The following is a 57,671-nucleotide window of genomic DNA, read 5'->3' as shown; positions in this document are numbered from 1 at the left end:
CTTTCCGGCGGCATGAAACAGAAACTTGGTCTCTGCTGCGCGCTGATCCACGATCCCGACCTGCTCATTCTCGATGAGCCGACCACCGGCGTCGACCCGCTGTCGCGCCGGCAGTTCTGGGAGTTGATCGATACGATCCGTGCCGGACGTCCGGGCATGAGTGTGATTGTTGCGACGGCCTATATGGAAGAGGCCGCCGGTTTCGACTGGCTGGTCGCCATGGATGGCGGCAAGATCCTTGCCACCGGCTCCCCCGACGAACTTCTCGAACGCACCTCGACCGCCAATCTCGATGCCGCGTTTATTGCGCTTCTTCCGGAAGAAAAGCGCAAGGACTACCACGAGGTGCATATCGCGCCACGCAAGGTGACGGATGATGGTGACTATGCCATCGAGGCGTCGCATCTCAGCATGCGCTTCGGTGATTTTACCGCCGTCGACAATGTCAGCTTTAAAATTCCGCGTGGCGAGATTTTCGGTTTTCTCGGCTCGAATGGCTGCGGAAAATCCACCACCATGAAGATGCTGACCGGGCTTCTGGCCGCTAGCGAAGGCGAAGCGAAGCTGTTCGGGCACAAGGTGGATGCCAGCGACATGGCGATCCGCCACCGCGTCGGTTACATGAGCCAGGCCTTCTCGCTCTATTCCGAACTGACGGTACGACAGAACCTTGATCTGCACGCGCGATTGTTCAAGCTGTCGGAAGAAACCATTCAGCCGCGCATCGCCGAGATGGCCGAGCGTTTCGATCTGGGTGCGGTCATGGAAACCATGCCTGACGACCTGCCGCTTGGCATCCGCCAAAGGCTGTCGCTGGCCGTGGCGATGATCCATTCACCTGACATTCTCATCCTCGATGAGCCGACCTCGGGTGTTGACCCGGTGGCGCGGGACGGCTTCTGGCAAATCCTCGCGGATCTGTCGCGTAACGACAATGTCACCATCTTCATCTCCACGCATTTCATGAATGAGGCGGAGCGCTGCGACCGGATTTCGCTGATGCATGCCGGCAAGGTGCTGATCAGCGATACGCCTGACGCGATCACCAAAAGCCGCAATGCTGCAACGCTGGAAGAGGCTTTTGTCGCCTATCTCGAGGATGCCTCGGGTGTCAAAAAGGCGGAACCGGCAGTTGCGCTCGCTCCGGCAACGGAGGTGGTCCCGACGCAGCATGTTGCACCGGCCCGCAAACGGTTCTTCGATGTCAGGCGCATGTTCAGCTATACCCGCCGTGAGGCGCTGGAACTGCAGCGCGATCCCATTCGTGGCACGCTGGCGGTGCTTGGCAGCGTCATCCTGATGTTCGTGATCGGATACGGCATCAATCTCGATGTTGAGGACCTGACCTTCGCGGTATTGGACCGCGACGATTCCACCATCAGCCGCGATTATGTGCTCGACATAGCCGGCTCGCGCTATTTCATCGAGAAGGAACCGATCCGCGACTATGCCGATATGGATAGGCGCATGCGTGACGGGGAACTCAGCCTTGCCATTGAAATCCCACCCGGTTTCGGCCGCGATGTGCTGCGCGGCAAGACGGTGGAGGTCGGCGCCTGGATCGATGGCGCCATGCCGCAGCGGGCAGAAACGGTGCGCGGTTACGTGCAGGGCATGCACCAGACATGGCTGGCGCGCAAGGCGAGCGAAATTTACGGCAATGCAGCGACGCAAAGCAGTTTCAGTATCGAAACGCGCTATCGTTACAATCCCGATGTCAAGAGCCTCGTGGCCATGGTCCCGGCGGTCATTCCGCTGTTACTGATGCTCATACCGGCCATGCTGGCGGCACTCAGCGTCGTCCGCGAAAAGGAGCTAGGCTCGATCGTCAATCTTTACGTGACGCCGACCACGCGACTGGAATTCCTGATCGGCAAGCAGCTTCCTTATGTGGCGCTCGGCATGCTCAATTTCCTGCTTTTGACTGCATTTGCGATCTTCATCTTCCGGGTGCCGTTTACCGGCAGTTATCTTGCTTACGCGACGGGCGCTTTGCTCTTCGTCATCATCGCCACATCCATCGGTCTCGTCATGTCGTCCTTCATGAAGAGCCAGATCGCGGCGATCTTTGGCACGGCCTTGCTGACGCTCATTCCGGCGACACAATATTCGGGCATGATCGATCCCGTTTCGTCGCTACAGGGGGCGGGGGCGTTTATCGGTAACATCTATCCCGCCACCTATTTCATGACCATTTCGCGCGGCACCTTCTCCAAGGGGCTGGATTTCGCCGGGCTTTCCGGCTCGTTCCTGCCGCTCATCATCGCCATTCCGCTGCTGCTCATCGCCGGTGCCGCGCTTTTGAGAAAACAGGCGCCATGAGGTTGTTTTCGTCCAACATCTTCCAGCTCGGCATCAAGGAACTGCGCGGACTTGTGCGTGATGGCATGTTGTTGCTGCTGATCGTTTACGCCTTCACGCTGCAAATCTACACCGGCTCCAGCGCGCTGCCGGAAACCCTGAACAATGCCGCCATCGCAATCGTGGACGAGGATCAGTCGCCGCTTTCCGGCCGCATCAGCACAGCGTTTTATCCGCCCTATTTCGCGCCGCCAAAGCAGATTTCCATTGCGGAAATGGACAAGCGCATGGATGCGGGGCTCGATACTTTCGCGCTTAATATCCCACCGGATTTCCAGCGTCGGCTAATGGCTGGGCAGCAGCCCGCCATTCAGCTCAATATCGACGCCACCCGCATGAGCCAGGCCTTCAGCGGCGGCGGTTATGTGCAGAACATCGTAACCAGCGAAGTTCAGGAATATGTCAACCGCTATCGCGGCGCGACGACGGTGCCGGTCGATCTGACGTTGCGTTCCCGCTTCAACCCGGAACTGGACAAATCCTGGTTCGGCTCGATCAACAACATCATCACCGCCATTACCATGCTGTCGATCGTGCTGACGGGGGCGGCGCTCATTCGTGAGCGTGAACATGGCACGGTCGAGCATCTGCTGGTCATGCCGGTCACGCCGCTGGAAATCATGCTCAGCAAGGTTTGGTCCATGGGCCTTGTGGTGCTGGTGGCCTCGGCGTTTTCCCTCTTCGTTGTCGTCAGGGGGCTGCTCGCCATTCCCATCGAAGGCTCGCTCTCCCTTTTCCTGCTCGGAACGGCACTACAGCTCTTTGCCATGACATCAATGGGGATTTTCCTGGCGACGGTTGCCGGTTCCATGCCGCAATTTGGCATGTTGCTGATCCTGTTCCTCTTGCCTTTGCAGGTTCTCTCCGGCGCCATGACACCGCGCGAAAGCATGCCTGATATCATCCAGTACATCATGCTGCTCGCACCCAACACGCATTTCGTCATTCTGGCGCAATCGGTGCTTTTCAGAGGGGCAGGGCTGGATGTGGTCTGGCCGCAATTGCTGGCGCTGCTCGCAATAGGCTCTGCGCTCTTCATTTTCGCGCTTCGCCGCTTCCGGCGGTTCCTGCGATGAACGGCGAAAAAGTCCGCTTTCCGTCATTTCCTGACGAGTTGAATTAATTGTGTTCGGTAACGGTATGTTCGCCTTCGGGGAATATGCCTATGAGACGGCTGGGTAAAAGAGGGCTTTGTTCAGGAGTAGCAAATGAATATCGCAGCACGTCTGTCGCTGGCGGCCATGATAACACTGGCCGCGACACCATCTTTCGCATCGGAGGATATGGCTTCGGAGACAAGCGAGGCGATATTCGGTTTCGGTGGTGTGCTGACGAAAGAAGACATGCTGAAAAGCGCTGCCCTTGTTCCCGTGGAATACGAAGAGAATGCCATTCTGGGCGGCGGTTACCAGTTTTATCCCTATCGTCTCGGCAATGTGAAACTGGGTGGAGAAATCGGCATTGCCGCAAGGTTCGGCAAAGGCTTCACCGGTGAGGTGTGGGCCGGCCCGGTCGCGCGTTATGAACAGATCAGGCTCGGCGAGCGACTGTTCATCACGCCGAGCTTCACCGCCGGCCTCAGCCTCGTCACGGACGCGCAGCGGGGCCGTGAGCGCGAGCAGGAAATCAAGGATGATGGCAATGCCAACGTCCTGTTTTATCTCGGGCCGGAAATCAACGTCTCCTTCAGCGAGGATTCCTCGACGGAATTCTTCTGGCGCCTTCACCACCGCTCCGGCGGTGGCAAGACATTGGGCAATATGAAGGGTGCGACCAACGCCAACGTTTTCGGCGTGCGCTACAAATTTTAAGGCGCGAGGCGTTTAGACACGCCCTCCATGTGGCTGAATTTTCAGCCACCCGTCATTCTTCGGGAAGAGGTAAATTGGAACCCTTGCGTGTAGCGCATGGGTGGATTGCCTTATTCTGCCTGTTCATTGGGCATGAGAAAGCGCATATAGAGGGCATCAAAGGACGCCGGAACGAAACGTTACTGACGTCACCTAAACCTCAGAAAGGGTCATGTCATGAACGTCGCACGCAGCTTCAACAATTGGCGCAAATATCGTCAGACCATCAACGAACTGGGCCGCATGAGCACCCGTGAACTGCACGATCTCGGTATTGATCGCAGCCAGATCACCAGCGTTGCCCGCGCCGCTGTTGGCAAGTAATACAGGCGATATCGTCACTTATGAATGCTTCAACGCCCGCTTCGCGGGCGTTTTTGTTTTTGGGCCCTTCGTTCCGGGGTTCTCCAGCGTGGCGATGCCGTTGATCGTGCGCGGAGTTTTGTTCCGCCGCAGATAAAAGCGTTAACGCCTCCCGCCGCCTGGATAATGCAGTCTCTCGTGACTATTCGACCGGATTTTCAATCGGAAAAATTGCCATGCGTAGAGCGCATATCTGTGCTGCAACCTTGTGCCTGTGAAACGCGCAGAAAAATGCTATCTTCAAATCACCGAAACGGATGTACCTCCTCCCACATCCTTTTGGTAGTGCGGGCGATCCTACTCCTCCTCCCAAAGGATTGCCCCGGGGACAGCGGTTTTCCTCCTCCCATATCGCTGTTCATCTTTTCAGAAAGCCTGCCGCACCTCCTCCCGCGGCAGGCTTTTTTGTTTTCAGGTGTTTTCTTTCGTTTTCGGGAGGTTTTTCAGTCGAAAGCCATCATGCCGATGGGCGTTACGGCATGGGTGCCGGCGCGTTTGGCAAGCGCATAGGAAAGGCATTGTTCGACGGCGTCCTGCGGCACGGGCTTGGCGATCACGCCGGCGCCGATGCCCAGATTGATGACGACTTCCGGGTTCGCCGTCATGAAGATCACCACGACGCCATGATCTTCCGAAAGCCGCCTTCCGATCTCCGGGCCGGTCTGTCCATCGGCAAGATTGACGTCGACGAAGGCGATATCGGCACGGCTGCCGAGCGCCACGGCCTCATCCAGCCGGTTGGCGATGCCGATGACATTGGCCTCTTCTTCCGCCTGCAAAATCGAATCCTCGATATCCATGGCGATGAGAAATTCGTCTTCCACGATCAGCACGCGCGGTTGTTCCGTGCGGAAACCCGGTTCGTTTTGCAAGACGTCTGCCAGCATATGCCTGCCTCCATTCCGTGCGCCTCAGCGCGGTCGGCAAGCAAACACTTCTCGGCGCAACTCGTTCCAAAGTGAGATAAACATAGTGAATGGAGTGTAAACAGCGTGCCTTTTCGGCTATCACCACTCTATAGCGAAGCAGTTGATTCGGTTCGGTTTTCATCCGGGTAAGGGGTCGGAGAACGTCACCGTGGAGCATCTTTCGTCCCTGGAACGCCAGTCCTTCGCCATTTTGGCGCAATAGGCTGGCATGAAAATTCAAAGCGTTACGGCCTTCTTCTCCTGTCGGGGCAGAGGCGCCGGGACCTTGCCGATCATTCGCGTGCCGCGGTCAAAACGGCGCCGGACCCTATGAGTTTAGAAAGAGAATAAGACGATGACCCAGTCTCCGCGCGCCACCATTGCCCGCAACACGCCCAATATCGCCGTCGTCGGCGTCGGTGGCGGTGGCGGCAATGCGATCAACAATATGATTGCCGAGGGCATTAGCGGGGTGGATTTCATTGCCGCCAACACGGATGCGCAGGCGCTGAAGAAAACCAATGCGCCGCGGCTCGTGCAATTGAGCTCCGAACTGACCGGCGGTCTCGGCGCAGGCGCTGATCCCGAGGTTGGTCGTCAGGCCGCGATCGATTCCCTCGATGAGATCATGGATCACTTAAGCGGTTACGACATGTGCTTTATCACCGCTGGCATGGGCGGCGGCACCGGCACGGGTGCGGCTCCCGTCATTGCCGAGGCCTGCCGCGCGAAGAACATCCTCACCGTCGGTGTCGTCACGCTTCCGTTCAGCTTCGAGGGTGCACGGCGCATGCGGGCGGCCGAATATGGCTTTGCCAACCTGCTCAACACCGCCGATACCGTCATCGTCATTCCCAACCAGAACCTGCTGCGTATCGCCGATGCCGGCACCACCTTCGAAAATGCGCTGAAGACGGCCGACAAGGTTCTGTCGCTTGGCGTGCGCTGCATCACCGATCTCATCCTGCGCGAAGGTCTCGTCAATCTTGATTTTGCCGATGTGCGTTATGTCATGAAGAATGGCGGACGCGCGCTGATGGGCACGGCGCAGGCCAAGGGTCCGAAACGCGCCTCGGAAGCGGCTGCTGCAGCCATCGCCAATCCGCTGCTCGGCGAACCCTCGCTGAAGGAGGCGCGTGGTGCGCTGGTGGCCATCTCGGGGGGCAACGATCTGACGCTTTATGAAATCGACGAGGCGATGACGCTGGTGCGCGAAGCGGTGAGTGAAGAGACCGACGTGGTGATGGGCGCTTCCTTCGACCCCACACTCGACGGTGCTTTCAAGATTTCCGTCGTGGCCACCGGCCTGCGCAACTGACGCGCAGCTACAGCGACAGGGAATTGTGGGGGAGTACGACGGTGCGGCTCGTTTCTTCTCCCCGCCGGGGAGAAGGTGGCCCGAAGGGTCGGATGAGGGGGTAACCTCTCGGTAAATCTCTACCCTTGCCCCCTCATCCCGCTGCCGCGACCTTCTCCCCGGACGGGGAGAAGAAACAGGCGGCGTGCTCCCCGTTCCCCGATAAACTAAGCGGCGACATTTTATAAAAAGCGCCCACGCCACAAACCGAACGATTAAAAGCCGCCGCGGGTAATTTCCGCGACGGCTTTTGGTTGTTTTTGAACAATTATTCCGCCATTCGAGGAGGCGGAGCAACCGGGCGGCGTTGATAACGAAAAAATATAATAGTACTCTTTATGTCGACAAGAGGGATTTGGTGATGACGGATATAATTGCTTCTGCCGAGCGCAAGCGCGGCTCCGGCGTGAAGATGGTCTATGATCTGCTGCGCGACGAGATTCTCGATCTGGTGCTGCCGCCGGGTAGCCCGATCGATGAGGTGCAGCTTGCCGAACGGTTCAAGATGTCGCGCACGCCGATCCGCGAGGCGCTGGTGCGGCTTTCGGGCGAGGGGCTGATCGATACGCTGCCGAACCGCTCGACCATGGTGTCGAATATCGATTTCCTCAACATGCACACCTATTTCGATGCGCTGGTGCTGATGTATCGTGTCACCACCCAGTTGGCCGCGCAATATCATCGTCCGGAAGATCTGGCCGGCATCCGCGCGCATAATGCGGAATTTGCCGTTGCGGTAGAAGAGCAGAATGCGCTGGCGATGATCTCCACCAATGCCGCCCTTCATCTTGCCATCGCCGAGGCCGGCCGCAACCCCTATTTCACCAGCCTGTTCAAGCGCCTGCTGGATGAGGGACGCCGCATTCTGCGGCTTTATTACCAGTCTTACGAGGACCGCCTGCCCAAGCGTTTTGTCGATGACCACGAGGAAATGATCGCTGCGATTGCCGCCCGCGATATCGCTCTTTCTGAAAAACTGGCGCGCGAACATGCCGAACAGATCGTGCGGCAGGTGCAGAAATTGCTGGTGCGAAACGAGCGTCTGGAAATAAGTCTGTAGCTTGTCGATTTCTTGTCGACAAATAAAATACAAGATAGTAATGTCCTTGTCGAAAGGGTGGCGCGGAGCTGCGTCCATTCCTGAGAACCATGTGCCTTAGGAGCAAATAATGACGGCCAGCATTTTTTCCGGCGTGATCCCCGCCTTGATGACCCCGTGCAAGCAGGACCGCACCCCTGATTTCGATGCGCTTGTCCGCAAGGGCAAGGAGCTGATTGCCGACGGCATGTCCGCTGTCGTTTATTGCGGCTCGATGGGCGACTGGCCGCTGCTCACCGACGAACAGCGCATGGAAGGCGTGGAACGCCTGGTGAAGGCCGGCATCCCTGTTATCGTCGGCACCGGCGCGGTCAACACGGCATCTGCCGTGGCGCACGCTGCCCATGCCCAGAAGGTTGGCGCCAAGGGCCTGATGGTCATTCCGCGCGTTCTGTCGCGCGGCTCGGTCATCTCCGCCCAGAAGGCGCACTTCAAGGCCATTCTTGCGGCTGCGCCGGAAATTCCGGCCGTTATCTACAACAGCCCCTATTACGGTTTCGCGACCCGCGCCGATCTCTTCTTCGCGCTGCGCGCCGAGCACAAGAACCTCGTCGGCTTCAAGGAATTCGGCGGTCCGGCTGATATGCGTTATGCCGCTGAAAACATCACTAGCCGCGATGATGAAGTGACCCTGATGATCGGCGTCGATACCGCCGTCGTTCACGGTTTCGTCAATTGCGGCGCGACCGGCGCCATCACCGGCATCGGCAATGTCCTGCCGAAGGAAGTCATTCATCTCTGCAAGCTGTCGCAGGCTGCCGCCAAGGGTGATGCGGATGCCCGCGCCCGCGCGCTGGAGCTGGAGCAGGCGCTTGCCGTGCTCTCCTCCTTCGATGAAGGCCCGGATCTGGTTCTCTATTTCAAGCACATGATGGTGCTGAAGGGCGACAAGGAATACACGCTGCATTTTAACGAAACCGATGCCCTGACGGACAGCCAGCGCGGTTATGTCGAGGCGCAGTTCAAGCTGTTCAACAGCTGGTATGCCGACTGGAGCAAGCTTCCGGGTGCGGTTCAGGCCTGCAAAGCTGCCTGAGTCATCACAGTGATAAAATAAAAGGCCCGCATTTGCGGGCCTTTTTCATTTCCGATCCTCAACGCGGTCAGGAGACCGCGTCCAGTCCCTTCTCCAGCAACCGATCGAGCCCGGCCATTTCAGCGGCCGTGAGAGTAATGCCTTCGCTCTCGGATTTTGCCCGTGCGGCAAAGCGACGGCCGGAGGGCAGGCGGGCGCCCTGACCGATAATGGCATCGAACAGCACTTCGGCGCGCTGGAAGGGATCACCCGGACGCCCCTTGGCGAAAGCTTCCGGGGAGAATGCAACGATCAATTCGCCATGGAAAGGCGCAAGCGTCGTGGTGCCGAGATAATCAAGCACTTCGGGGCTGGTGAGATCGCCGATCATGATACCGGCGAGAAGCTCGATCATGGTGCCGATGGCCGAACCTTTATGGCCGCCGAAGGGAAGCATGGCCCCGGCAAGGGCTGCCTCGGGGTCGGTGGTCGGGTTGCCTTCGGAATCCACCGCCCAGCCTTCCGGCAGAGATTTTCCCGCGCGTCGATGCAGTTCTATCTCACCGCGGGCGGCAACGGATGTCGCGAAATCAAAGACATAGGGCGACGTGTCCTTGCGTGGCCAGCCGAAGGCAAAGGGATTGGTGCCCAGCAGCGGCTTGGTTCCACCTGTCGGTGCGACGGTGGAATAGCTTGGGCACATCACCAGCCCGGCCAGTCCGTTCGAGGTCAAACCTTCTACCTCGGGCCAAAGCGCGGAAAAATGCGTGCAGTCATTGATGACGAGTGCCGCGACGCCCAGGCGTTTCGCGCGCTCGGCGAGAACCGGCAGGCCAAGCTCGAAGGCGGGGTTGGCGAAACCGCCCATGGCATTCACCTTCACAATGGCCGTGCCGTCGTCTTCCGCCACGTCCGGTATCGCATCGGGCTTCACCTTGCCGGCCTTGACGGTGCGAAGTGCGCCTTCGATACGGTAAATGCCATGCGATTTGCAGGCGTCCCGCTCGCCGGCGGTGATGACGCGCGCCAGCGCTCCCGACTGCACGGCATTCAGCCCCGCCCTCAGAAAAATCGACTCGACCCGCTGGAAAAGTGCCTCAACGGTCAAGGTGGTCGTGTCGCCCATTATAGTCCTCCAATACTGGCTCGCACATTTTGAATACATAAAGTATACAAAGGTGAGGGTAATGCAATCTGTCTTTTCACGTCGTGGCGCCGGCAGGTGCAAATCGGCGTCAAGCCGGAAAGGGTGGATGTATCTATAGGCCCCGCGACACTGTTCTTACGCAGTTTTTTCCATTCAGGCCGCTCAACCGACCTCACTCGTTCGCACACGCAAAAAATTCTTTTTGTATACTCGTTGTATTTTTATATTGATTTATCGCTGCCATGGGGAAATAGTGGCTTCGCCTTCAAGGGCAGACCAATTCTGGGAGCAAATAAAGAATGAAAAAATCGGTCATTTTCGCCGGCCTCTTGGCCGCTACTTCCGCTATCACCCCGGCCAAGGCCGACAAGCTTGACGACATTATTTCGTCCGGCACCCTGCGTTGCGCCGTCGTGCTCGACTTCCCGCCGATGGGTGCGCGTGATGACGCGAACAATCCGATCGGATTCGACGTCGATTATTGCAACGACCTCGCCAAGGCGCTGGGCGTCACGGCTGAAATCGTTGAGACGCCGTTCCCCGAGCGTATTCCGGCACTGATGTCGGGCCGCGTTGATGTCGGCGTTGCCTCGACCTCCGATACGCTGGAGCGCGCCAAGACCGTCGGCATGACCGTGCCTTATTTCGCCTTCGAAATGGCTGTTACCGCCAACGACAAGTCGGGCATCAAGTCCTTCGAAGACATGAAGGGCAAGACGGTCGGCGCAACCGCCGGCACGTTCGAAGCCATCGCGCTTGAAAAGTCGGTCAAGGAATGGGGCGGCGGCGAATTCCGTCCGTACCAGACGCAGGCCGACGTGTTCCTCGCGCTCAGCCAGGGCCAGATCGACGCCACGGTTTCCACCTCGACGGTTGCACAGTCCAACGTCAAGGGCGGTAAGTTCAAAGGCATTTCGGTCGTCGGCAAGGCTCCTTATGACATCGATTACGTCGCGCTCTTCACCAACCGCGATGAATATGGTCTCATCAACTACCTGAACCTCTTCATCAACCAGCAGGTTCGCACCGGCCGTTACGCCGAACTCTATGAAAAATGGGTCGGCGGCGAAGTCCCTTCGCTCACCGTCAACGGCGTTTATCGCTGATCAGGAATTTTCGTAAACGGCGCGGTCAAAATGATCGCGCCGTTGACCATTTCTGAAAAGGCGGGACGCTTCATGTTCAACTATACATTCCAATGGAATCAGGCGCTGAAGGCTTTGCCGCAGCTTCTGGACGGCGCGGTGGTGACGCTGCAGATCGCCCTTCTGTCGATGGTGATCGGCCTTGCCTTCGCCATTCTGCTGACGCTGTTCCGGCTCTCCGGCAATCGAATTCTCAGCGCCATCGCCTCCGTCTGGGTGGAAATCGCCCGCAACACGCCGGCGCTGTTCCAGATTTACATGGCCCATTTCGGCCTCGGCAATTTCGGCATTCATCTCAGCCCCTTCACAGCACTTCTTGCCGGCATAGCCTTCAATAACGCCGGTTATCTGGCGGAAAATTTCCGCGGTGCGCTGAAGGCCATTCCCGATACGCAAACGCGCTCCGGCCGTTCGCTCGGCATGACCTCGATGCAGACCTTCCGTCTGATCATCATGCCGCAGATGCTGCGCGTCGCCTTTCTGCCGGCCACCAACCAGATGGTCTGGGCAATCCTCATGACCTCGCTTGGTGTTACGGTCGGCATGAATACGGACCTCGCCGGTGTCACGCAGGCATTGAACGCCCGCTCGTTCCGCACCTTCGAATTCTTCGCGCTCGCTGCGGTCATCTATTATGTGATCGCCAAGATCGTCACGCTCGCCGCCAGAATGCTGGCCTGGCGTCTGTTCCGCTACTGAGAGAGGTGAGCCATGTTTGAAACCGCTCTCACCTGGAGTGATCTCGCCTTCCTGGCCAAGGGTGCCGGCATGACGCTTGCCGTCACCGCCGTCGCCGTCACGGCAGGCACCATCATGGGGATCATCTTCGGTGTCATCCGCTTCCAGTTCGGCCCGTATTGGTCGCTGCCGCTGACCTTCGTGCTGGATATTTTCCGTTCCGTTCCGTTGCTCATCCAGCTGGTTCTCGGCAACGCTTTCCAGTCGATCGCCAAGCTCGGCTGGCCGCCATTCACCACCTCCTGCGTGGTGCTGTCGCTTTATACGGCAGCCTATTGCACCGAGATCGTGCGCGGCGGCATCGATGCCGTGCCGTCGAACACCCGCCGCGCCTGCCGATCGCTCGGCATGACGTGGTCGCAGGACATGCGCTACATCGTGCTGCCGCTTGCCACCCGCGTGTCGCTGCCGTCATGGATCGGACTGACGCTCGGCGTCATGAAGGATTCGGCGCTGGTGCTGTGGCTCGGCCTCATCGAGCTTCTGCGCGCCTCGCAGATCCTCGTCACCCGCCTGCAGGAACCGCTGACCATCCTGATGATCTGCGGCGCCATCTACTTCCTTATCAGCTTCCCCATCGCCCGTTTCGGCGGGTATCTCGAAAGACGGTGGTCCCCCAATGATTGAGATCGAAAACGTCCGCAAATCCTTCGGCCCGCTGGAGGTTCTGAAAGGGATCAACCTCACCGTCAACAAGGGCGAGGTCGTCACCATCATCGGCGGTTCCGGCTCCGGAAAATCGACGTTGCTGACCTGTATCAATGGTCTGGAGCCGATCGACAGCGGCAAGATCGTCATTGACGGCACGGAAGTGCACGCCAAATCGACCGACCTCAACAAGCTGCGCCGCAAGGTCGGCATCGTCTTCCAGCAATGGAACGCCTTCCCGCATCTGACGGTGCTGGAAAACGTCATGCTGGCGCCGCGCAAGGTGCTTGGCATTTCCAAGGCGCAGGCCGAGGAAATTGCGGTCAAGCAATTGACCCATGTGGGCCTGGCCGAAAAGCTGAAGGTCTATCCGAACCGCATGTCGGGCGGCCAGCAGCAGCGTATGGCGATTGCCCGCGCGCTTGCCATGTCGCCAGAATATATGCTGTTCGATGAAGTGACCTCAGCGCTCGACCCTATGCTGGTGGGTGAAGTGCTCGATACGCTGAAGATGCTGGCCGATGAGGGCATGACGATGATCTGCGTCACCCACGAAATGGCCTTCGCGCGCGATGTCTCGAACCGCGTCGCCTTCTTCCATCAGGGCGTGATGGCGGAAATCGGCACGCCGGACCAGCTCTTTGGCGCGCCGCAGCACGCCGAAACCCAGAAGTTCCTGGCGAGCGTGCGGTAATGCCTGCGAATGATGTCATTGTCATAGGGGCCGGCGTTGTCGGCCTCTCGGCGGCAATTGCCGCGCAGGGCCGTGGCCTCTCGGTCACGGTCATCGACCGCGAGGGACCGGCGGCGGGCGCTTCGGCCGGCAATGCCGGCGCTTTCGCCTTCACCGATATATTGCCGCTGGCATCGCCGGGCATTCTCTGGAAAGCGCCGAAGTGGCTTCTCGATCCGCTCGGACCGCTCAGCGTGCCGCCGGCCTATGCGCTGAAGATCGCGCCGTGGATGTTCCGCTTCTGGCGGGCCTGCGCGGCATCGAAGGTTGAGCACTCCACCGCCGCCCAGACAGCGCTGATGGATCTTTCCAGGGCCGAGCTTGAGCCGTTCCTCAGAAAAACGGACACCATTGCCATGCTGCGCAAGGAGGGCAACCTCCAGGTCTATGAAAGCGAAGCGGAATTCGAAGGTTCGCTGGCCGGCTGGAAAGCGCGCGAACGCCATGGCATCGAGTTCCGGCATCTCAATGCCGATCAGATGGCCGAGATACAGCCCGGCATCGCGCCGCGTTTTACCTGCGGCACGTTTACGCCGGGGTGGTATTCCATCGCCGATCCCAAGCTTTATACCCTGAGACTTGCCGAGCATTTCCGGACCATTGGTGGCCGCATCGAATGCCTCGATGTCGCCTCGCTCCGACCGCTGGACGATGGCGTCGAGGTGGTGAGCCATGATGGCCGCACCCGCAAGGCCGGCAAGGTGGTGCTGGCGGCGGGGGCTTTCTCGCACCGCATCGCCCGTTCGCTTGGTGAAAAAATTCCGCTGGAAACGGAACGGGGGTATAATACCACACTGCCTTCAGGTGCTTTCGATCTGCGCACGCAGGTCACCTTCGGCGGCCATGGTTTCGTCGTTACCCGCCTTTCCTCCGGCATTCGCGTTGGCGGTGCGGTGGAGCTCGGCGGGCTGGAGCTTCCGGCCAACTTTGCCCGTTCCGAGGCGCTTTTGACCAAGGCGAAGACGTTTCTGCCGGGCCTGAAAACTGAAGGCGGCAAGCAGTGGATGGGCTTTCGCCCGTCGCTGCCGGACAGCCTGCCAGCCATTGGGCAAGCGCGGCACACGGCGCGGGTGGTCTATGCTTTCGGCCACGGGCATCTGGGGCTGACGCAATCGGCGGGCACGGCCCGCATCGTCGCCGATCTTCTGACGGGGCAAAAGCCCGCCATCGATACACGGGCATTTTCGCCGCAACGTTTCTGACGGGGATTTTTCAATGTCTTCTTCCGTTTCGACAACAGCTGCTCCTCAGGCGCGCAGCATTCTGGCCGGCGCCGCCGAAGGCAGGGTCATCGCCACCACTGAGGCGCTGAGCTTCTGGGGCGGGGTCGATCCCGCCACTGGCAAGGTGATCGACGTGCATCATCCGCTGCACGGCATCTGTCTCACCGGCGGCGTGCTGTTCATGCCGACCAGCCGCGGCTCCTGCACCGGCTCGGGCGTTCTGCTCGATCTCATCCTCACCGGCCGCGCACCTTCGGCACTGGTTTTCTGCGAGGCCGAAGATGTACTGACGCTCGGCGCGCTTGTCGCTGCGGAAATGTTCGACAAGGCCCTGCCGGTCATCCGCCTCGATACCGAAACTTTCGCCCGCTTTTCCCGAGCTGCCCATGTTAGCATCGACCAAAATACCATCAAGGCCGACGGCGTCTCGCTTGCAATCGCCCCGCCGGCGACGGCACATCTCGACCTCACGGACGACGACAGGGCGATGCTTGAGGGGCGTGATGGCATCGCGGTGCGTCAGGCCATGCGCATCATCGTCGCCATGGCCGCCCAGCAGGGGGCTTCCGCGCTTGTTGAGGTCACCCAGAGCCATATCGACGGCTGCATCTATGCCAGCCCCGCCAACCTCACCTTCGCGGAAAAAATGGCCGACATGGGCGGCAAGGTCCGGGTTCCATCGACCATGAACGCCATTTCCGTGGACAAGGCCAATTGGCGCGCACAGGGCGTGCCGGAGGATTTCGGCGATCCGGCCGCAAGGCTGGCGGATGCCTATGTGCGCATGGGCTGTCGCCCCACCTTCACCTGTTCGCCTTACCTGCTCGACAGTGCTCCAGGTGCCGGCGAATCGATCGGCTGGGCCGAATCGAATGCGGTAATCTTCGCCAATACGGTGCTCGGTGCCCGCACCGCAAAGCACCCGGATTTTCTCGATCTCTGTATTGCGATGACGGGCAGGGCGCCGCTTTCGGGGGTGTATCTCGAAGAAAACCGCCGGCCGCAGCGCATTGTCGATGTGACATTGCCAGCTGGTATCGATGACGCCTTCTGGCCGCTCGTCGGGTATCTCGCCGGCAAGGCCGCACCGGATTGTATTCCGCTGTTGCGCGGCCTTGGGTCCGCAAAACCGTCGCGGGATGATCTGAAAGCGCTGTGTGCCGCCTTCGGCACCACCTCTGCCTCGCCCATGCTGCATATCGAGGGCGTGACGCCGGAAGCGGAACTTGTGCCGCTCGAAACCGCCGGGACCGTGACCATTTCGCTCGCCGATATGGCCGCCGGCTGGTCGCTTCTGAACGAGGGGCCGGAAGAGGTGCAGCTCGTCGCTATCGGTAGCCCGCATGCCTCGCTGGAGGAATGTCGGGCGCTGGCGGCCGTGTTTAATGGCCGCAAGCGCCATGCGGATGTCGCCGTCATCGTCACCGCCGGTCAGCAGGTCATCGACGCGGCCATGCAGGACGGCACGCTGCAGAGCCTGAAGGACGGCGGCGTGCAGGTGCTGCCGGATCTCTGCTGGTGTTCGATTTCCGAGCCGGTCTTTCCGACGAAGACGCGCGCACTGATGACCAACTCCGGCAAATACGCCCATTACGGCCCCGGTCTCAGCGGCCGCGCGGTGCGCTTCGGCAGTCTTGCCGATTGCGTCGAAAGCGCGCTGACCGGCCGTGCCGTTTCCCGCCTTCCTGTCTGGCTTTCCTGAGGAGAACTGAATGCGCAGTATCAAGACCGTTCATGTCATTTCCGCCCATGCGGAAGGCGAAGTGGGGGATGTGATCGTCGGCGGGGTGAAGCCGCCGCCGGGGGAGACGATCTGGGAACAGAGCCGCTTCATCGCCCGCGATGAGACGCTGCGCAATTTCGTGCTCAATGAGCCGCGCGGCGGCGTGTTCCGCCACGTCAATCTGCTGGTGCCCCCGAAACATCCTGACGCGGATGCCGCCTTCATCATCATGGAGCCGGAAGATACGCCGCCCATGTCCGGCTCCAATTCCATCTGCGTGTCTACGGTGCTGCTGGATGGCGGCATCGTGCCGATGCAGGAGCCGGAAACCCATATGCTGCTGGAAGCTCCCGGCGGACTGGTGAAAGTGCGCGCCGAATGCCGTAACGGCAAGGCCGAGCGCATTTTCGTGCAGAACCTGCCGAGCTTTGCTGCAGAGCTTGACGTCGAACTCGAGGTCGAAGGCCTCGGTACGCTGAAGGTGGACACCGCTTATGGCGGCGACAGCTTCGTCATCGTTGATGCCGAAGCGATGGGTTTCAGACTGAAGCCGGAAGAGGCGCATGAGATCGCCCGCCTCGGCGTGTGCATCACCAATGCCGCCAACAAGGCTTTGGGTTTCGACCATCCCGAAAACCCCGACTGGCGGCATTTTTCCTTCTGCCTGTTTGCCGGCAAGGTGGAGCGCACGGCCGAAGGCCTCAGGGCAGGGGCGGCCGTCGCCATTCAGCCGGGCAAGGTGGACCGCTCGCCGACCGGCACGGCGCTTTCAGCCCGTATGGCCGTGCTGCATGCACGCGGCGAAATGAAGGAAGGCGAAACGCTAACGGCGGTGTCGCTGATCGGCTCGACCTTCACCGGCCGCATTCTCGGAACCACAACGGTTGGCGACCGTCCGGCCATCCTGCCGGAAATCTCCGGTCGCGGCTGGATCACGGGTATCCACCAGCATATGCTTGATCCGTCCGATCCATGGCCGCAGGGGTATCGGCTGACGGATACCTGGGGTGCTCGGTAGATGCTTTACGGGTCACTCAGTTGGAATGTTGAGATATGCCACAGCGGTGCCGCATATTTCTTCTCCCCGAGGGGGAGAAGGTGGCCCGAAGGGTCGGATGAGGGGGTAACCTTGCCGGATTTCGGAGAGTTCGCCCCCTCATCCCGCTGCCGCGGACTTCTCCCCGGCGGGGAGAAGAAACAAGCGGCTCCCGCTCCCTCAAATAGGGTTAGACGCTCAACCGCTTCGTCGTCTCCCGCACGATCAGTTCGAACCCGACATCCACCCGCGCGCCTTCGGGAACAGCGGCACCCTTCTCCGGCTCCAATATCGAAAGCAGCAATTCGCCAGCCTTGCGGCCGATCATCTGGGCATCGACGCGGATCGTTGAAATCGCCGGGTAACATTGCCGGCTGATATCGAAATCGCCGAAACCGAGGATGGAAATCTGGTCGGGCACGGCAATGCCGCGGCGGTGACATTCCATCAGTGCGCCGACGGCGGAAATATCGGAGACGGCGAAAATGCCTTCGACATCGGGCGCCTTCGCGAGCAGGGAGCCGAGCGTCTTTGCCCCGTGGTCATAGGAGACTGGCGCACTGCCTTCGCGGATGATGAGATCGTCGGAAATGCCGGCTTCGCGCAACGCTGCTGCAAACCCGACAAGGCGGCTTTCGCCGCGCCAATCATTCACAGCGCCGTCAGCCCGGGAGCCGAGTGCGCCTATACGCTTTAAACCAAGAGATATCAGGTATTTGGCAGCGTTTCTTCCCACCTCGTAGTTGGAAAAGCCAACCGCATGGTCGATCGGGTGTTCCGGAACGTCCCAGATCTCCACGATCGGAATGCCGGCGCGCATCAGAACTTCGCTCGCGATCTTGGTATGCACCGTGCCGGCGACGACGATGGCATCGGGACGGCGCTCCATCATGGTGCGGATGACGCGCTCCTCTTCCTGCAGGTCATACATCGTATAACCGATCAGCAATTGATAATCGGCGGCGCGCAGCGCCTTGGCCAGCCCCTGCGCGCTGTCGGCGAAGTTGGAGTTGGTGAGCGTCGGCAGGATGGCGGTGATGAAATTGGTGCGCCGGGAAGAGAGCGAACCGGCGATTCGATCCGGCACATAGCCAAGCTTCTCGATGGCCTTCATCACCTTCTGGCGTGTCTCTTCCGACACCAGGGCAGGATCGGCCAGCACCCGCGAAACGGTCATCTTGGAGACGCCCGCGAGTTTCGAGACGTCGCTCATGGTTGCTTTTTTTGACGTGACTAACGCTGCGGCCAAGGGCGTGCGCTCCACCAAAGCATGTCTCCCTAAATTCGAACCGTTTCAGGACAAGACATACACGAAGATATCAGGGGAAAGCACGCCGTATGATTTGATATCAATGCGGCGTGCACCGGATTTATGCGACGCGGCTATAGACCAGATGGTAAAACCGTCCGTCGCACATGCTCATCATCTCATCCGTCAGTACCCGGCCTTCCAGCCGGACCGGCGAGACCAGCGCTTCCTCCACCGCTTCCATCGAAGGATAGTCGATTTCCTGCACCATGATGATCGAGGCTGCGTCCGGATCGGTGCGCTCGGTGCGCATCACCCGCACGGCCTGCGCATTCGGCATGCGTTTCCAGACCGGCAGCAATTTTTCCTCGACGATGCGGAAAAACTCCTCCTCCCGGCCGGGGTGAATCCTGCCTTCGAAAATTGCCGAACGTGTATACATGGTTTCCTCCCGAATGAATGTCCGATGCAACAGTTCTGTAGATCGGACTTGCAATGATACCGATAACATGCATTATTGATCCTGCCAAGAACGTGAAACGGTGTCGACCAGAGGAAAATCGATAACCAGCCGAAATTGTTGAATTTTAAGGAAAATTCACATGGTTTTGAGCTTTCGCGGTTTCTTGGGAGGAGTTTTTTGTCAATCGCGGTGAAATGTTATCGAGAACATTTTTCGCTTTGCGCAAGATCGCTGTTCCGCTTTGGGCAGCCACTTAAAGGTTGGAGGAGAAACCATGAACATATCCAGATTTCTGAAGAACATGACCGTTGCCGTCGGTGTTGCCGCAGCAACGCTTGCCGCCAGCACATCCGCCCATGCTGTCTCGCTCAGCGAGATCACAGCGCGCGGCAAGGTCAAGATCGGCGTTCTGACCGGCGCTCCGCCGATGGGCATGGTGGACGAGAAGGGCAATCCGTCTGGTTATGACGTGGATGTCGCCAACCTCATCGGTTCTTACCTGTCGCTGCCGGTTGAGCTGGTGCCGCTGACGCCGCCGGCGCGCATCCCCGCACTTCAGACCGGCAAGGTCGATTTCCTTGTCGCGACGCTGGCGCCGACCGGCGAGCGCGCCAAGACCGTCATGTTCACGCAGCCTTACAGCGCCTTCAACATGGACATCATCTCGGGCAAGGACCAGAAGTTCGAAAATCTCGACAGCCTCAAGGGCAAGCGCGTTTCGGTCAATCGCGGCTCCTCGCAGGAAACTGCGCTGCGCAAAGCCAATGTCGAAGGTCTCGAAATCGTCGTTTACGAAGACGATTCCACCAGCGCCCAGGCACTGCTTGCCGGCCAGGTCGATGCTGTCGCCCTGCCGTCCACGGTTGGCGAAGCGATCATCAAGCAGCGCCCGGAAGCCGGTCTGCAGGTTGGTTTCACCTTCTTCCAGCAGGGCAATTCCATGGCGACAAAGCTTGAGGATTTCGAGCTGCGCCAGTGGCTGAACACCTCCATCTACCTCATGAAGATGTCGGGCGATCTCGACCGTATCTCGGTGAAGTGGACCGGTCGTCCGCTGCCGCAATTGCCTAGCTTCTGATTGAGCCTTTCAACGCGTCCGCCGGAGAAAAATTTCCGGCGGACCGGGAAATGTCAACGGAGTGACGCATGTCCTATACTTTTCAATTCGGCGCGCTCGCCCAATATCAGAATGAGATTCTGAACGGCATATGGCTGACGATCAAGCTGTCGGTCCTGTCCATCGTGCTCGGCTGCGCTTTCGGCATTCTTCTGGCCTCGCTGCGCTCCATCAAGGGCGGCATCGTCCGCATCATTGTGGACGGTTATGTGGAGGTTATCCGCAACACGCCGTTTCTGGTGCAGCTTTTCATCGTCTATTTCGGCCTTCCGGGCCTCGGCTTTCGCGTCGGGGCAGATACCGCGGCGCTGATCGGCATGACGATTAATCTCGCGGCCTATTCGACGGAAATCATCCGCGCCGGCATCGAGGCGGTGCACAAGTCGCAGATCGAGGCTGGCGAGGCGCTGGGCTTCACGAAATACCAGATATATCGCCACGTCATCATGGTGCCGGCTATCGCCAAGGTCTATCCGTCGCTGTGCAGCCAGTTCGTGCTGATGATGCTGGCATCGAGCATATGTTCGGCCATTTCCACCCATGAGCTTGCGGCCGCCGCAGCCTTCGTGGAATCGCAGACCTATCGCTCCTTCGAGGTCTATATCGTCGTCACGCTCATCTATCTGGCGCTGGCGCTCAGCCTGCGGCTCATCCTTGCCCTTATCGGCATGTGGCTGTTTGGCCGCCGTGTGGCCCGCAAGACGATGACCGCTTTGCCGGAGGTGCAGTCATGACCCTTAGAACTTTCGGCTGGAACGAGTTCGGCTTCCTCATTACCGCCCTGCAATGGACCGTGCTTCTGACGATCATTGCGCTTATTGGCGGCGGCATCGTCGGCTTTTTCATCGCACTGGCCCGTACCTCGGATAACAAGCTGCTGCGCATCGCCGCCGGCACCTATATCCAGGTCATTCAGGGCATTCCGGTGCTGATGATCCTGTTCCTGTCCTATTATGGGCTCAGCCTTGCCGGGCTGGAACTGCCGCCGCTGATCGCTGCCGGCGCTTCGATGACCATCTATACGTCAGGTTATCTCGCCGAAATCTGGCGCGGCTGCATCCAGGCGGTGCCGAAGCAGCAATGGGAAGCATCGGAATCGCTGGCGCTGACCCGCGCCCAGCAATATCGCTACGTCATCCTGCCGCAGGCGATCCGCATTTCCCTGCCACCGACCGTCGGTTTTGCCGTTCAGGTCGTCAAGAATACGTCCATCGCATCGATCATCGGTTTCGTCGAACTGGCAAGAGCGGGGCAGCTCATCAACAATGCCACGTTCCAGCCGTTCCGCGTCTTCGTCGCGGTGGCCGTGCTTTATTTCATCGTCTGCTACCCGTTGTCCCAGCTGTCGCGTTGGCTGGAAAGGAGGCTTCATGCCGGAAGTAATCGTTGAAAACGTTCACAAGAGCTTTGGCGCTCTGGAAGTCCTCAAAGGCGTGTCGCTGACGGTTGGTCGCGGTGAAGTCTTCGCCCTCATCGGCCGCTCGGGCTCGGGCAAGAGCACGCTTCTGCGCTGCATGAACGGGTTGGAGAAGATCAATTCGGGCCGTATCGAAATCGCCGGTCATGCGATCGGCGAAGACGCCAAGGCGCTGCGCAAGCTGCGCACCGATGTCGGCATCGTCTTTCAGAGCTACAATCTTTTCCCGCATCTGACGGTCGGCGAAAACATCATGCTTGCGCCACGCATCGTCAAGGACGTGGCGAAATCGGAAACCAAGGATATCGCCCGCGAAGTTCTGCAACTCGTCGGCCTGTCGGAGAAATTCGATTCCTATCCCGACCAGCTGTCCGGCGGCCAGCAGCAGCGCGTGGCGATTGCCCGCTCGCTCGCCATGCGACCGAAGGTGATGCTGTTCGACGAGGTGACCTCGGCGCTCGATCCTGAACTGACCGAGGAAGTGCTGACCGTCATGGAAAACCTCGCCAAGGGCGGCATGACCATGATCCTCGTCACCCATGAAATGGCCTTTGCGCGCCGCGTGGCGACCGAAACCATCTTCATGCACAAGGGCAAGATCTGGGAGCAGGGCCGTTCGTCCGAACTCTTCGCCAATCCGCAAACGCCGGAACTCCGGCAATTCGTCAAGGCCGACGTGAAATAGCGCAGGGCCGCAAAGGAAAATCCATGACCACTGAAATCGTGCAACTGTGCCCGCTCATCCCGGCACTGGAACAGGAACTAGCTGAGCGCTTCACCGTGCACCGCATGTTCGAAGCGGCAGACAAGGCGGCGTTCCTTGCTGAAAAGGGCGGCGCGATCCGCGGCGTCGTCACCGGCGGCCATATCGGCCTGCCGGCAGATATTGGTGCTGCACTCCCCAACCTCGAAATCGTGGCCATCAACGGTGTCGGTTTCGACAAGGTAGATCTGACGGAAGCCAAGCGGCGCGGTTTCCGCGTTTCCAATACGCCTGATGTGCTGACGGCCGACGTCGCTGACCTCGCGCTTGGCCTCATTCTGGCGCAGGCACGCAAGCTACCGCAGGCGGATCAGCATGTGCGCACCGGGCAATGGCTGAAGGGCGATATGGGGCTTTCCACCCGGGTGGCCGGTCGCCGTTATGGCATTTTCGGCCTTGGCCGCATCGGTCAGGCCATTGCAAAGCGGCTTGAAGGTTTTGATGCACGCATTTCCTATACCGCCAGAAACCGCCGCGATGTGGCCTATGATTACTACGACAGCATCGAGACGCTGGCCGCCAATTGTGATGTGCTTGTTATCGCTGCCGCTGCCACTGCCGAAACGCGTCATATCGTCAATGCAGACGTGTTGAAGGCGCTTGGGCCACAGGGTGTGCTCGTCAATGTGGCGCGCGGTTCGCTTGTGGATGAGAAGGCGCTGGTCGAGGCGCTTTCGAACGGCACGATCGGTGGCGCGGCGCTGGATGTTTTCGAGGACGAGCCACGCGTGCCGGAGGCACTGTTTGCCTTCGACACCGTCACGCTTGCTCCGCATGTCGGCAGCGGCACACACCAGACACGGCGTGCCATGGCCGATCTGGTTCTGGCCAATCTCGATGCGCATTTTACCGGCAAGGACCTTCCGACGCCGGTGGTGTAAGCCGTCTTTTCCCTGTTGACCATCGGACGGCGCGGCTTTTGTCGCGCCGTTTCGTTTCATGTGGTCGGTGGTTTGTCGATGGTAAAAGGAGTATTCTCCGCAATCTCTACTCGCCGTTCATCATTATATAATATGTATAATCCTACTATTCTGCTTCCTTATAAAGTGATGAGGCGGAGAGGTGCGTTCCAAAGGCCCGAAGACACCCGAAGAGAACCGGATGTCGCGAAAAAAGCGCGGCATAACGCCATCTGCCTCTCCAGCAACAGGCGAAAACGCCAATCCCTCCGGCCGTCACACGCTTTTGGAAGCGATGATCGATCATGTGCCGGATTTTATTTATGCCAAGGATCTGGAAGGGCGTTTTCTTTTTGCCAACCGGGCCATCGTCACCGAAAACGGCTTTGAAAGTGTCGAGGAGCTGATCGGGCTCACCGATTACGATATTCATGGCGAAGCGGCACGCAACGCCGGCATTCCCGATACTGAAGCGCGGGTGATGCGCACTGGCGAACCGGATCTCGGTTATGAGGAACGCGCCATGCGCGGCGATATCGATCGCTGGCTGATGATGTCGCGCGTGCCGCTGAAGGACAAGTCCGGCAAGATTATCGGCGTCGTGGGCGCATCGCGCGATATCACCCAGAAAAAGGCCTCTGAGCGATTGCTTCAGGCGCAGGCGCATATTCTGGAGATGATTGTCGCGGCAGCGCGTATCGAGGATTTTCTCGAGGAATTCGTCAAGGCCATCGAGAATCTGGCGACTGGCCTTGCCTGCGCCGTGCGGGTGTTTGAGGCTGCAGTGGGGGAACCTTCCGTTTACGTCTCACCCGCCCTTGCGCAGCAGGCAGGGCTGATCACGCTCATCTCTAACGTCAGCGATCCCGAAAGCCTCGCCCATCCGGCGGAGGATACGGCCTTCAGTTTCGATATTCCCGCCAGTGAAGGCAAGGCGCACGGTTTCGTCTGGTGCAAGCTGGCCGGCCGCAAGCCCGATGCTGCGCTGGTGGAATTTGTCGGTGCCGCGGCGCGTATGGCGGGTCTGGCGATAGACCGAAAAAGGGCAGCGGAACACATCGCCTTTCTGGCGGATCACGACATGCTGACCCGGCTACCAAACCGCCGTTTCCTCGATACCCGGCTGCCGGAGATATTGGCGGCGGCGGCAAAGATGAACAGAAGGGTCGGCATCGGTTTTCTCGATCTCGATAATTTCAAGCAGATCAATGATACGCTGGGGCACAGCATCGGCGATGCACTGCTGTCGAAAACCGCCGAGCGCATTGCGGCGAGCCTCAGGCAAAACGATCTCGTTCTGAGGGTAGGGGGCGACGAGTTCGTCATTATTCTCGAAGAGCGCAAGGATGATGTCGAGAACCGCCTGCAGCGCATCCGCGCCGCAGTCTCGCAGCCGTTGCGCATCGGCAATTACGATATCAAGGTCACTTGCAGCATCGGCATGGCTTTTTTCCCGGAACACGGGGAAACCACGGCGGAAATCGTCGCGGCGGCCGATCTTGCCATGTATGAGGCCAAACATAACGGACGCGACAGTATTGCCACCTTCACGCCGAACATGGCGGATGATCTGAGGAAGAAATTCACCCGTATCGAGGAGTTGCGCAAAGCCGTTGAGAAGGACGAATTTGTCCTGCATTTCCAGCCGCAGGTCGATCTTGCCAGCGGCCGGATCAGCGGCGTGGAGGCGCTGGTGCGCTGGCAGCACCCCACGGAAGGTCTGCTCGGCCCTGCGGAATTCATCGGGCTTGCGGAAGAAACCGGGCTTATCGTGGAACTCGGGGCAAACATCCTCCGGAAGGCCTGCCATCAGGCGCAGGCATGGGTTTCCGCCGGCCTCGCGCCGGTCAAGATGGCGGTCAATATCTCGCCGCGTCAGTTTCAGGGCGGGCTGGTGCAGCAGATCCGGTCGGTGCTGAAGGAAACAGGTCTTGTGCCCTCCCTGCTGGAAATCGAGATCACCGAGACGCTGATCATTCAGGATGTCGAGACATCGGTGCGGATCATGCGCGCCATAAAACAGATGGGCGTCAGCCTGGCGCTGGATGATTTCGGCATCGGTTATTCCTGTCTCGGCATGCTCAAGACATTCCCACTGTCCTGCATGAAGATAGACCGGTCGTTCCTGACCCACCTGCCGGAGAAAACCAAGGACAGCGCCATCGTCACGATCATGATCCAGCTTGCCGGATCGCTTGGCATCAATGTCATTGCCGAAGGCGTGGAAACCGCCGAGCAGGCGACGTTCCTGCGCACGGCCGGCTGTCCTTACGGTCAGGGCTATTATTTCAGCCGTCCTCTTCCTGCGGATGCGATAGAGGCGATGCTGGGGAATACGACGATATTCCCCACCGGCCTTTCCGGCGACAGGCCGTAAGCCCTCGACCTTTAGCGGATTTGACGGGGAGGCGGGCAGGCCGCCGTGTCCGCCGTAACCTGATGTCTTCTTGCCGCGCTTTTCCTTTCTCGCTCTGGGCTCCGCAAGGCAAGTCTTGGTCGCCTCTTCTCGCATATGGGTGCGTTCCCGGTCTTTCGCAGGATTGCGCGAGGGTTTCACCTATGTTTTGCAACGTAATAATATAGTAATTTTAGAAAATTTATTCTTAGTAATAAATGGAATTATTTCGAAATAAATAATGAAATTACTATATTTTAAACTAGTAAATTGTTGTAATTTTACTACTTAATCCGAAAGTGTACTTATATTATATTTCCATTCATTCGATTTTAATTGCGACTCCACAGTAGTTTCTGTCATTTGCTCAATCAGCGCAGGGAAGCGGGCGGCAGGGAAAGACCAGCCCTCAAATCTGCGCATTTGTTGAAAAAATTTTTGACTGGAGATTATAAATGAACATCAAAAGCCTTCTGATCGGCTCCGCTGCCGCTCTCGCAGCAGTATCCGGCGCAAAAGCTGCTGACGCCATCGTCGCCGCTGAACCCGAGCCCATGGAATATGTCCGCGTCTGCGACGCTTTCGGTAAGGGCTTCTTCTATATGCCCGGCACCGAAACCTGCCTCAAGTTCCAGGGTTATGTCCGTTTCCAGACCGATTTCGCACGTGACAAATCGGGCAAGTCCGACTGGGATTCCTTCACCCGCGCACAGTTCGAAATTGACACCCGCACCGACACCGAACTCGGTGCTCTGCGCGGCTTCATCGGCTTCCAGGGCAATGCTGACAGCGGCTCTGCTGCCTTGAACGACAAAAACACGAACGACAAGGGTTCGCCGGTATTCGTTGACCAGGCGTTCATCGAACTCGCCGGCCTCAAGGTTGGTAAGTTCACCAGCTGGTGGGATGATGGCATCGGCGGCGAAACCGACGAACTGTCTTCAAACTCCAAGTTCAACTCCATTCGCTACACCTACGATGCAGGTTCTTTCTGGGCCGGCGTTTCGGTTGACGAGCTGGAAGGTGTTGCTGTCGGTTCCTACAACAAGAACAACAACGCCAACAACGTTGGTACTTCGAACAACGTTGGTGTTGCTGCTGGCGTTGGCGCCAAGTTCGACAGCGTCTCTTTCGCTCTTATCGGTGGTTATGACACCGATCGCGAAAATGGCGCCGTTCGCCTGATTGCAGAAGCTGGTGTTGGTCCGGGCACATTCGCTCTGGCCGGTGTCTGGGCTTCCGGCGCAAACGCCTATTACAACGTTTCCGAATGGGCCGTTGCTGCTTCCTACGCCATCAAGGCAACCGACAAGCTGAAGATCACCCCCGGCGTGCAATATTACGGTGGCTACGGCCTCGCTTCCTGGGATGATTTCTCGAACAACGATGCCTGGAAGGCTGGTCTGACGGTTGATTACAAAATCACCGACGGCTTCTCCACGAGACTGACTGCGAACTACCTCGACGTCGAAAAGAAGCCTGAAGCTTGGACCGGTTTCGTTCGTCTTGAGCGTTCGTTCTAATCGCCTGCATAAAAAGCATAAACCGGGTTAGACAACTCAGATCCACCCCGTTTTCGAACGGGTGAGTCACTAGCTCCAGTCAAAGTTCCTGACATGATGTCAGGTTTGCTCCCCGGACCACTCCAGGCCGGGGAGTTTTTGTCGTGATGCTGGTAAGGATTTGGGAAGGGGGCTTGCCGCCGCCTGAAGATTTAGTGACCTTGACCGGGCTTGTGGTCGGTCGCGCGGGAGCTGGCATCCGCCGGCGGACGGGGAGGGCACACCGGTTCGTCGAATGTGCGCAGCAGGCGGCCCCAGCCGGGATCGTGCATATGTGCTTTCAGGCCGGCCCGTTCTGCCAGCGCCATGGCCTCCTGTTGGCCAAAGGTAATGGCGTCATCAACATTTGATGTCTGTACTTTTCCGTTTTCCATCAGCAATTTACCATCCACAAAGACGGTATCGACATCGCTGCCGAGAACCTGATGTACCAGACGGTGCACCGGCATCCACATGGGCATCAGATGTGGCTTGCGCATATCTATGACGACGACGTCAGCTTTCTTGCCGATTTCCAGCGAACCGATCTCGTCTTCCATGCCGATGGCGTGGGCCGCGTCGATGGTGATCATTTCAAATATCTTGCCTGGTGGCAGCAGGTAGCGATCGTGATTGTGCAGGAGATGTTGCGTGAATTGTGCCAGACGCGCCGTCTGCAACATGTCGAAATGGCGGCTTGGGGCAGCACCATCGGTGGTGATGGCGACACGAATGCCTCTCGACATCATTTCCATGATCGGGGTTGCGCGGCCGGGCGGTGCGTGCGTCACGCGGGTGCCGGTCTCGGCCAGTATGTCGATCTCGTCATGGGAGATGCCCCAGCAATGCTGAAGGTGAATGTCAGGGCCGAGCAGGGCATTTTCCTTGTCCTGAAACGCCATGCGGATTTGCCCGGCAAAGGCGTCGGAATGAAGCCTGAGGCCTCTCTTTCGCGCCATCTCGCGTATGCGGCGGGCCTGCATTCTGTCGCCCTCGGTCAGTTTCACAGCCTGATCGGGCGTCGATGCGTTGGACGGTTCGACCGAAGGCACGATGGTGAAAGGCGTCAGGAAAACGCTGATGCGGCCATCGGCGCTTCCATGCAATGCCTCGATCACCGCTTCACTGCCTTCCATCATTTCGTCAAAGCTTACGTCGCGGCGTTCGGGCAGGCCGCTCTCCCATCGCGTGACGGGATGTGGCCAGGGCAGACCCGAGGGCCCGACGCAGATGATTTCGCGAAGGCCGAGTTCGCTATAGGCACGGGCGTGGTTGATGGCGAAGACGGGGTCATCCGCGCGCGGCATTGACGTGATGATGCTGGCCCCGGTCGTCACCCCGGCGCGCAATCGTTCAATGCCGGAAATCAGCCCGTCGGCATACCAGTAGTCGCGGGTCACGTAGTGATAATAGGTCGGAGTGATGATTTTCATCCACATCGCATTGGTGTCCGCCGCGATGCTGCGAAGAAGCGCGTGGCCGGCATGGCCATGGGCATCGATCAGGCCGGGAATGATCAGCTTTCCCGTGCAGTCGATGACCTCCTTGTCCCCATGGCGGGGTTCCAGTTCATCCACGGTGCCGATGTCGACAATCCTGTCGCCCTCGATCACCAGTGCGCCGTCTTCAATAATGCGCCGCTCCTTATCCACCGTGACGATCGTCCCGTGCAGCAGCAGAAAGCCTGTCATATTCCGTCCTCCCTCTTTTGAACTCGTATCCAAAAACTTACGATTTTGAGTACGATAATTGTCAACAATATTATTGACAATAAGCTTGAGCGAAACAATACTCCCTTTGCCCGACCGGACCGCCTGCCGGTCTTCCAACGATTTATAAAAAGGGGGGATCAAATGTCCCGTATCAGAAGTTTTGTCCTGGCGGCCATGGCTGCCGCCGCCATTGCCGTTCCCGCCAATGCGGAGACTCTCCGCTGGGGTGGTCGCGCCGATCTCTATTCGCTGGATCCATATTCGGTTCCGTCCACATCCAACCTCGCTTTTCTGAACCATATTTATGAGGGCCTCGTGCGCTACGGGCCGGACTTCCAGATTGAGCCTGCGCTTGCCACCGAGTGGAAGCTGATTGATGGAAAGACCTGGCGCTTTACCCTGCGCAAGGGCGTGAAGTTCCATGACGGCGCAGACTTCACCGCCGATGATGTTGTCGCATCCTTCACGCGTGCTTCGGACGCCACATCGCCGCTGCGAGGCAATATCCCGATCTTCGCCGGTGTTAAAAAAGTGGACGATTACACCGTCGATCTCGATGTCAACGCACCCACATCGCTCTTTCTGAACGACATCACCAACATCTTCATTTTTAACGCCAAGTGGTTGAAAGATAACAACAGCGAGAAGCCCACTGACTTCGCGTCGAAGGTTGATGGCTACACCACCATGCACACCAACGGCACCGGCCCGTTCAAGCTCGAAAGCCGCGTTCCCGACAGCAAGACCGTTCTCGTGGCCAATGAAGGCTGGTGGGACCAGAAAAAGCACAATCTTGACCGCATCGAATTCGTGCCGATTGCATCCGCGGCAACACGCGTTGCCGCACTGCTCTCAGGTGAAATCGATCTCATCGATTCCGCTCCGATCCAGGATTTGCCGCGCCTTGAATCTTCGCCCAATATCTCGGTCAAGAAGCGCACCGAACTTCGCACGCTTTTCATCGGCTTCAACCGCCGCGAAAAGCTGGAAGACGGCAAGCCGAACCCCTTCAACGATCTGCGTGTCCGTCAGGCCTTTGAAGCGTCCATTGATCGTGACCTGATCAACAAAAAAGTCATGCGTGGTCTCGCAAGACCGTCCGGCTCGCTGATTGCGCCGGAAATCGCAGGTTATGCCAAGTCGCTCGATACCTTTGAGCCCGCCGATCCGGCCAAGGCGCAGAAGCTGCTCGCCGATGCCGGCATGAAGAACCTCGCCTTCACCTATACCTGCATGAATGATGAGAGCGTCAACGAGGAGGATATCTGCTCGGGCGTTGCCAATATGTTGAAGCGCGGCGGTTTCCAGCCGACCATCGACATCGCGCCACGTTCGGTGCAGTCTCCCAAGCGCAATGGCGGCAAGGCTGACGTGTTCAACCTCAGCTGGGCGAATGAGCCGACGCTGGACGCTTTCTCGATGTTGTCGCAGATCCTCTCGACCCGCAAGGGTGCGATGGGCGTCTCCAATTATGGCGGCTGGTCCAACCCGGACATTGACAAGCTTGTCGCGCAGGCGGCGCAGGAGCAGGACAATACGAAGCGCCTGGCGCTCGAAGAGGCTGCGCTGAAGATCGCCAAGGACGAGACCATGCTCGTGCCGCTGCACCAGCAGCCGATTGCCTGGGCGATGCTGGCCAAGGTCAAGAGCGTCGACTTCCGCGCCGACAACAAGCCGCGGCACTGGCTGACCCAGGTCGACAAATAAGACGGATTGCAGGTGAGGCGCCGGTCAACCGACCGAGCGCCTCGGTTGTTTTCAGCAGGCATCCCGTGTGGCAGTGCGATGATCTGCGTCAGAAATTGTCGACAAAGTTGCAACGGTTTCGCGGTTCTTGCATGCCGCGTAACCCATGGCCCGTCTCTGGAAGAGAATGATCGAACCTGCATGCCCGTGTGGCTCAGGTTCGCGTCCGAGAGGTAACAATGCTGGTTTTCATCATCAAGCGTCTGGGAAATGCCGTGCTGGTCATGCTTTCCGTCGCGCTTATCGCTTTTCTCATCTTTCGGCTGGCGGGTGATCCCGTCGAGCTGATGGTCGGGGAGCAGACCTCGCAGGAGGATCGTGCCGCGCTGCGTGAGCGGCTGGGTCTCAATGACAGCCTGCCGACGCAATATCTGCGATTTGTCAAAGACGCGGCACAGGGTAATTTCGGTGTTTCCTATCGTAACGGCCAGCAGGTGCTGCCGCTGATCGCGGAAAGGTTTCCTGCCACGCTTGAGCTGGTGCTGGTGGCCACCATCATATCGCTGGTCGTCGGCCTGCCTCTGGGCGTTCTGACGGCGATACGGCGCGGGAAATGGTATACGGAAGGTCTGCAGTTCCTGTCGATTGTCGGGGTTTCGCTGCCAAGCTTCGTTGTCGGCATCCTTCTCATTCTGGTGTTTTCCGTTTCCCTCGGCTGGGCGCCGGCCTTTGGTCGCGGCGATGCCGTCCAGCTCGGCTGGTGGTCGAAGGGGCTTTTGACGTCATCCGGACGCGCTGCCCTCATTCTTCCGGCCATTGCCCTTTCGCTGTACCAGATCACGCTTGTCATGCGTCTGGTGCGGGCGGAAATGCTTGAGGTTCTGCGGTCCGATTTCGTGAAATTTGCGCGGGCCCGCGGCATACCGCGCTGGCGTATCTATTTCCGTCATGCGCTGCGCAACTGTCTGATGCCGGTGGTGACCCTGACGACGATGAATGTCGGCTCGCTCATCGCCTTCGCGCTCATTACGGAAACGGTGTTTCAGTGGCCGGGCATGGGCATGCTGTTCATTCAGGCAGTCACCTTCCTCGATATTCCCGTCATGGCGGCCTATCTCTGCATCATTTCCTTCATCTTCGTTGTCCTCAACACGTTCGTCGATATCGCTTATGCGGTCATCGATCCGCGTCTGCGCACCGCGCGCTAACCGAAGGGAGCCGGTTTCATGACAGACCTCTCACAAACGGGAAAACCCGCCCGCCGGTCGCTTTTCAGCCGCATGCGTGACAGCGATCTTTACTGGTCGTTCAGCCGCAGCAAATCGGCCAAGATCAGCGCGCTCGTCCTCGCGATATTGATCCTCGCGGCCATATTCGCGCCGTGGATTGCACCCCAGAACCCCTATGACGGCGCATCGCTCGACATGTGGAAGGCCGAGCTGCCGCCGATCTGGCAGGAGGGCGGCGAATGGCCGTTTCTTTTGGGAACGGACACGCAGGGACGTGACATGCTGTCGGCCATTCTCTACGGCACGCGCATCTCCATCGTCATCGGTGTCGCCTCCGTGGTGCTTTCGCTGGTCATCGGCATGACCGCAGGTCTGGTAGCCGGTTATTTCGGTGGTTTTGCCGATGGTCTCCTGATGCGCATCGGTGATATCACGCTGTCCATCCCGACCATTCTCGTCGCGATCCTGGTTTCCACCGTCGTGCGGCAGATGCTGCCAGACAGCCTGCGGGAGGTTGGTGCGTCCGCAGTGCTCATTCTCGCCATCGCGCTGTCCGCATGGGTGCAATATGCGCGCACGGTGCGCGCCCAGGCGATCGTCGAAACCGGCAAGGACTATGTGCAGGCGGCAAAGCTGATCGGGGTTCCCGCCCGCCGCATCATGGCGGCGCATATCCTGCCCAATACGTTGACGCCGATCATGGTCGCCGCGACGCTCAATTTCGGCATGGCGATCCTCACCGAAGCGACCCTGTCCTTCCTTGGCATCGGCATGCCGCCCAGCCAGCCGTCACTCGGCACATTGATCCGTATCGGCAACCAGTTCCTGTTTTCCGGCTCCTGGTGGATCGTGCTGTTTCCGGTCTTCCAGCTCTGCCTGCTCGTCGTCACCGTCAACCTTCTGGGTGACTGGCTGCGCGATGCGCTCAATCCGAAACTGAGGTGAGTTCCATGCACGATCTTCTTCTGCGCAACGTACGGCCCATGGCGGGCGAAGCCTGCGACATCATGATCAGGAACGGCAAGATTACCGGCTTCGGAAAGTTCGACGCCGAACCCGGCCTCCCGGTCGAGGATGGCAAGGGTGCAATCGCCGTTCCCGGTCTCATCGATGCCCACACGCATCTGGACAAGACGACGTGGGGCATGCCCTGGCACGTCAACAACCGTGCCGCCATCCTGCGCGAACGGATCGATTTCGAGCGGGAAAACCGCGTTCAGATCGGCATCGATCCGCATCGCCAGTCCATGCGCCATGCTATCGGGCTTGCGGCCAATGGCGGCACGCATATTCGCAGCCACGTCGATATCGACCCCACCCACGGGCTGAAACTGGTCGAAGGCATCTGGGAAACACGCGAAAAGCTGAAAGGTATCATCGACATCGAAGTCGTCGCTTTCCCGCAATCCGGTGTCATGGTCATGCCCGGCACGGTGGAGCTTCTCGATGAAGCCCTGAAGCAGGGCTGCGAGGTGCTTGGCGGCATTGACCCCTGCGGCATCGACCGCGATCCGAAGGGCCAGCTGGACATTCTTTTCCAACTGGCAACAAAACACGGCGTCCCGATCGATATCCACCTGCATGAAGCCGCCGACCTCGGTGCCTTCACCATGGAGCTTATCTTCGAGCGCATTCGGGCAAACGGCATGCAGGGCAATGTCGCCATCAGCCATGCCTTTGCACTCGGCATGAATGACTATCTGCGCGTCGGCAGGCTGATCGATGAGATCGCACGGCTCGACGTTGCCATCCTGACCACGGGTGCGCCATCGGCAAGCGTGCCGTCGATCATGCGCCTCAAGGAAGCAGGCGTGCGCGTTGGCGGCGGCTGCGATGGTATCCGCGATACATGGGGTCCGTGGGGACAGCCGGACATGCTGGATCGGGCCAAGATCATAGGCATGAAAAACGGCCTGCGCTCGGATGTCGAACTTGCGCATGTGCTGCACGTCGTTTCCAGGGGCGGCGCCGATGTCATGGGTATTGAAGATTACGGCATGGAGATCGGCTGTGCTGCCGACTTCACCCTGTTGACCGGCGAAACGCTGGCGCATGCCGTTGTCGATATCGCGCCGCGGCCGCTGGTGGTCAAAGGCGGCCGTGTCACCGCCAGAAACGGCAAAGCCATCGTGGAGGCGCCGTGATGAGCGATGTTCTCAACTCCCTGCAACTTGGCGAGAGGCCGCAAGGACGGACCCTGCTGACAGCCAGTTGGGTCGTCGGGCACAAGGACGGATCGCACCGACTGCTCAAAAACGGTGAGGTTGTCTTCGAGAATGGTGAAATTCTCTTTGTCGGACACGGATTTCCCGGCGAGGTCGCCCGGCGTATCGATTTCGGCAATGCTCTCGTCAGCCCCGGCCTGATCGATCTCGATGCGCTCTCCGATCTCGATACGACCATTCTCGGCATCGATCATCATCCGGGCTGGGCCAAGGGCCGTGTCTGGCCGCGCTCCTATGTCGAGGCCGGTCCCTATGAGATGTATTCCGCGGAAGAGCTTGCCTTCCAGAAGCGTTTCGCGTTTGGACAACTGCTCCTCAACGGCATCACCACCGCGGCGCCAATCGCATCGCTGTTTTATCGCGCCTGGGGAGAAACCGTGGCGGAGTTCGAGGCCGCCGCCGATGCGGCCGGTGAACTTGGCCTTCGCGTTTATCTCAGCCCCGCCTTCCGCTCCGGTGGCATGGTGCTGGAAGAACCGGGCCGCATGGTGCCGGTCTTTGATGAAGAGCGTGGTTTCCAGGGCCTGAAAGACGCAATTGCCTTCATCGAAAAGCAGAGTGGAAGACACGGCGATCTGGTGCGGGGCATGCTTGCGCCGGATCGGGTGGAAACCTCCACGCTGGGCCTGATAGAGCGCACCGACGCGGCCGCCCGCGAACTCGGCTGCAAGTTCCGTCTCCATATGGCGCAGGGCGTCATGGAGGTCGATACGGTTCGCAAGCTTCACGGCTCGACCGCGCCGGTCTGGCTCGCCAAGGCCGGGCTCCTCAGCGAAAGGCTGATCGCGCCGCACGCCACCAATGCAACGGAAGAAGATCTGGCGCTTTATGCGGAGAACGGCGTGTCGATCGTCCACTGCCCGCTGGTCTCGAGCCGTGGCGGCAGCACGCTCTCGTCCTTTTCCTCCTGCCGCAAACGCGGCATTAACATTGCGATGGGAACGGATACGGCGCCGGCGGACATGTTGATGAACCTGCTCGTTGGGCTGATCACCTGTCGCATCAATGACGGTGTTCCGGACCAGATCCGCTGCGCCGATCTTTTCGATGCGGCGACGCTCGGCGGCGCGCGTGCACTCGGGCGCTCCGATCTCGGTCATCTTTCAAGCGGCGCAAGGGCTGATATTGCAGTCTTTGATCTCGACGATGCCATCATGGCACCGAGCGTCGATCCGATCACGACGCTTGTGACCGGCGGTTCGGGCAAGGTCACGAGAGCCGTTTTTGTCGACGGTCGTCTTTCCATGCGCGAAAGACAGGTCGCCCATATGGACATGCGGCGTGCCCGCGAACAAGCGCAGGCGCAGTTTGATCGTCTGATTGCCAAATATCCCGAACGGAGCTGGGCGAATCCGCCCGTCTCCGAAATTTTCCCTCCGAGCTATCCGGTGGAGGTCGCACAACATGGTTGAAATGAACCAATCGGTCATCGATGTCCGCAATCTCAAGGTCGAGTTTCCCGGTCGGCGCGGCACCGTTACCGCCCTTTCCGATATCAGCCTTTCGATCAGGCCCGGCGAAATCCTGGGCGTCGTCGGTGAATCTGGCGCCGGGAAATCCATGACGGGCCTAGCAATACAGGGCCTGCTCGAAAAGCCCGGCCGTATTGCCGATGGTGAAATCTGGCTCGGGTCGCGCCGTATCGATCAGCTGGATGACCGGGCGATGGAAAGTATTCGCGGTCGTGAGATCGGGGCAATCTTTCAAGACCCGCTGACCTCGCTCAATCCGCTCTTTACGGTCGGTGCCCAGCTTGTCGAGACAATCCGCCAGCACCTGCCGCTGTCGAAGGCGGATGCGCGTGCACGCGCCATTCAGTTGCTGAGGGATGTCGGAATTCCGTCGCCTGCGGATCGTATCGATCATTATCCGCACCAGTTTTCCGGCGGCATGCGCCAGCGTGTCGTGATTGCGCTGGCCCTTTCTGCCTCGCCGAAGCTCATCATCGCCGACGAACCGACGACCGCACTCGACGTCTCGATCCAGGCGCAGATCATTTCCCTGCTGCGGCGACTGTGCAAAGAGAAGCAGACGGCGGTCATGCTCGTCACTCACGATATGGGTGTCATTGCCGAAGCTGCCGACCGGGTGGCGGTGCTTTATGCCGGCCGGCTGATCGAGGTCGGGCCGGTCGAGCAGGTGCTGCACGAACCGCGCCACCCCTATACGCAGGGCCTGATGGCCTCCATTCCGTCGCTTGGCGCGCGGGTGGAGCGGCTCAACCAGATTGACGGGGCGATGCCGCGTCTCGATGTGATCCCGCCCGGATGCGCGTTTAATCCCCGCTGCGGTTTTGCGGGGCCGCGCTGTCTGCGGCAACGGCCTGAACTTGAAACCGTCGGCAATGGTGCCAGTGCGTGCTGGCTGAACGCAGGAGGCACAGCATGACACGATCAACATCCCTTAATCCGGCCTTGATGGTCAAAGGCCTGACGAAAACCTTCGACGTTTCGGCCCCGCTGCTCAATCGTATCATCGAGCGCAAACCCCGGCAGTTCGTGCAAGCTGTTAACGATATCGATTTCGCCGTTCCGGCCGGCGGCTGTCTCAGCATTGTCGGTGAAAGCGGATGTGGCAAATCAACCGTCGCCCGTCTGGTCACAGGGCTTTTTCGGCCAAGTGCCGGCGAGTTTCATTTCGCGTCCGGCGGCAAGGGCAAACCCCTGTCGGCGCAGATGATCTTTCAGGATCCCTATGCCTCCCTCAATCCGCGCTGGCGGGTGAAGAACATCATCGCCGAACCCATCCGCGAACTGAAGTTGCGCGCGACGAAGGCAGAGACGATGGAGCGCGTGGAGGAGCTTCTCAAAACCGTGGGCCTTTCAGCCTCCGATGGCGAAAAATTTCCGCATGAATTTTCCGGCGGCCAACGCCAGCGCATCTCGATTGCCCGTGCACTGGCGAGCGAACCGGAGTTCCTCGTCTGCGACGAGCCGACATCGGCGCTTGACGTTTCTGTGCAGGCACAGGTGCTCAACCTCTGCGCCGCCTACAGGATGAACTCGGCCTCACTTATCTTTTCATCAGCCACGACATGAGTGTTGTCCGTCACATGTCGGACCGCATCGCTGTCATGTATCTCGGGCGGATTGTGGAGGAGGGCGATACCGAAGAGCTTTTCGCCAATCCACGCCATCCCTATACCCGGCTGCTTCTCCAGACTATCCCCAATATCAAGACGCCGCAGCGGGACCGGGAGATTGTTGCGGGTGAAGTTCCGAGCCCTTTGAAGCCGCCTTCGGGCTGCGCGTTTCACCCCCGTTGTCCGCTCGCAACAGCGCAATGTTCGGCAGAGGTGCCGCAGGTGAAAAGCCTTGCCAACGGCACGCGGGTCGCCTGTCATCTGGTCGAAGAAGATACGCAATGGGCGGGCGAACGACAGCGCGCCTGAGAGGGGGGTCAGCCGAGGGCGGCGCGCAGGTCGTGGGAAAGGTCGCGGATTTCGCTGAGATCGAGTTCCGCTTCCACATGCTCCAGGTGATGGGTCATCAGATGGATGGCCCGCGACGGATCATTGTTGGCAATCGCATCGACGATTTCGGCATGTTCGTCCGGGCCGCAGTTGAAGCGATCCGTGTTACGGTAAACGGCGGTAATGAGCGACGAGCGGGAAATGAGGTCGCGCATGGTGGTAAAGAGGAAATCAGAACCGAGCGTTTCCGCAAGCAGAAGGTGGAACCCGCCGGAAAGCTTGATGATGTCGGTCGTGACGTTTTTGGTATTGGCCACACGCTCCTTGGCCACATGGTCGCGCAGCTTTTTGAGATCGGCTTTGGTGGCGGACCTGCACAGTCTTTCGACGACGCATTGCTCGACGGTACGACGCACGAAGAAGACATCGCGGGCTTCCTCGACCGAAGGTTTGGAGACGAAAGCGCCGCGATTGGGAACGATGGTCACCAGCCCGTCACGCTCAAGAACGGACAAAGCCTGGCGGACTCTTGCGCGGCTGACGCTAAAGATTGTCGCCAGTTGCTCTTCTTTCAGCTGCACGCCCGGACGCAACCGGCGTTCGGCAATCGAAAGCCATACTTTCTCGACAATCTGCTGCGTGGACGGGCCGGCCTGCTCGGTCATTCGACATACTCCCCAATCGCCTTAGAGAAGCGTGATGTGAATGAAAAAGTCAACCGTATCAACGGGATTTTGGTTGCAACATTGTCAACAATATGAAAGATAATTGTAGACTAAATTAGGATGCCGATCATGGAATTCGATTTCAGCGCGCTTGAGCCCCAGAGCCGCTACCGCCTTCTGACGAATTTTATCGGTCCGCGACCGATCGCGCTTGTGACGACCCGTTCGGAAGCGGGCCACAACAATGCGGCGCCGATGAGCTTCTTCAACGTCTTTTCGCATGATCCGCCCATCGTCGTGCTCGGCATTCAGCCGAAGCTGAGCGGAGAGGAAAAGGATACGATGGTGAATATCCGCCGTACCGGCGAGTTCGTCGTCAATATGGTCGATATGGCGCTGTCGGAGCAGATGCTCATCTGCGGTCTTGGCTTCGACAATGAAGTTGACGAAATGTCGATGGCCAAACTGACGGCCATGCCCTGCAACAAGATCGACGCGAGTTATGCGGCGCAATCGCCGTGCGCCTTCGAGTGCCGAGTGGAGCGGCTGATCGATTACCCTCGCCGCACGCTGGTACTAGGCGAAGTGGTGCATATGCATGTCCATAATGAGTGCCTCGATGAAGAGGGGCGTTACGTCGATGCCGATCGCTACCAGCCGATCGCCCGGCTTCACGCCGACAACTACATCACCTCGGATCGCCAGTTCGTTCTGAAGGCGCCACCAATCACCGATTTCACCGCGCCTGACGGCAAGTGAAGGCTTTTCAGGATGCGTGCGATGCATATTCGTTTGATCAATCCCAATTCCACCGCTTCCATGACCGCACAGGCCCTCGATAGCGCCTTGCGGGTCAAGCAGAAGGAGACCCACGTCTCTGCGGCAAATCCCGTCGATACCCCCGTAAGCATTGAAGGGCAGGCGGATGAGGCGATGGCCGTTCCCGGGCTTCTGGCGGAAATCCGCAAAGGCGAGGGGCAGGGCGTGGATGCCTATGTCATTGCCTGTTTCGATGATCCGGGACTTCACGCCGCGCGCGAAGTGGCGCAGGGTCCGGTCATCGGCATCTGCCAGGCGGCTGTGCAGGTGGCGATGACGATCAGCCGCCGGTTTTCGATCATCACGACGCTGCCAAGGTCCATACCGATCATCGAAGATCTGGTGGAAGATTATGGCGCGCAACGGCATTGCAGAAAGGTCCGCGCGATCGACCTGCCGGTTCTCGGGCTTGAGGAGGATCCGCAGGTTGCGGAAGCCCTGCTTCGCCGCGAAATCGAGGCCGCCAAGCGTGAGGATGCGGCGGAGGCGATCATCCTTGGTTGCGCCGGCATGTCCTCGCTCTGCGACCGCTTGCGGGACGCCACCGGCGTACCTGTCATCGATGGCGTTACGGCTGCGATCAAGCTTGCCGAAGCTCTTGTTGGTGCCGGTTACAGTACCTCAAAGGTCAACGCCTATGACTATCCGCGCGTGAAGGGGCCGGCCCTCGTCGCCTGCGCCTAGTCTGCGGGAAAATGCCCGCAGCCATTTACGGGTGCTGCTGGCACGTTCTAGTGTTCTCCCGCGCGCACCGGTCAAGTGATCGCGCCGCGGGGGAGAGCGTATGATCGACAAGCTGGAATTTTTCATTGCATTGGCGCGGGCGGAACATTTCGGCCGGGCGGCGGAGGAGTGTGGTGTCTCCCAGCCCAGCCTGTCGGCGGCAATCCGGCAATTGGAAGATCAGCTGGGTGTCGTTCTGGTGGTGCGCGCTGCGCGTTATCAGGGGCTGACGCCGGAGGGCCAGCGCGTGCTGGAATGGGCGCGCCGTATCGTTGGCGATACCCGCACCATGCGGGAGGAAATGCGGGCAGCCCGCAAGGGGCTTGCCGGACATATTCGCCTTGCCGTCATTCCGACCGCGCTTGCGATGGTGCCGCGATTGACGGAATCCTTCCAGGCGCGCCATCCCGATGTAACCTTTTCAGTCACGTCACGCACCTCGCTTCAGGTGCTGGGGCAGATCGAAAATCTCGAGATCGATGCGGGAATCAGTTATCTCGACAACGAACCGCTGGGGCGCGTGACCACCGTGCCGCTTTATTCCGAGAGATATCACCTCATCACGGCAGGTGGAACGCCGCTCGCCGATCAGGAAAGCGTTACCTGGAAGCAGGTGTCCGGTCTTAGGTTATGCCTATTGACGCCGGATATGCAGAACCGCCGCATCATCAACAAACACATGGCAGAGGCCGGTGTGGAGGCAAAGCCGACACTGGAATCCAACTCCATGATCGTGCTCTTTTCCCACATCCGAACCGGACAATGGGCTTCAATAATGCCGCGTAACCTTGCGGAATCATTTGGTTTTCCAAAGCAGATAAAAATCATCCCGATCACCGAGCCGGACGCCGAACATCTGGTCGGCCTGATTGCAACGCACCGGGAACCACACACGCCACTCGTCTCGGCGCTGCTTCACGAGGCCCGCCAGCGCGCGGATGAAAAAGCGTTTGATAGGAATTTCCTATCAAACGACGGAAACTGATTATTGACCTGATCCTGCCGATCTCCCCATTCTTCCAGCCAATGCAGGGGTTGCGACGGGATTTGACCATATCCCGCTCATCATTTCCTGCCCCTGTCGGTTTGGGAGGACTGGCTTATGAATATCAGAGCGGTTGCCGCAGATGAGGCGGCCCGTGTTTCCGCTGTCATTGATGAATTTCTCCAGCTGGAGGGAGCTTTACTGCCGATCCTGCACGCCGTGCAGGAAGAATTTGGCTATATCCCGGAAAGCGCCAAGCAGATCATCGCCTCCGCGCTGAACATATCGCGCGCGGAAGTTCATGGCGTCGTCACCTTCTATCCCGATTTTCGTGATCATCCCCACGGCCGACATGTCTTAAAGCTCTGTCGCGCCGAGGCTTGCCAGTCGATGGGTGGCGAGCCTCTTGCGGAAACCATCAAGAACCGCCTCGGTCTCGACTGGCATGAAACCGCGCCTGATGGCTCGGTCACGCTGGAACCGGTTTTCTGTCTCGGGCTCTGCGCGCAGGCGCCGGCCCTGATGCTGGATGGCGAAGTCCATGCCCGTCTTGATGAGGACTGTCTTGGTGATATTCTGACGGAGGCGCGCCGATGAGTGTCACCGTTTTTGTCCCCGGCGATTCCGCCGCACTTGCCGTCGGCGCAAACCGCGTAGCCGACGCCATCGCCCGAGAGGCGGCCAGCCGCAACGTCGATGTCCATATTGTCCGCAATGGTTCGCGCGGCATGCTCTGGCTTGAAGTGCTGGTGGAAGTGCGCACCGAGCATGGCCGTATCGCCTACGGGCCGGTAAAGGCCGCCGATGTCGCTTCACTTTTCGAGGCGGATTTTCTTGCCGGTGGCGATCACCGTCTCTGTCTTGGGCCAACGAAGGACATTCCCTTCCTGAAGAACCAGACGCGCCTGACCTTTGCCCGGTGTGGCGTGACCGATCCCTTGTCGCTGGAGGATTATCGCGCCTATCAGGGCATGAAAGGCCTCGAAAAAGCCGTCGCCATGGAGCCGCTCGCCATCGTTGCGCAGGTCACTGAAAGCGGCCTGCGTGGACGCGGCGGGGCTGGTTTCCCGACCGGTATCAAATGGAAGACCGTTGCGGATGCGGTGGCCGATCAGAAATATATCGTGTGTAACGCTGATGAGGGCGACAGCGGCACCTTCGCCGACCGCATGATCATGGAAGGCGACCCCTTCGTGCTGATCGAAGGCATGGCGATTGCCGGCCTTGCCGTTGGCGCGACCAAGGGCTTCATCTATACCCGTTCGGAGTATCCCTACGCCATCAAGGTCATGGAAAAGGCGGTCGAGATCGCAAGACGCGAGGGCATTCTTGGGCCCTCCGTCCTCGGTTCCGGCCGCGCTTTCGACATGGAAGTACGCATGGGCGCCGGCGCCTATGTCTGCGGCGAGGAGACCTCGCTCCTGAACAGCCTGGAAGGCAAACGTGGAACGGTGCGCGCCAAGCCGCCGCTGCCGGCATTGCAGGGACTGTTCGGCAAGCCGACCGTCGTCAACAACGTGATTTCGCTGGCTTCCATTTCCGTCATCATGGATCGTGGCGCTGCTTTCTATCGCGACTTCGGTGTCGGCCGTTCGCATGGCACCATCCCCATCCAGCTTGCTGGAAACATCAGGTATGGCGGTCTTTACGAGACCGCCTTCGGCTTATCCCTTGGGCAGCTGGTGAATGATATCGGTGGCGGCACCATCACCGGCCGCCCGGTCAAGGCGGTGCAGGTGGGGGGGCCGCTCGGCGCCTATTTCCCGGTGTCGCTGTTCGACACGATCTTCGACTACGAAGCCTTTACTGCTGCGGGCGGCCTCATCGGCCATGCCGGTATCGTGGTTTTCGACGACACCGCGGACATGCTGCATCAGGCCAGGTTTGCGCTGGAGTTCTGCGCCGTCGAAAGCTGCGGCAAATGCACGCCCTGTCGTATCGGCTCGACGCGCGGCGTCGAGACTGTCGACAAGATTGCGCTTGGCATCGAGCGGGAGAAAAACACGGCGCTGCTCGAAGATCTCTGCGAAACGATGAAATTTGGTTCTCTTTGTGCGCTGGGCGGCTTCACGCCCTATCCTGTCATGAGCGCGCTCAGGCATTTCCCGCAAGATTTTGCCCCCATCCCACGTGTTGAAGCGGCGGAGTAAGACCATGGCCCTTGTAACCGAATTCGACTATGGAACCCCCAAATCCCTCGCGACCGACATGGTAACGCTCACCATCGACGGCCGGCAGGTGACGGTGGCGGCCGGAACTTCGATCATGCGCGCTTCGCGCGAGGCGGGCATCGATGTGCCGAAACTCTGCGCCACCGACATGGTGGATGCCTTCGGTTCCTGTCGCCTCTGTCTTATCGAGGTGGAGGGCCGTAACGGCACCCCCGCCTCCTGCACCACGCCGGTCGCTGCCGGTCTCGTCGTGCATACCCAGACCGAGCGGCTGAAGCAGATACGCAAGGGCGTGATGGAGCTTTATATCTCCGACCACCCGCTCGACTGTCTGACCTGCGCGGCCAACGGCGATTGCGAGTTGCAGGACATGGCGGGCGCGGTCGGCCTTCGCGATGTGCGTTACGGTTACGAGGGCGACAATCACGTCAAGTCCCGCACCGGAGAGGGCGATCTCAATGCCCGCTGGATGCCGAAGGACGAAAGCAATCCCTATTTCACCTATGATCCGTCCAAATGCATCGTCTGTTCCCGCTGCGTGCGGGCCTGCGAGGAGGTGCAGGGCACCTTTGCGCTGACGATCGAAGGCCGTGGTTTCGAGAGCCGCGTATCGCCCGGCGCGCATGAGGCTTTTCTTGATTCCGACTGCGTTTCCTGCGGCGCCTGCGTGCAGGCCTGTCCGACCGCGACGCTTACCGAAAAATCGGTGATCGAGATCGGCCAGCCGGAACATTCGATGGTGACCACCTGCGCCTATTGCGGCGTCGGCTGCTCGTTCAAGGCGGAAATGCGCGGCGAGGAGCTGGTGCGCATGGTGCCGTGGAAGGACGGGCAGGCAAACCGCGGCCATTCCTGCGTCAAAGGCCGTTTTGCCTATGGTTATGCGACCCACAGGGATCGTATTCTCAACCCGATGATCCGCGAAAAGATCAGCGATCCCTGGCGGGAAGTCACCTGGGAAGAAGCCTTCTCCCACGTCGCCTCGGAGTTTCAGCGGATTCAGGGCAGCTATGGCCGGGAATCCATCGGCGGCATCACCTCGTCCCGCTGCACGAATGAAGAAACCTTCCTCGTCCAGAAACTCATCCGCGCCGGCTTCGGCAACAATAACGTGGATACCTGCGCCCGCGTCTGCCATTCGCCGACGGGTTATGGCCTCGGCCAGGCCTTCGGCACCTCCGCCGGCACGCAGAATTTCGACAGCGTCGAGCAATCCGATGTGGTGCTCGTCATCGGCGCCAATCCGACCGACGGCCATCCGGTCTTCGGCTCACGGCTGAAGAAGCGGCTGCGCCAGGGTGCTAAACTGATCGTCATCGATCCGCGCCGTATCGATCTTGTGCGCACGCCGCATGTGGAGGCCGCTTTCCACCTGCCGCTGAAGCCCGGAACGAATGTGGCGGTGCTGACATCGCTTGCACATGTCATCGTCATCGAAGGGCTGTTCAACGAGACCTTCATCCGCGAGCGCTGCGACTGGTCGGAATTCGAAGACTGGGCAGCCTTCGTTGCCGAGCCGCAGCACAGCCCGGAAGAAACCGAAAGCTATACCGGTGTTCCAGCGGAAGAATTGCGCGGTGCGGCCCGGCTTTATGCCCAGGGTGGCAATGGCGCGATCTACTACGGTCTCGGTGTCACCGAACACAGCCAGGGTTCGACTACTGTCATGGCGATCGCCAACCTCGCCATGGTCACGGGCAACATTGGCCGCCCGGGTGTGGGCGTCAATCCGCTGCGCGGTCAGAACAATGTGCAGGGTTCCTGCGACATGGGGTCTTTCCCGCACGAGTTGCCGGGCTATCGCCATATTTCAGACGATGCGACACGCGACGTGTTCGAGAAACTCTGGGGCGTGAAGCTCAACAACGAACCGGGGCTGCGTATTCCCAACATGCTGGACGCGGCCGTCGATGGCAGTTTCAAGGGCATTTACATTCAGGGTGAGGATATCCTCCAGTCCGATCCGGACACCAAACATGTGTCCGCCGGCCTTGCCGCCATGGAATGTGTTGTGGTTCACGATCTCTTCCTGAACGAGACCGCGAATTATGCGCATGTGTTCCTGCCGGGTTCCACCTTCCTCGAAAAGGACGGCACCTTCACCAACGCGGAGCGCCGCATCAACCGCGTGCGCAAGGTCATGTCGCCGAAGAACGGTTATGCCGACTGGGAAGTGACCCAGAAGCTCGCCCAGGCCATGGGTCTTGCCTGGAATTACACACATCCCTCCGAGATCATGGATGAAATTGCGGCAACGACCCCAAGTTTCGCCAGCGTCTCCTATGCCTATCTGGAAGAGAAGGGTTCGGTGCAGTGGCCCTGCAACGAAAAATTCCCTGAGGGTTCGCCGATCATGCATGTGGACGGTTTCGTGCGTGGCAAGGGCAAGTTCATCCGCACCGAATATGTGGCGACGGACGAACGCACCGGTCCGCGTTTCCCGCTGCTGCTCACCACCGGCCGCATCCTGTCGCAATACAATGTCGGCGCGCAGACACGGCGCACCGAAAACGTCGTCTGGCACGAGGAGGATCGTCTGGAAATCCATCCGCACGATGCCGAACAGCGCGGCGTGAAGGATGGCGACTGGATCAAGCTCGTCAGCCGGTCAGGCGATACGACGCTGCGGGCGCTGATCACCGACCGCGTGGCGCCGGGTGTGGTCTATACGACCTTCCACCACCCCGGCACGCAGGCGAACGTCATCACCACCGACTTCTCCGACTGGGCGACCAATTGCCCGGAATACAAGGTGACGGCGGTTCAGGTCTCGCCCTCCAACGGGCCGACGGAATGGCAGGAAGAATATGATGCGCTCGCGCGTCAGTCCCGCCGGATCGCCGGCAAGCTCGAAGCTGCGGAATAATCGGGGGCCGGGCCTAGTCCCGGCCTTCTCATTCATGGAGGCGCTGGCCCGAGGAGCCGGCGCGGGGAGTAAGTCATGTTGCTCAATCACACGGATGAAAAGCTGGTGAGGATGGCGAACCAGATCGCGACGTTTTTCCTGTCGCAGCCGGAAGATATTCGTGTGGACGGCGTTGCCACGCATATCAACAAGTTCTGGGAACCGCGCATGCGCCGCCGCTTCTTCGAGATGGTGGATGCCGGCGCGGGCGATTTCCTGCCGCTCGTGCTTGCCGCATCGAAAGAGATCAGAAGGCCCGATGCGCCGGCAGCCGGTGCCGTGGGGCTCGGCGACGATGCCAAGGGCGCGCCGGGCGGGAAGGGACCGATTGCGGGTGAGTCCCTGTCAGAACCGAGCGTGCCGGAACCGACGCGTGCCTGATCCGGGCGAAGACCCATAAAGCTTTTCGCCGCACGGGAGGACGTTCGGCGGTATCGACGTTCGCCTGGCGGGGCGAATGGAAAATGTCCAGACATCCACGAGGGAGGTAATGTCGATGGCAGTAGCAGACGCAACGGCGGGAGAGGCGGCGCAGGCCGGGTTTTTGGACCGCGAACGAATAATCGCAAGACCGGGTTTCAATCGCTGGCTGGTGCCGCCGGCAGCGCTTGCCATCCATTTATGCATCGGCATGGCCTATGGTTTCAGCGTGTTCTGGCTGCCGCTGTCGAAAGCGCTGCCGGTCACCGATCCGAGCTGCTCCAGTCTGACCTTGATGGGCGCGCTCTTTACCACGGAGTGTAACTGGCGCGTGGCCGATCTTGGCTGGATTTATACGCTGTTCTTCGTGCTTCTCGGCTGCTCGGCGGCCATCTGGGGCGGCTGGCTGGAACGGGTGGGACCCCGCAAGGCGGGCTTCGTTTCCGCCTGCTGCTGGTGCGGCGGCATTCTGGTGGCCGCAATCGGCGTCGCCACCCATCAGCTCTGGCTGATGTGGCTTGGTGCAGGCGTCATCGGCGGCATCGGCCTCGGCCTCGGTTATATTTCGCCGGTCTCGACCCTGATCAAATGGTTCCCGGACCGTCGCGGCATGGCGACAGGCATGGCCATCATGGGCTTTGGCGGTGGTGCGATGATCGGTGCGCCGCTCGCCAACCTGCTGATGAATACCTTCAAGACCGAAGCGTCTATTGGTGTCTGGCAGACCTTCGTCGTCATGGCGCTGGTCTATTTCGCCTTCATGATGGCTGGCGCCTTCGGTTACCGTATCCCCCCGGCCGGCTGGCGTCCGGAAGGTTGGACAGCACCGGCGGCCAAAAGCGCCATGATCACCACCCGCCACGTCCATCTGCGTGATGCGCACAAGACCCCACAGTTCTGGCTGATCTGGGCGGTTCTCTGCCTCAATGTTTCTGCCGGTATCGGCGTCATCGGCATGGCGTCGCCGATGTTGCAGGAAATCTTTGCCGGTTCGCTGATCGGCCTGCCGGGTGTCGGTTTTGCCGATCTCGATGCGGGACAGAAGGCACAGATCGCGGCGATTGCCGCCGGTTTCACCGGGCTCCTGTCGCTGTTCAATATCGGTGGCCGTTTCTTCTGGGCGTCGATGTCCGACAAGATCGGGCGCAAGAACACCTATTTCTGCTTTTTCATTCTCGGCATCATTCTTTATGCGCTGGCGCCAACGCTGGCGACGATGGGCAACAAGGCGCTCTTCGTGCTCGCCTTCGGCATCATCCTCTCCATGTATGGCGGTGGTTTTGCGACCATTCCCGCCTATCTCGCCGATATTTTCGGCACGCAGTTTGTGGGGGCGATCCATGGCCGTCTGCTGACGGCATGGGCGACGGCCGGCATCGCCGGACCCGTGGTCGTCAACTATATCCGCGAGGCACAGATCGCAGCGGGCGTTGCTCCGGGGCCTGCGCTTTATACCAGCACCATGTATATCCTTGCCGGGATGCTGGCCATCGGCCTTGTCGCCAATGCCTTCGTGCGGCCGCTTGCCGACAAGTGGTTCATGTCCGATGCGGAGGTCGCGACATTGCAGGCGAAGACGGCGGCTGCCAATGCCGGTCCGACAGGCTCCTTCGGCATCGGCCGCGGCGGGCTGGATGCCAAGGCGGCTCTTGCCTGGGCTGCTGTCGGCATTCCACTGCTCTGGGGCGTGTGGGTCACGGTGAAAAGCAGCCTTGCACTGTTCGGCTGAGCTTCGATCACAACTCGTGCAGCTTTCCGATCAGCGAGAATATGCCGGCTCATGGCCGGCATATTCCATGAGCAGAACGTAAGAGGGGGGCGGTTCGAGCCATATTGCACCGACCGATCCCGTACTCGCGACCGATAACGGTCTTGGCGCAGGTTTAAAACCAATCACGCAAAGCTTTGTGTTGAGGCGTCCATCAACGCCAGCTGGCAAGCAACCCTTCAAGCGTCGCGCGGTCCTCTTTGTCCAGACGCGCAAGCCCCGGCGCGCGCACCGGGCCAACCTCAAGCCCCAGAATTTCCATGGCTTCCTTCACCACGGTCACATTGGCGCCATTGCGATATCTGGTCCGCAGCCGTTCGAACAATTCGATCTTTTCAACGATCTTCCGTGCGGCCCGGAAATCGCCTGCTGTCAGGGCGTCATGAACCTGCAGGGAAAATTGCGGTGCGACATTGACGAGACCCGAGGTGAAACCGCGTGCGCCGGCGGCGGAAAAGGCCGGCGCCCAGCTTTCCGCCAGGCCGCAGACATAGAGCGCGCCGTTCGGATCAGAGGCGGCAATCGCGCGCGACAGAAGCATGATGTCCGTTGTCGCGAACTTGATGCCCGCAACATTCGGATGGCTGGACAGTCTCACCATGTCATCGACCGAAAAACCATCCGCGCGGACATAGGCGACCAGCGGCAATTCGCTGGCCTCGGCCAGACCGATGAAATAATCGATCTGCGATTGCGGGGCTGCGAAAGGGTCGACCGGCTGGTGGGACATGACGGCGGATGCGCCCATTTCCCGTGCCTGATGCGCCATGGACAGCGCCTCCCGCTGGGAGCGCCCGATTGCCGCCGTGACCGGGGCTTTCCCGTCGACACCTTTTATCGCGGCTTCATAGACCGTCAGAATTTCCGCCGGCGTCAGGGCGTAGAATTCGCCGGTATTGCCCGCCGCGACGATATTGTGGATGCCTGCCTTGGCAACGCGGGCGTAAACCTCGGCGGTGACGCCAGTGTCCACTTCGCCGCCTGCATCATAAGCCGTCACGGGAACGCCGGAGATGCCCTGCAGCGCCTGGCGAAAATCGAATGTCGTCATCAGTTTGTTCCTCAAGATAGAAGGGCGTCTCAGATGGAGAATTTGTGAACCGGCGTGCCCGCGACAGGGGCGTCGAATGAAACAAGCATTCCTGCGGTGGTAATTCCGTTCGTCTCGGTCACGAGACTGGTGAGATAGATCGTTTTGAGGTCCGGACCACCGAAACACGGCATGGTCGGCCCCTTGAATGGCAGCCTGTAGACCTCGAACAACTCCCCGTCAGGTGAAAAGCGATTGAGGCGGCCCGCCTGAACGCCGGCGCTCCAGTAACAGCCTTCGTTATCGGTCGCCGCGCCATCCGGCCTGCCTTCGTCGGGAGCAAAATCATGGAGGCGTTCGGCGGGACCAAGCTTGCCAGTGGCGGCATCGAAATCGAAAACCTGATACATGAGGCCGCTGCTGTCGGAATGATACATCCGCTTTCCATCGGGGCTCCAGGCAAGCCCGTTTGAAGTGAACATATCGCCGTCGATGATGCGCTCGACGCCGCCATCCGGCGCGACGCGATAGAGACGCGCATTGCCTGTCTGTACGGCGGCCTCATCGCGGGTTCCCACCCAGAAGTGGCCGTCCGGGCCGACCTTGCCGTCATTGAGGCGGCTGTCGGGTCGTCCTTCGTCGGGGTCGCACAGAAGTTCGAGCTTACCGGTGGCCGGATCGAGAAGGTGAACTCCGGTTTTGAGGCCAGCCACGACCATACCGTTGTCGCAAAGCCCGAGACAGCCCACTTGCGCGGGCATATCGTATCTATCGAGTTTTCCACTCTGCGAGAGGCGGAAAATGGCGGGTGCGAGAATATCGACGAACCACAGGTCGCCGGTTCGCTCATCCCATGCCGGCGATTCGCCGACCTTCAATGGAATATCGATCAGGGAACGGAGCTTCGGTTCTATTATGCGCGGCTGGCTCACTGGTTCCTCTCCCTCGTCGTCCTCTACGATGCCGTCTTCGAAATTGCTGGACGCGGCCTAACCGCCTACGCCCTGAAACATGCGGGCGCGCGCCTTTAATATGTGGTCTTTCATCGCGTCATGAGCAGCCTGCTCCCGCCGCGCAAAAATCGCTTCCACGATGGATGTGTGCTCGTTCTGGACCTCGCGCACATGCTGCGACGTCCGTTTGAGACTGAGGCTGCGTGTCACCGATTGGCCGATGGCGAAATGCGGTTTGAACCAGATCCGTACGGTGATGTGGAACTGGTTATGGCTCGCCTTCGCGATGGCTTCATGCAGGGCAAAGTCTTCGTCCGCACCGAGATCGTTGCGCTCAAGACACTGTTCCAATGCGGTAATCGCCTGCTCGATGCGTAACTTGTCGGCTGGCTGCCAGTTGCGCGCCGCAAGCTCAGCGGCGGAAGCCTCCAGTCCTGCCCTGAACTCGAAAAAACGCTGCACGTCGGCGAGCGAGCCGACTGGCACCTGTTGCAGCACGGAAGAATCCGGCTGCTGGCGTACATAAGAACCGGATCCCTTCTGCGAAACGATAAGCTCATCGTTGCGAAGTCGCTCCAGCGCCTCACGCACGACCGGCCGGGACGCGCCGAACATCGAGGCGAGATTCTGCTCCGATGGCAGCCGTTCATTGACCGGAAACCGGCCGTCGGAAATCATGCCGATGATTTTTTCGTAGATGATGTCGCTCAAGCGAGTCTCGCCTCGAGCGGCAGCAGATGTTGTTGCATTGTCCATCAGCAGCCCTTCCGTTGCAAATCGCTGAAGTTAATGGGTTTCCTGTACTTCATCCGCAATGGGAAAATACCGGCGTCGTGTAATCGAGGGTGCTGTGATCCCGAGTTTTTCCGCAAGTCTGCTCGTAAAAAGTGAGCTAGGAATAAAAAATATGTAAAAATCTGTCAATACTTGTAATCATCTGAAAACGCCCATATGGTCTGGCCCTGCCGATGGAGGATCGGTGTGCTGGCTGGCCGGGAGGGCTGTCGCGATACGGTGAAAGCCGTCTCGCTGCCGGTGATTTTTTGGGAGGATAATCGATGCGCGATGGGGATAAATTTTCGCTGGGCGTGACGCGCCGAACCTTTGTGGCTGGGCTTGGCGGCGTCGCCGCCCTTTCAGTCATCGGGACCTCGGCCCGGGCTGCCACTGGCAAGGAAGCACCGGACCTGGCGGCCTTGGTAAAGGACGGCAAATTGCCGCCTTTGGCCGAGCGCCTGCCGAAAAATCCGATGGTGGTGACGCCGCATGAAAAGATCGGCACCTATGGCGGCACATTGCGCCGCGGCCTGCGCGGCTCGTCGGACCATAACGGCATCCTGCGCATGGTCGGCAATCAGGGGCTGGTTCGCTGGAACATGGATTTCACCGAAGTTCTGCCGAATCTCGCTGAAAAATGGGAGGTCAATGACGACGCCTCGCAGTTCACCTTCCATCTGTTGCAGGGTGCGAAATGGTCTGACGGACATCCCTTCACCGCAGATGACGTGGTGTTCGCCATCGAGGACTGCATCAAGAACAAGGAGCTTTACAGCGCAACGCCAGCGCAGCTCTCCGTCGCCGGCAAGGCAGTTGATGTCGAAAAAGTCGATGATTTCACGGTCAGGTTCAAATTCGCAGCGCCAAATGCGCTCTATCTCGAAAACCTCGCCACACCGCTCGGCCAGCACCCAACGCTGTTTGCCAAGCATTATTGCAGCAAGTTTCTGCCGAAATACAACACGGCGCTCGATGCCGATGTGAAGGCGGCCGGCGTATCCAGCTGGACGGAACTGTTCCGCGCCAAGTGTGGCGACATCGAAATCCCGTCGCGCTGGTCGAATGTCGACAAGCCGACGCTTGACCCGTGGGTGGTGAAGGAACCCTATTCTGGCGGCGCGACCCGTGTGGTCATGACCCGCAATCCTTACTTCTGGCAGGTCGATACCGAAGGCAATCAGCTTCCTTACATCGACGAAGTCAATTTCGGCATCTCGCAGGATGTCGAATCGCTGATGCTGAACGTCATTTCCGGCAAGATCGACATTCAGGAACGCCATATCAGCGTTCTCGCCAACAAGCCGACCCTGTCGCAGAACATGAAAAAGGGCGATTACCGCCTGCTGACGCTGGTGCCGTCTGCCTCGCAGCAGTGCCAGATATACCTCAACATCACCCATAAAGACCCGGCGATGCGCAAGATGTTCGCCGACAAGTCGTTCCGTCAGGCGCTGTCCGTCGCGCTCAACCGGCAGGAAATCATCGACATCGTCTATTTCGGCCAGAGCGAGGGTTATCAGGCCGGGCCACGCCCGACACATCCCTGGTACAATGAAAAGCTGGCGCGCCAGTATACCGAATATGATGCCGCCAAGGCCAATGATCTTCTCGACAAGGCCGGTTACGACAAGAAGAACGGAAATGGCATGCGGTTGCGTCCTGACGGCCAGCCGATCTTCTTCTCGATCGATGTCATCCCGACGCTCTATCCCGATCTGGTCGATGCGCTGGAACTGGTGAAGGCGCAGTGGGCGCAGATCGGCGTCGATATCAAGGTCAACACCATCGAACGCGCGCTCTATTACACGCGTGGCGATGATAACGCGCATGATGCGGCGGTCTGGCCCGGCCCCGGCGGTCTCGATCCGATGCTCGACCCGCGCGATTTCTTCGCCTTCCATCCGCAGGGTTCGCGTTACGCCATCCCGTGGGCGCTCTGGTACACATCCAACGGCCAGAAGGGCGAGGAGCCGCCGGAAAGCCAAAAGAAACGCTTCAAACTGTTCGACGAGGCGCGCTCGACAGCCGACCTTGCCAAGCGCGGCGAGAAGATGAAGGAAATCTTCGATATCGCGGCGGACGAGTTCGAGACGATCGGCCTCTGCCTTGCTGTCGGTGGTTTCGGCATCATCCGCAACAATCTGCGCAATGTGCCGGAAACCGAGCCCGACAGCTGGTCGTGGCCCAATCCCGGCCCGGCGCTGCCGCAACAGTTCACCTTCACAAGCTGACACCGCCACATGGGCGTCGCTGCCTAAACGCGGCGACGCCTTTCAGGTTGTTTCTACCACCCACAAACCCGTCTTCTTAGTGGAAGGCGGTGCGTGCGGTATAATGTGATTGCGAGAGCGACATGCTGCTTTTTATCGTCAAACGCCTGCTGTGGATGATACCGTCCCTGTTTGCCGTCAGTTTCCTTGCCTTTGTGCTGATCCAGCTGCCACCCGGCGATTATGTGACGACCTACATCGCCACATTGGCTGCCTCAAACGAGGTTATCGACCACAATACGGCGGCGCAGCTGCGTGAACGCTTCGGTCTCGATGACCCGATGATCGTGCAATATCTGAAATGGATATGGGGCATCGTCAGCCGCGGTGATTTCGGCATTTCGTTCGAATGGCAGCAGCCGGTTTCCGGCCTGATCTGGGAGCGCATGGCGCTGACGCTGGTTCTGGCCGTCGCCAGCCTTCTCGCCACCTGGGCCATCGCCCTTCCGATCGGCGTTTTCTCCGCCGTGCGCAAATATTCGATCGGCGATTATCTTTTCACCGCCTTTTCCTTTTTCGGCCTGTCCATACCGTCGTTCCTGCTGGCGCTGGTGCTGATGTATGTCGCGGCGGTGGAGTTCGGGGCCGATGTCGGCGGGCTGTTTTCGGCAGAATATGAAACGGCGTCCTGGAGCATCGCCAAGATGATCGACCTGATGGCCCATATCTGGCTGCCGGTCGCCATCCTTGCCGTGTCGTCCACCGCAAGCCTCATCCGCGTCATGCGCGCCAACATGCTGGACGAATTGCCCAAGCCCTATGTGACCACGGCACGTGCGAAGGGATTGTCCGAGTTCCGGCTGCTGACGAAATATCCTCTGAGAATTGCGCTCAACCCGTTCATTTCCACCATCGCCTGGCTGCTGCCCAATCTCATTTCGGGCTCCGTGGTGGTCGCCATCGTGCTCAATCTGCCCACGGCCGCGCCGCTGCTTTTGCAGTCGCTGATGGCGCAGGACATGTATCTCGCCGGCGCTTTCGTGCTGTTGATCTGCGCCCTGACGCTGATCGGATCGCTGATCAGCGACATCCTGCTTGCGCTGGTCGATCCGCGCATCCGTCTCGAATAGGAGGGCGCCATGAGCGATATCACTATGACCACCAACATCCGGCCGGACCGCGCCGCCGTCGCCTCGCAGTGGCAGCTCATCTGGTGGGCGTTCAAGCGCCACAAGCTGGCCATGGCCGCCCTGTTCATCACCATCGCCATGTATATCGTTGCGCTTCTGCCCGGGTTTTTCGCTATCAACGATCCGATACTGCAGAACGCACGCGCCACATTCCATCCGCCGCAACGCGTCCACTTCATCGATACGACGGACGGCCTCTCGCTTGGTCTGCATTATTATCCGCTGAAGTTGACGCGTGATCCTGAAACGCTGGCGGCGGTGTTCGTTGAAGATACGGCCAAGAAAATCCCGATCCAGCTTTTCGGTCGCGGCTACGAATATTCCGTATTTGGCCTGTTCACCACGGATATCCATCTGCTGGCCTCCGCCGACAAGACGCGGCCGCTCTTCCTTTTCGGTGCGGATCGCCTTGGCCGCGATGTTTTCAGCCGGGTGGTGCAGGGGTCGCAGATTTCGCTGTCGATCGGTCTCGTCGGCGTGTTCTTCTCGCTGCTGCTTGGTGTCGTTCTCGGTGGTATCTCCGGTTATTATGGCGGCCGCATCGATTTCGTCATGCAGCGGGTGATCGACTTCGTTCTGTCGTTGCCCACCATTCCCATCTGGCTGGCGATGGCCGCCGCCCTGCCGCAGGGCTGGCCGGCAACGCTGCAATATATGATGATCACCATCATCCTGTCGCTCACCGGCTGGGCGCAGCTTGCCCGCGTCGTGCGCGGCCGGTTCCTGTCGCTGAGGACAGAAGAGTTCGTCGCCGCAGCGCGGCTGGATGGCGTGCCGGAAGGACGCATCATCTTCCGCCACATGCTGCCCAGTTTTTCGAGCCATATCATCGCCTCCGTCACGCTGGCCGTTCCGGCGATGATCCTTGCGGAAACCTCGCTTTCCTTCCTCGGTCTCGGCCTCCAGCCGCCGACCATTTCCTGGGGCGTGCTGCTTCGCGAGGCGCAGAATATTCGCTCGATTGCAACCGCACCGTGGCTGTTCTTGCCCGGCGTGGCTGTCGTCGTTGCCGTCATGGCACTCAATCTGCTCGGTGACGGTCTGCGTGACGCAGCCGACCCCTATAACAAGTGAGGCCCCGGATGAGCGATATTCTCTCCATGAAGTCCGCCCGACCGCTGCTTGACGTCCGCAATCTGGTCACCGAATTTCCCGTGCGAAACGGCATTTTCCGGGCGGTCAACGATCTGTCTTTCTCCATTGATCCCGGCAAGACGCTTTGCGTCGTCGGCGAAAGCGGTTCCGGCAAATCCGTTACCGCCCGCTCGATCCTGCAGATCATCGACAGCCCCGGTTACATCGCCTCCGGGTCGATCATCCTCAACCGTGCCGACGGCACGTCGCTGGATCTCGCAAAGCTCGATCCGCGCAGCCGGGCCATCCGCTCGGTGCGTGGCGCAGACATCTCGATGATTTTTCAGGAGCCGATGTCGTCGCTGTCGCCTGTGCATACCGTCGGTGATCAGATCACCGAAGTTCTGCGGCTGCACTTGAAGATGAGCAAGGCGCAGGCACGGGCAGAAGCCATCGAACTGTTGCGGCAGGTGGAAATTCCCAACCCCGAAAAGGCGCTGGATCGTTATGCCTTCCAGTATTCCGGCGGTATGCGCCAGCGCGCCATGATCGCCATGGCGCTGGCCTGCAAACCGCAGCTATTGATCGCCGACGAACCGACGACGGCGCTCGATGTCACTACACAGGCCGAAATCCTCGACCTGATATCACGGCTGCAAAAGGCGCATGGCATGGCTGTGCTATTCATCACCCATGACATGGGTGTGGTGGCGCAGATTGCCGATGACGTGCTGGTCATGCATCACGGCGTCGCCAAGGAATACGGCACCGTCGATGAGATATTCCACAATCCGCAGGACCCCTATACGCGCATGCTGATCGGCTCTGTTCTGAAGCTGGAGCAGAAGGCGGAAATCAGGCTTGCCCGCCCGCCGCTCGATCTTGCCGCAGCCCCGATCCTCGAGGTGAACGACCTCTCGATGCATTTCGGTGAGATGAAAGCGCTGGATGGCGTCTCGATCAAGCTGCTTCCGGGCGAGACGCTCGGCATCGTCGGCGAAAGCGGCTCCGGCAAGACCACGATGGGCCGCTCGATCATGCGCCTCTACAATCCGAACGGCGGCGAAATGCTTTATCGCCGGGCGGATGGCACGGTGGTCGATCTCGCCAAGATCGAAGGGGCGGAACTGAAAGCCGCGCGGCGTGAGTTGCGCATGGTGTTTCAGGACCCGTTCGGCTCGCTCAATCCGCGCATGACGGTAGCGCAGGTGATCGGCGAACCCTTGCTGGTCAACGGCATTGCGAAAGGCAAGGAGCTGGATGAGCGCGTCTGCGCGCTGATGGAGCAGGTGGGTCTCGACCCGGCCGGGCGCGAGCGTTATCCGCACGCCTTTTCCGGCGGCCAGCGTCAGCGCATCGGCATCGCCCGCGCCATCACGCTGCGGCCGCGCATCATCGTGGCTGACGAGGCGACATCGGCGCTCGATGTTTCAGTGCGGTTTCAGGTGCTCGATCTGCTGATGCGGCTGCAGGACGAACTCGGTCTCGCCTATATCTTCATCAGCCATGACATAGGTGTCATCAGATATATGTGCGACCGCGTCGGGGTGATGTATCGCGGCAAGCTGGTGGAAGTGGGAGAGGCCGAAAAGGTTTGCAACGCGCCGGATCACCCGTACACGCAGGCGCTCCTGTCTGCCATTCCGCGCCCGGACCCGCGAGATCGGGACCGCACCCGAAGGTTCCGCTACATCGAGCCATCCGAGATCAAGAACGGTGTTGCCGCCCGATAGTGTCGCGGCTGTTGCATCGTGCCATTCATGAGGAAGACTAAAGCATGAAAATCGATCGCATGCGGGTATTCGTCACCCGCGACAAGGACCGTCCCCGCGTTGTCGTCGCTCTCGATACCGATGACGGTTTGACCGGCTGGGGCGAATGTTACAATCACGGCCCCGATCTCGCACTGCCGCCGGTGCTGGATTACCTCTATGGTTTTCTTGCCGGGCAGGACCCGACGCGGGTCGAGTATCTCTACAATCTCCTTCTCCAGCAGAACCGCTTTCCACCCGGAGCGCTCGGCCTCTCGGCAATCTCGGCGCTGGATCATTGCCTGTGGGACCTTGCCGCCAAGGCGGCCGGCGTGCCTGTCTACAAGCTGCTGGGCGGCGAAGTGCGTGACCGCATCAAGGTCTATGCCGGCGTCTATACCGCGCCGGACGCGCCAGCGGCCAAGGAAGAGTTCGACCGGCTGAACGAGGAGTGGGGCTTCACGGCCTTCAAGCTCAGCCCGTGGCGTCTCGATATCCACGCCCATCGCTGGGGTGAGGTGGTGCGCAGTTCGGCCGAATATTTCCGCTCGCTTCGCGAGACCGTGCGACCCGATTACGATATCGCCTTCGATGCCCATGCCAAGATTTTCGAGCCTGCCGCCGCCCGTCAGCTGGGCAATGCGCTTGCCCCCTATGATCCGCTGTTCTTCGAAGAGCCGTTGCGTCCGGAAAATATCGAGATGTGGGGAGATCTGAAACAGGGGCTGAACTGCACGCTGGCTACTGGTGAAAGTCTCTATAATCGCAATGAGTTC

The 57,671-nt window shown here is 59.5% G+C and carries 49 protein-coding genes and 1 pseudogene (2 of these 50 cut by a window edge); 41 read left to right on the top strand and 9 right to left on the bottom strand.

What is annotated here, in order from left to right; all coding sequences use genetic code 11:
* The 4 genes from rbbA to O8B93_RS07340 form a co-directional block, all read left to right on the top strand.
* Nucleotides 1-2,322, top strand: the 3' portion of a protein-coding gene (rbbA, locus tag O8B93_RS07355) for a ribosome-associated ATPase/putative transporter RbbA (RefSeq protein ID WP_269709331.1). Its footprint begins 453 nt before the window's first position; the window shows 2,322 of its 2,775 coding nt (coding positions 454-2,775); its start codon lies off the left edge, out of view; the stop codon is at nt 2,320-2,322.
* Nucleotides 2,319-3,437 (top strand): ABC transporter permease, encoded by a 1,119-nt coding sequence (locus tag O8B93_RS07350; RefSeq protein WP_269709186.1) that lies wholly within the window; start codon nt 2,319-2,321, stop codon nt 3,435-3,437. The genes rbbA and O8B93_RS07350 overlap by 4 nt, the downstream gene beginning before the upstream one ends.
* Nucleotides 3,438-3,569: 132 nt before the next feature.
* A complete protein-coding gene (locus O8B93_RS07345; RefSeq protein WP_269709185.1) occupies nt 3,570-4,172 on the top strand; it encodes a hypothetical protein in 603 nt (200 codons plus the stop codon).
* Between the two features lie 216 nt (nt 4,173-4,388).
* On the top strand, nt 4,389-4,535 hold the full coding sequence (locus O8B93_RS07340; protein WP_077983920.1) for a DUF1127 domain-containing protein: 147 nt from the start codon (nt 4,389-4,391) through the stop codon (nt 4,533-4,535).
* 482 nt (nt 4,536-5,017) lie between these two features.
* Here O8B93_RS07340 and O8B93_RS07335 read toward each other — a convergent pair whose 3' ends face one another.
* On the bottom strand, nt 5,018-5,461 hold the full coding sequence (locus O8B93_RS07335; RefSeq protein WP_269709184.1) for a response regulator: 444 nt from the start codon (nt 5,459-5,461) through the stop codon (nt 5,018-5,020).
* Between the two features lie 376 nt (nt 5,462-5,837).
* Here O8B93_RS07335 and ftsZ point away from each other — a divergent pair, with 376 nt between their 5' ends.
* From ftsZ to O8B93_RS07320, 3 genes are all read left to right on the top strand, one after another.
* A complete protein-coding gene (gene ftsZ, locus O8B93_RS07330) occupies nt 5,838-6,800 on the top strand; it encodes a cell division protein FtsZ (protein ID WP_006312408.1) in 963 nt (320 codons plus the stop codon).
* Nucleotides 6,801-7,200: 400 nt separating this feature from the next.
* A complete protein-coding gene (locus tag O8B93_RS07325; RefSeq protein WP_173990771.1) occupies nt 7,201-7,899 on the top strand; it encodes a GntR family transcriptional regulator in 699 nt (232 codons plus the stop codon).
* Between the two features lie 109 nt (nt 7,900-8,008).
* Complete coding sequence (locus tag O8B93_RS07320) at nt 8,009-8,974, top strand: dihydrodipicolinate synthase family protein (RefSeq protein ID WP_269709183.1); 966 nt, start codon at nt 8,009-8,011, stop codon at nt 8,972-8,974.
* A 67-nt stretch (nt 8,975-9,041) separates the two neighbouring features.
* Here the strand turns inward: O8B93_RS07320 and O8B93_RS07315 are convergent, their stop codons facing one another.
* Nucleotides 9,042-10,079 carry an Ldh family oxidoreductase gene (locus O8B93_RS07315; protein WP_269709182.1) on the bottom strand — a complete coding sequence of 346 codons (1,038 nt, stop codon included), beginning with the start codon at nt 10,077-10,079 and terminating at the stop codon, nt 9,042-9,044.
* A 320-nt stretch (nt 10,080-10,399) separates the two neighbouring features.
* Here O8B93_RS07315 and O8B93_RS07310 point away from each other — a divergent pair, with 320 nt between their 5' ends.
* The 7 genes from O8B93_RS07310 to O8B93_RS07280 all read left to right on the top strand — a co-directional run bounded on the left by O8B93_RS07310 (nt 10,400) and on the right by O8B93_RS07280 (nt 17,328).
* Nucleotides 10,400-11,206, top strand: a complete 807-nt coding sequence (locus O8B93_RS07310) for an ABC transporter substrate-binding protein (RefSeq protein WP_269709181.1) — start codon at nt 10,400-10,402, stop codon at nt 11,204-11,206.
* Nucleotides 11,207-11,278: 72 nt separating this feature from the next.
* The gene (locus O8B93_RS07305) at nt 11,279-11,944 is read left to right on the top strand and encodes an amino acid ABC transporter permease (protein WP_269709180.1); all 666 of its coding nucleotides are present in this window, start codon (nt 11,279-11,281) and stop codon (nt 11,942-11,944) included.
* A gap of 12 nt (nt 11,945-11,956) precedes the next feature.
* The gene (locus tag O8B93_RS07300; RefSeq protein ID WP_269709179.1) at nt 11,957-12,610 is read left to right on the top strand and encodes an amino acid ABC transporter permease; all 654 of its coding nucleotides are present in this window, start codon (nt 11,957-11,959) and stop codon (nt 12,608-12,610) included.
* A complete protein-coding gene (locus tag O8B93_RS07295; RefSeq protein WP_269709178.1) occupies nt 12,603-13,325 on the top strand; it encodes an amino acid ABC transporter ATP-binding protein in 723 nt (240 codons plus the stop codon). Before O8B93_RS07300 ends, O8B93_RS07295 begins: the two co-directional genes overlap by 8 nt.
* Nucleotides 13,325-14,566 carry an NAD(P)/FAD-dependent oxidoreductase gene (locus O8B93_RS07290; protein WP_269709177.1) on the top strand — a complete coding sequence of 414 codons (1,242 nt, stop codon included), beginning with the start codon at nt 13,325-13,327 and terminating at the stop codon, nt 14,564-14,566. The genes O8B93_RS07295 and O8B93_RS07290 overlap by 1 nt, the downstream gene beginning before the upstream one ends.
* A 13-nt stretch (nt 14,567-14,579) precedes the next feature.
* On the top strand, nt 14,580-16,289 hold the full coding sequence (gene lhpI, locus O8B93_RS07285; RefSeq protein ID WP_269709176.1) for a cis-3-hydroxy-L-proline dehydratase: 1,710 nt from the start codon (nt 14,580-14,582) through the stop codon (nt 16,287-16,289).
* Nucleotides 16,290-16,299: 10 nt separating this feature from the next.
* Nucleotides 16,300-17,328, top strand: a complete 1,029-nt coding sequence (locus O8B93_RS07280; protein ID WP_269709175.1) for a trans-3-hydroxy-L-proline dehydratase — start codon at nt 16,300-16,302, stop codon at nt 17,326-17,328.
* A gap of 208 nt (nt 17,329-17,536) precedes the next feature.
* Here the strand turns inward: O8B93_RS07280 and O8B93_RS07275 are convergent, their stop codons facing one another.
* Entirely contained in the window at nt 17,537-18,559 is a 1,023-nt protein-coding gene (locus tag O8B93_RS07275) for a LacI family DNA-binding transcriptional regulator (RefSeq protein ID WP_269709174.1), read from the bottom strand.
* A 157-nt stretch (nt 18,560-18,716) separates the two neighbouring features.
* Nucleotides 18,717-19,037 (bottom strand): hypothetical protein, encoded by a 321-nt coding sequence (locus O8B93_RS07270; RefSeq protein WP_003505663.1) that lies wholly within the window; start codon nt 19,035-19,037, stop codon nt 18,717-18,719.
* Nucleotides 19,038-19,332: 295 nt separating this feature from the next.
* Here O8B93_RS07270 and O8B93_RS07265 point away from each other — a divergent pair, with 295 nt between their 5' ends.
* The 7 genes from O8B93_RS07265 (at nt 19,333) to O8B93_RS07235 (ending at nt 27,172) form a co-directional block, all read left to right on the top strand.
* Nucleotides 19,333-20,136 (top strand): transporter substrate-binding domain-containing protein, encoded by an 804-nt coding sequence (locus tag O8B93_RS07265; RefSeq protein ID WP_269709173.1) that lies wholly within the window; start codon nt 19,333-19,335, stop codon nt 20,134-20,136.
* Nucleotides 20,137-20,204: 68 nt separating this feature from the next.
* Nucleotides 20,205-20,909, top strand: a complete 705-nt coding sequence (locus tag O8B93_RS07260; protein ID WP_269709172.1) for an amino acid ABC transporter permease — start codon at nt 20,205-20,207, stop codon at nt 20,907-20,909.
* Nucleotides 20,906-21,565 carry an amino acid ABC transporter permease gene (locus tag O8B93_RS07255; protein ID WP_269709171.1) on the top strand — a complete coding sequence of 220 codons (660 nt, stop codon included), beginning with the start codon at nt 20,906-20,908 and terminating at the stop codon, nt 21,563-21,565. The genes O8B93_RS07260 and O8B93_RS07255 overlap by 4 nt, the downstream gene beginning before the upstream one ends.
* Entirely contained in the window at nt 21,546-22,277 is a 732-nt protein-coding gene (locus O8B93_RS07250) for an amino acid ABC transporter ATP-binding protein (protein ID WP_111806823.1), read from the top strand. The genes O8B93_RS07255 and O8B93_RS07250 overlap by 20 nt, the downstream gene beginning before the upstream one ends.
* A gap of 23 nt (nt 22,278-22,300) precedes the next feature.
* Nucleotides 22,301-23,236, top strand: a complete 936-nt coding sequence (locus O8B93_RS07245; protein ID WP_269709170.1) for a 2-hydroxyacid dehydrogenase — start codon at nt 22,301-22,303, stop codon at nt 23,234-23,236.
* Between the two features lie 220 nt (nt 23,237-23,456).
* On the top strand, nt 23,457-25,631 hold the full coding sequence (locus tag O8B93_RS07240; RefSeq protein ID WP_269709169.1) for a putative bifunctional diguanylate cyclase/phosphodiesterase: 2,175 nt from the start codon (nt 23,457-23,459) through the stop codon (nt 25,629-25,631).
* A gap of 473 nt (nt 25,632-26,104) precedes the next feature.
* Nucleotides 26,105-27,172 (top strand): porin, encoded by a 1,068-nt coding sequence (locus O8B93_RS07235; protein WP_269709168.1) that lies wholly within the window; start codon nt 26,105-26,107, stop codon nt 27,170-27,172.
* Nucleotides 27,173-27,363: 191 nt separating this feature from the next.
* On the opposite strand, the gene O8B93_RS07230 is transcribed toward O8B93_RS07235, so the two are convergent.
* On the bottom strand, nt 27,364-28,881 hold the full coding sequence (locus O8B93_RS07230) for an amidohydrolase family protein (protein WP_269709167.1): 1,518 nt from the start codon (nt 28,879-28,881) through the stop codon (nt 27,364-27,366).
* Nucleotides 28,882-29,043: 162 nt separating this feature from the next.
* On the opposite strand from O8B93_RS07230, the gene O8B93_RS07225 reads away from it, so the two are divergent.
* The 7 genes and pseudogenes from O8B93_RS07225 (at nt 29,044) to O8B93_RS07195 (ending at nt 37,433) form a co-directional block, all read left to right on the top strand.
* Complete coding sequence (locus tag O8B93_RS07225) at nt 29,044-30,609, top strand: ABC transporter substrate-binding protein (RefSeq protein ID WP_269709165.1); 1,566 nt, start codon at nt 29,044-29,046, stop codon at nt 30,607-30,609.
* A 218-nt stretch (nt 30,610-30,827) separates the two neighbouring features.
* The gene (locus O8B93_RS07220) at nt 30,828-31,796 is read left to right on the top strand and encodes an ABC transporter permease (RefSeq protein WP_269709163.1); all 969 of its coding nucleotides are present in this window, start codon (nt 30,828-30,830) and stop codon (nt 31,794-31,796) included.
* 18 nt (nt 31,797-31,814) lie between these two features.
* Entirely contained in the window at nt 31,815-32,762 is a 948-nt protein-coding gene (locus O8B93_RS07215) for an ABC transporter permease (protein ID WP_269709162.1), read from the top strand.
* 5 nt (nt 32,763-32,767) lie between these two features.
* Nucleotides 32,768-33,961: an amidohydrolase family protein gene (locus O8B93_RS07210; protein ID WP_269709160.1), complete on the top strand. Its 1,194-nt coding sequence runs from the start codon at nt 32,768-32,770 to the stop codon at nt 33,959-33,961.
* On the top strand, nt 33,961-35,454 hold the full coding sequence (locus O8B93_RS07205; protein ID WP_269709158.1) for an amidohydrolase family protein: 1,494 nt from the start codon (nt 33,961-33,963) through the stop codon (nt 35,452-35,454). The genes O8B93_RS07210 and O8B93_RS07205 overlap by 1 nt, the downstream gene beginning before the upstream one ends.
* On the top strand, nt 35,447-36,430 hold the full coding sequence (locus O8B93_RS07200; RefSeq protein WP_269709157.1) for an ABC transporter ATP-binding protein: 984 nt from the start codon (nt 35,447-35,449) through the stop codon (nt 36,428-36,430). The genes O8B93_RS07205 and O8B93_RS07200 overlap by 8 nt, the downstream gene beginning before the upstream one ends.
* Nucleotides 36,427-37,433 (top strand): annotated as a pseudogene (locus tag O8B93_RS07195) (ABC transporter ATP-binding protein). The gene O8B93_RS07200 and the pseudogene O8B93_RS07195 overlap by 4 nt, the downstream one beginning before the upstream one ends.
* An 8-nt stretch (nt 37,434-37,441) precedes the next feature.
* On the opposite strand, the gene O8B93_RS07190 reads toward O8B93_RS07195, so the two are convergent.
* A complete protein-coding gene (locus tag O8B93_RS07190; protein ID WP_269709156.1) occupies nt 37,442-38,119 on the bottom strand; it encodes a GntR family transcriptional regulator in 678 nt (225 codons plus the stop codon).
* Nucleotides 38,120-38,248: 129 nt separating this feature from the next.
* Here O8B93_RS07190 and O8B93_RS07185 point away from each other — a divergent pair, with 129 nt between their 5' ends.
* The 8 genes from O8B93_RS07185 (at nt 38,249) to O8B93_RS07150 (ending at nt 47,871) form a co-directional block, all read left to right on the top strand.
* The gene (locus tag O8B93_RS07185; RefSeq protein WP_080830248.1) at nt 38,249-38,878 is read left to right on the top strand and encodes a flavin reductase family protein; all 630 of its coding nucleotides are present in this window, start codon (nt 38,249-38,251) and stop codon (nt 38,876-38,878) included.
* Nucleotides 38,879-38,899: 21 nt separating this feature from the next.
* Nucleotides 38,900-39,622: an aspartate/glutamate racemase family protein gene (locus tag O8B93_RS07180; RefSeq protein ID WP_269709155.1), complete on the top strand. Its 723-nt coding sequence runs from the start codon at nt 38,900-38,902 to the stop codon at nt 39,620-39,622.
* 100 nt (nt 39,623-39,722) lie between these two features.
* A complete protein-coding gene (locus O8B93_RS07175; protein WP_269709154.1) occupies nt 39,723-40,646 on the top strand; it encodes a LysR family transcriptional regulator in 924 nt (307 codons plus the stop codon).
* A gap of 117 nt (nt 40,647-40,763) precedes the next feature.
* Nucleotides 40,764-41,243: a formate dehydrogenase subunit gamma gene (locus O8B93_RS07170; protein WP_269709153.1), complete on the top strand. Its 480-nt coding sequence runs from the start codon at nt 40,764-40,766 to the stop codon at nt 41,241-41,243.
* Nucleotides 41,240-42,796, top strand: coding sequence for a formate dehydrogenase beta subunit (locus O8B93_RS07165; protein WP_269709151.1), 1,557 nt, complete (start codon nt 41,240-41,242; stop codon nt 42,794-42,796). Before O8B93_RS07170 ends, O8B93_RS07165 begins: the two co-directional genes overlap by 4 nt.
* A gap of 4 nt (nt 42,797-42,800) precedes the next feature.
* Nucleotides 42,801-45,683 carry a formate dehydrogenase subunit alpha gene (gene fdhF, locus O8B93_RS07160; RefSeq protein WP_269709150.1) on the top strand — a complete coding sequence of 961 codons (2,883 nt, stop codon included), beginning with the start codon at nt 42,801-42,803 and terminating at the stop codon, nt 45,681-45,683.
* Between the two features lie 75 nt (nt 45,684-45,758).
* On the top strand, nt 45,759-46,103 hold the full coding sequence (locus O8B93_RS07155) for a formate dehydrogenase subunit delta (protein ID WP_269709149.1): 345 nt from the start codon (nt 45,759-45,761) through the stop codon (nt 46,101-46,103).
* A 115-nt stretch (nt 46,104-46,218) separates the two neighbouring features.
* Nucleotides 46,219-47,871: an OFA family MFS transporter gene (locus O8B93_RS07150; RefSeq protein ID WP_269709148.1), complete on the top strand. Its 1,653-nt coding sequence runs from the start codon at nt 46,219-46,221 to the stop codon at nt 47,869-47,871.
* A gap of 193 nt (nt 47,872-48,064) precedes the next feature.
* Here the strand turns inward: O8B93_RS07150 and O8B93_RS07145 are convergent, their stop codons facing one another.
* Genes O8B93_RS07145 through O8B93_RS07135 form a run of 3 tightly spaced genes read right to left on the bottom strand, consistent with a single transcriptional unit; the run spans nt 48,065 to nt 50,649 of the window.
* Nucleotides 48,065-48,961: a dihydrodipicolinate synthase family protein gene (locus tag O8B93_RS07145; RefSeq protein ID WP_269709147.1), complete on the bottom strand. Its 897-nt coding sequence runs from the start codon at nt 48,959-48,961 to the stop codon at nt 48,065-48,067.
* Nucleotides 48,962-48,990: 29 nt separating this feature from the next.
* A complete protein-coding gene (locus O8B93_RS07140; RefSeq protein ID WP_269709146.1) occupies nt 48,991-49,872 on the bottom strand; it encodes an SMP-30/gluconolactonase/LRE family protein in 882 nt (293 codons plus the stop codon).
* A 57-nt stretch (nt 49,873-49,929) separates the two neighbouring features.
* A complete protein-coding gene (locus O8B93_RS07135) occupies nt 49,930-50,649 on the bottom strand; it encodes a FadR/GntR family transcriptional regulator (protein ID WP_269709145.1) in 720 nt (239 codons plus the stop codon).
* A 302-nt stretch (nt 50,650-50,951) separates the two neighbouring features.
* Between O8B93_RS07135 and O8B93_RS07130 the strand changes: the two genes are divergently transcribed.
* The 5 genes from O8B93_RS07130 to O8B93_RS07110 form a co-directional block, all read left to right on the top strand.
* Entirely contained in the window at nt 50,952-52,901 is a 1,950-nt protein-coding gene (locus tag O8B93_RS07130; RefSeq protein WP_269709144.1) for an ABC transporter substrate-binding protein, read from the top strand.
* Between the two features lie 122 nt (nt 52,902-53,023).
* On the top strand, nt 53,024-54,010 hold the full coding sequence (locus tag O8B93_RS07125) for an ABC transporter permease (RefSeq protein WP_269709143.1): 987 nt from the start codon (nt 53,024-53,026) through the stop codon (nt 54,008-54,010).
* Nucleotides 54,011-54,019: 9 nt separating this feature from the next.
* Nucleotides 54,020-55,144 (top strand): ABC transporter permease, encoded by a 1,125-nt coding sequence (locus O8B93_RS07120; RefSeq protein ID WP_269709142.1) that lies wholly within the window; start codon nt 54,020-54,022, stop codon nt 55,142-55,144.
* An 8-nt stretch (nt 55,145-55,152) separates the two neighbouring features.
* Nucleotides 55,153-56,877, top strand: coding sequence for an ABC transporter ATP-binding protein (locus tag O8B93_RS07115; RefSeq protein WP_269709140.1), 1,725 nt, complete (start codon nt 55,153-55,155; stop codon nt 56,875-56,877).
* Between the two features lie 44 nt (nt 56,878-56,921).
* Nucleotides 56,922-57,671, top strand: the 5' portion of a protein-coding gene (locus tag O8B93_RS07110) for a galactarate dehydratase (RefSeq protein ID WP_269709139.1). Its footprint extends 438 nt past the window's final position; 750 of the gene's 1,188 nt are visible here — the first part of the coding sequence; it begins with the start codon at nt 56,922-56,924; its stop codon lies off the right edge, out of view.

It is taken from the genome of Martinezella rhizogenes, from assembly GCF_027460065.1.
In the GTDB taxonomy this organism is placed as follows: domain Bacteria; phylum Pseudomonadota; class Alphaproteobacteria; order Rhizobiales; family Rhizobiaceae; genus Agrobacterium; species Agrobacterium rhizogenes_C.
Note: the sequence above shows the minus strand (reverse complement) of the source record. Positions and strands in the feature narration are given on the sequence as shown.

Coding starts and splice junctions, on each gene's coding strand:
- O8B93_RS07300 (WP_269709179.1), top strand. CDS start 11,957: ATGTTTGAAACCGCTCTCACCTGGAGTGATCTCGCCTTCCTGGCCAAG.
- O8B93_RS07270 (WP_003505663.1), bottom strand. CDS start 19,037: ATGTATACACGTTCGGCAATTTTCGAAGGCAGGATTCACCCCGGCCGG.
- O8B93_RS07315 (WP_269709182.1), bottom strand. CDS start 10,079: ATGGGCGACACGACCACCTTGACCGTTGAGGCACTTTTCCAGCGGGTC.
- O8B93_RS07230 (WP_269709167.1), bottom strand. CDS start 28,881: ATGACAGGCTTTCTGCTGCTGCACGGGACGATCGTCACGGTGGATAAG.
- O8B93_RS07225 (WP_269709165.1), top strand. CDS start 29,044: ATGTCCCGTATCAGAAGTTTTGTCCTGGCGGCCATGGCTGCCGCCGCC.
- O8B93_RS07125 (WP_269709143.1), top strand. CDS start 53,024: ATGCTGCTTTTTATCGTCAAACGCCTGCTGTGGATGATACCGTCCCTG.
- O8B93_RS07170 (WP_269709153.1), top strand. CDS start 40,764: ATGAATATCAGAGCGGTTGCCGCAGATGAGGCGGCCCGTGTTTCCGCT.
- lhpI (WP_269709176.1), top strand. CDS start 14,580: ATGTCTTCTTCCGTTTCGACAACAGCTGCTCCTCAGGCGCGCAGCATT.
- O8B93_RS07175 (WP_269709154.1), top strand. CDS start 39,723: ATGATCGACAAGCTGGAATTTTTCATTGCATTGGCGCGGGCGGAACAT.
- O8B93_RS07295 (WP_269709178.1), top strand. CDS start 12,603: ATGATTGAGATCGAAAACGTCCGCAAATCCTTCGGCCCGCTGGAGGTT.
- O8B93_RS07210 (WP_269709160.1), top strand. CDS start 32,768: ATGCACGATCTTCTTCTGCGCAACGTACGGCCCATGGCGGGCGAAGCC.
- O8B93_RS07260 (WP_269709172.1), top strand. CDS start 20,205: ATGTCCTATACTTTTCAATTCGGCGCGCTCGCCCAATATCAGAATGAG.
- O8B93_RS07290 (WP_269709177.1), top strand. CDS start 13,325: ATGCCTGCGAATGATGTCATTGTCATAGGGGCCGGCGTTGTCGGCCTC.
- O8B93_RS07320 (WP_269709183.1), top strand. CDS start 8,009: ATGACGGCCAGCATTTTTTCCGGCGTGATCCCCGCCTTGATGACCCCG.
- O8B93_RS07220 (WP_269709163.1), top strand. CDS start 30,828: ATGCTGGTTTTCATCATCAAGCGTCTGGGAAATGCCGTGCTGGTCATG.
- O8B93_RS07180 (WP_269709155.1), top strand. CDS start 38,900: ATGCATATTCGTTTGATCAATCCCAATTCCACCGCTTCCATGACCGCA.
- O8B93_RS07185 (WP_080830248.1), top strand. CDS start 38,249: ATGGAATTCGATTTCAGCGCGCTTGAGCCCCAGAGCCGCTACCGCCTT.
- O8B93_RS07235 (WP_269709168.1), top strand. CDS start 26,105: ATGAACATCAAAAGCCTTCTGATCGGCTCCGCTGCCGCTCTCGCAGCA.
- O8B93_RS07265 (WP_269709173.1), top strand. CDS start 19,333: ATGAACATATCCAGATTTCTGAAGAACATGACCGTTGCCGTCGGTGTT.
- O8B93_RS07130 (WP_269709144.1), top strand. CDS start 50,952: ATGCGCGATGGGGATAAATTTTCGCTGGGCGTGACGCGCCGAACCTTT.
- O8B93_RS07155 (WP_269709149.1), top strand. CDS start 45,759: ATGTTGCTCAATCACACGGATGAAAAGCTGGTGAGGATGGCGAACCAG.
- O8B93_RS07325 (WP_173990771.1), top strand. CDS start 7,201: ATGACGGATATAATTGCTTCTGCCGAGCGCAAGCGCGGCTCCGGCGTG.
- O8B93_RS07150 (WP_269709148.1), top strand. CDS start 46,219: ATGGCAGTAGCAGACGCAACGGCGGGAGAGGCGGCGCAGGCCGGGTTT.
- O8B93_RS07115 (WP_269709140.1), top strand. CDS start 55,153: ATGAGCGATATTCTCTCCATGAAGTCCGCCCGACCGCTGCTTGACGTC.
- O8B93_RS07135 (WP_269709145.1), bottom strand. CDS start 50,649: ATGGACAATGCAACAACATCTGCTGCCGCTCGAGGCGAGACTCGCTTG.
- O8B93_RS07350 (WP_269709186.1), top strand. CDS start 2,319: ATGAGGTTGTTTTCGTCCAACATCTTCCAGCTCGGCATCAAGGAACTG.
- ftsZ (WP_006312408.1), top strand. CDS start 5,838: ATGACCCAGTCTCCGCGCGCCACCATTGCCCGCAACACGCCCAATATC.
- O8B93_RS07240 (WP_269709169.1), top strand. CDS start 23,457: ATGTCGCGAAAAAAGCGCGGCATAACGCCATCTGCCTCTCCAGCAACA.
- O8B93_RS07275 (WP_269709174.1), bottom strand. CDS start 18,559: ATGAGCGACGTCTCGAAACTCGCGGGCGTCTCCAAGATGACCGTTTCG.
- O8B93_RS07145 (WP_269709147.1), bottom strand. CDS start 48,961: ATGACGACATTCGATTTTCGCCAGGCGCTGCAGGGCATCTCCGGCGTT.
- O8B93_RS07215 (WP_269709162.1), top strand. CDS start 31,815: ATGACAGACCTCTCACAAACGGGAAAACCCGCCCGCCGGTCGCTTTTC.
- O8B93_RS07245 (WP_269709170.1), top strand. CDS start 22,301: ATGACCACTGAAATCGTGCAACTGTGCCCGCTCATCCCGGCACTGGAA.
- O8B93_RS07255 (WP_269709171.1), top strand. CDS start 20,906: ATGACCCTTAGAACTTTCGGCTGGAACGAGTTCGGCTTCCTCATTACC.
- O8B93_RS07345 (WP_269709185.1), top strand. CDS start 3,570: ATGAATATCGCAGCACGTCTGTCGCTGGCGGCCATGATAACACTGGCC.
- O8B93_RS07205 (WP_269709158.1), top strand. CDS start 33,961: ATGAGCGATGTTCTCAACTCCCTGCAACTTGGCGAGAGGCCGCAAGGA.
- O8B93_RS07120 (WP_269709142.1), top strand. CDS start 54,020: ATGAGCGATATCACTATGACCACCAACATCCGGCCGGACCGCGCCGCC.
- O8B93_RS07340 (WP_077983920.1), top strand. CDS start 4,389: ATGAACGTCGCACGCAGCTTCAACAATTGGCGCAAATATCGTCAGACC.
- O8B93_RS07335 (WP_269709184.1), bottom strand. CDS start 5,461: ATGCTGGCAGACGTCTTGCAAAACGAACCGGGTTTCCGCACGGAACAA.
- fdhF (WP_269709150.1), top strand. CDS start 42,801: ATGGCCCTTGTAACCGAATTCGACTATGGAACCCCCAAATCCCTCGCG.
- O8B93_RS07165 (WP_269709151.1), top strand. CDS start 41,240: ATGAGTGTCACCGTTTTTGTCCCCGGCGATTCCGCCGCACTTGCCGTC.
- O8B93_RS07190 (WP_269709156.1), bottom strand. CDS start 38,119: ATGACCGAGCAGGCCGGCCCGTCCACGCAGCAGATTGTCGAGAAAGTA.
- O8B93_RS07250 (WP_111806823.1), top strand. CDS start 21,546: ATGCCGGAAGTAATCGTTGAAAACGTTCACAAGAGCTTTGGCGCTCTG.
- O8B93_RS07305 (WP_269709180.1), top strand. CDS start 11,279: ATGTTCAACTATACATTCCAATGGAATCAGGCGCTGAAGGCTTTGCCG.
- O8B93_RS07280 (WP_269709175.1), top strand. CDS start 16,300: ATGCGCAGTATCAAGACCGTTCATGTCATTTCCGCCCATGCGGAAGGC.
- O8B93_RS07310 (WP_269709181.1), top strand. CDS start 10,400: ATGAAAAAATCGGTCATTTTCGCCGGCCTCTTGGCCGCTACTTCCGCT.
- O8B93_RS07200 (WP_269709157.1), top strand. CDS start 35,447: ATGGTTGAAATGAACCAATCGGTCATCGATGTCCGCAATCTCAAGGTC.